We start from the raw sequence: 45,617 nt of genomic DNA on the forward strand, positions 1-45,617 counted from the left end.
GGCAAGCCGGTGGTCGCCCTGATCGTCGGCCGCCACGCCCCGCCGGAGCGGCGCATGGGCCATGCCGGGGCGCTGGCGGGGGCGGCGCGCGAGACGGCGGAGGCGAAGCTCGCCGCGCTCGCCGCCGCCGGCGCGCATGTCGCGCGCGATCCGGAACAGGTGGTGGCGCGGCTGCGCGCGCTCGGCCTGTAGGGCGGGCGCGGCGGGCGCGGCGACGGCGGGGAAGGGGGCGGTCTGGCCCTGGCGTGCGCGGGCGCCGGCGCGTGGGCGCCTGCGGCGGGAACGGGGCGCGCCGTGGCGCCCGGCGAGGCGGTCAGAAGGTGGTGGTCTGGGAGTCGCTGATCACCTGGTTCTGGTTCCAGAAATTGGCGACCGCCGGGATCACGAAGCTGAAGGCGTAGGAGACGTTCACCGTGACGACCCGCTGCTGCCCCTGCCGGGTGCAGGTGGCCTGTGTCTTCAGGGACGCCGGATCGAGGCCGGGGGGCGGCGTGGCGCTGACGGTGATGGAGCCGTTCGGGCAGGTGTTGACGGCGGGCGGGTTGTCGGCGCCGGCGACGACGATCGCCGCGCGCAGCACCTCCGCGGTGTGGGTGCGGACCGCCTCGGCGACGTACCAGTAGCGGGCGAGGTCCATCGCGAACAGGACCAGGATCAGGAAGATCGGACCGATGATGGCGAATTCCAGCGCCGTCACGCCCTTGCGGCAGCGCAGGGCGCGGCCGGCCCGGCCGCCGCGGTCACATGAGGCGGACTTCGACATTGCCCCGCACCGGTGACAGGAATGGCAGCATGTACTGGGTGAGCGGCCCGACGAAGGTGAAGGGCCGGCTGACGTCGATCTGCACCACCTTCGGCGTGCTGCAGCTGGAGGAATAGGTGGTGGAGTCGGTGCCGTTGTCGCAGCGATAGAGGGTGACCCGCGCGGTGACCGTCAGGTCCTTCCACTCCGCGGGCAGGTTGTTCTTCACCAGGGTCTCGACGGTCGGGATGCGGCCGTTGCTGTCCGCGGCGGGGCTGTAGAACGCCGCCTGGGCGCCGGCGCGCGCCGCGGCCTCCAGCCGGATGGACTGCTGGAAGGCATTGCCGAGGTCGAAGGCGCCCATAAGCACGGTGATGAGCACCGGGAGGAGGAGGGCGAACTCGAGGGCGGAGACGCCGCGGCGGTCGCGCAGGCGGCGGACCAGGCGAGCCCCGGTGCGCCGGACGCGGGCGCGGCGGATGGCGGCTGCCATGGCGTCTTCACTCCACCAGGCGGACGACCCGGATGAGCGGTGTGCGCACGCCGGCCGCCTTGCAGCCGGAGGTGTTCAGCCGGGCGGTGCCGGAGAACTCGATCGTCTTGCCGATCACGACCACGCAGGCCGGCCCGGTGCTGCCGGCGCCGGTGTAGTTGCCGTTGTAGCGGATCTCGCTGTTCGCGAAGACCAGCGCCCCGTTGATGTAGCTTTGGGACGAGCCGTTGATCTGCACCGGGGCCCCGCCGCCGGGGAGGTTGTTGGACGACCGTTCGTCGCGAAACATGCTCACCCCGACGATGGGCTCGGGGCTGATCGCGATCGGCAGCGGCGGATTGGGGGTGCCGCTGGTGTAGGTGTCCATGCGGATCGTCGCGCCGCCGTTGATCCGCACCGCCCCCCCCTGCCCATTGGCGCCGGTGAAGATGAACGTGCATCCGCTGCAGTTCAGGGTGCCGTTCGCGAGATCAAGCCCGGCGTTCCAGAAGACATAGGTGCGGTTCGGCGGCAGCGTCAATGTCACATTATTGCGAAGGCTGAGATTGCGGTTGTTGTTGGCCGCGCACAGAACGCCGCCTTTGGCGACGATGCTTCCGGCGAGGGCAGTCGCTTCCGTCTGACGAAGCGCCTGGTTCGGGACCTGGTAGCAGCCGGCGGGCCCGTTTGTCGGCTTCCCGTTGGTGTAGCTTTCCACGACATCCTGCAGGGCGTCGTACGGGTTCTCGACCGGCCAGGCATTCGTCTGCACCTGGTGACCCGGCACGTTTGGCAGGCTGTTGCAGGAATTGCCAAAGCAACCGCCGACCGCGGAAACCCCCAGCGCCTCCAGCGCACTGGCGAAACCGCTCTGGATCCGGACGCTGCTCGAGCCGCGGGAGTTCGAATGCAATACGCAATTCGACGCCTTCACGTCCGCCGTCCCGATCATGTCCAGGCCGATGCCGGAGACGGCGGTCGCGAGGATGCAGGCCTCGCCGCCATTGTCCAACACGGCCGCGGTGGCCCGGACGCGGATCGTCACCGCGTCGCTGCCCAGGAAGAGGCCGGCGAGGAAGGTCGGCACCTGCCGCTCGATGGTCACCCTGACGGAACCGGGCACTGCTGACGATCCGGCCGGGTAGGGCGGTGACGGCGGCGTCCAGACCCCGACATCCACGGTGACTTTCGTCGTCGCGTTCGTGCCGGAATCGGTGCCGGAGACGAAGCCGTTGTTCTGTGCGGTCAGCTTCGCGACCGCCTCGGCGGCGGATTTGTTGTCCGTGCTCGCCCGGGCGTAGGCCGAGGCGCCGGCGAGGGCCGCCATGTCGGCGGCGCTGCGGGCGTTGCGGTGGTTGAAGTACCAGTTGCCCCCCTCGGTCGCGAGGGCGGCGAAGCCGAACAGCGCGACCGCGGAAGCGGCGAAGACCAGGGCGGTGGCACCGCGCCGGTCGCGCAGCACCGCGCGCAGCGGGCGCCGCCGCGCCGCGGCCGCGCCGCCGGGGCGGGCCGGTGCGGCGCCGGTCCGGCCGGAGACGGGCCGCGGGGCGGCAAGGGCCGCGCCGTCCACCGGGCCGGCGGGGAGCTGTTCCGAGGGCACGCGCGCCGCAGTCATGGATGCACTGCCTCCTGCCCTGCAACCGCAAGGCGGCCCTTCGCCGCGCCAAGGGGAGGCCGGCACAGCCGAAGGTTGCCGCAAGCGTCCGGGCGAGCCGTTCCGGTTTAACCTTACAAAAAGTTAATATAGACTACTACCGCAACATGATACAGAACGTTTCGCCATGGGGAAACGGCAAACGGCCCGGCCCTCATCACCGGACGTTGAGCATGCCCCCCGGCTTCCGCCGCGCAAGCGAGCCGCGCGCCGGAAGCGACCCAACCGCGCTCGCGAACACCACCCAAAACGGGACGGGGCTCATGATCGAACTGATCCGTATCGCTCTCAAGGACCGCAAGGGCGTCACCGCCATGGAGTATGCCGTGATCGCCGCCGGTCTCGTCGTTGTTGTCGCATTCGCTGCGGACTATCTTGGTCAGGGCATCGGCAATATCTTCAATCAGTTCTCCGATTGGTTCCGCGCCAAGCCGGGCACCCTGCCCTAATCCGGCGCGCGTCACGCGGGGGTGGGCGGCGCGCCGATCCCCGCGTGGCCGCTCGCTGCGATTTCGTAATTTCGTTACTTACCCGGTTCATTCGGATGTTCGAGCCATCGCGGACATGCTTACCCTCGCGGCGTTAGCGACCGCGCTGCTGCTCGCCGTCGCCGCCTGGCGCGACGTCGCGACGCGGCTCATCCCGGACGGGATCTGCGCCGCGATCGCCGTGCTCGGCCTCGCCCAGCGCCTGGCCGAGGGGATGCCCGCCCTGCTTGCCACCCTCGCCGCCGCGCTGGCGCTGTTCCTGTTCCTGCTTCTCCTGGCGATGGCCGGCGCGATGGGCGGCGGCGACCTTAAGCTCGCGACCGCCACCGCCCTTGCCCTGCCGCCGATCGGCATTTATCACCTGATCGTCACGACCGCCCTGGCCGGCGGCGTGCTGGCGCTGATCTACCTGGCGCTGGCCCGGATGCTGCGCGCGCCGGCGGCCGGTGGTGTCGCTTCGCCCGCGCGGCGCGGCACGCCGCTGCTGCGCCGCGTCCTCATCGCCGAGACCCGGCGGCTGCGCCGCCGCGGCCCCTTGCCCTACGGCGTGGCGATCGCCGCCGGCGGCATGCTTGTCCTGTTTCGCTCGGTCGGGACCTGACGGATGACGCTGCGGACCCTCGCCATCGCCTGTCTGCTGATCGCCGCGACGGCGCTCGGCTACGTCGCGCTGCAACTGGTGCGCCCGCCGCCGCCGCCGGTCGTGGCGGAGGCGGCGCTGCCGCCGCCCCCGCCGCCCGTGGAGAAGGTCCGGCTGCTGGTCGCCGCGCGCGCGCTGCCGGCGGGCACCCTGCTCAAGGACGAGGACTTCGCGATCCGCGAGGTGCTCCCCGAGGACGCGCCGGAAGGCGCCCTGACCGGCACCAACGAGGCGCGCGCCGAGATCCGCGGCGCGCTGCTGCGCCGCTTCCTCGATCCCGGCGCGACCATCGCACGGGGCGACTTCCTGCGCCCGCGCGACCGCGGCTTCCTCGCCGCCGTGCTGAAGCCCGGGATGCGCGCCATCTCGATCGGGGTGGACGCGACCACCGGCGCGGCCGGGCTGGTCTGGCCCGGCGACCAGGTGGACGTGATCCTGACCCAGGAGCTGGGCGAGGCCCAGATCCACCGCCGCGTCGTCAGCGAGACGATCCTGTCCAACGTGCGGGTGATCGCGGTGGACCAGCAGATCACGCAGGGGCCCGCCGACGGCGCGGCGGTCGGGCGGGTCGCCCGCACCGTCTCGCTCGAAGTCACGCCGGAGCAGGCCGAGAAGCTCGCCGTCGCGCGCTCGCTCGGCCGGCTCGACATCGCCGTCCGCGCCGTGGACGAGGCGCCCGAGGACGCGCTCGCCCGCGCCGCCACCTCGGTCTTCAGCGCGGACGTCTCCCCGGCCCTGGCGCGCTCGAGCACGGCCCCCGGTTCTCGCATGCGTCTGATCCAGGGCACCGAAAGACAGGAGCTGAATTTCCGATGAAGTGCCTCGCCGCGTCGCATCGCGCGGCCATCCTGCTCGTTGGGGGGGGCGTCCTCGCCATGTCCGGGTCGGTGGCCGCCCAGGCTCCGGCCGCGCCACAGCCGGTCGCGCCGCAGGTGGTGCCGACCACGCCCGCGCCGACGGTGGGCACCATGCCGTCGGCGCCGCAGCTCCGGCCGGCGCCGGTGCCGCTGCCGATCGTGGTGGAGGCCGGCTCGGGCCGGCTGGTCCAGCTGCCGGCGCCGGCGGCCTCGGTGATGGCGGCCGATCCGCGCATCGCGCGGGTGCAGCCTGCCTCGCCGACCTCGCTCTTCGTCATGGCGGTCGCCCCCGGGCGCACGACCATCATCGCCACCTCGGAGGACGGCAGCCCGGTCGCCGAATACGACGTGACGGTGCGGCCGGGGCGCGGCGTGCTCGCCCCGCAGCCGCCGCAGCCCGGCCCGCTCGAGCAGATCTTCGGCCGCGACCGGCGTGACGCGGCGCCGCTGAACCCGGCGGCGGTCGAGAGCGCGATCCGGCGCTCCCTGCGCGGCATGAGCGGCGTGCGGGTCCGCGCCGCCGGGCCGAACACGCTCGTGCTGAACGGGACGGTCGCGAACGCGGCGGACTCGCAGCGCGCCGAGGCCATCGCCCGCTCCTTCGCCGGCGACGACCGCGAGGTGATCAACAACCTCGAGCTGCTGTCCTCGATCCAGGTGAACGTGCGGGTGCGCGTGGCCGAGATCTCGCGCGACATCACCCGTGGCCTCGGCTTCAACTGGCAGGCCTTCGGGCAGATCGGGGAGTTCGCCATCGGCCTGCGCACGGGCCAGAGCGCGGGGCGGGCGCTCGACGCGATCCTGCGGCCCGGGGTGGACCCGTCCCTGACCACCGCGCCGAGCGTCATCGGCCTCGGCGCCACGGGCAACCGGTACGACATCAACGCCATCATCGACGCGCTGGCGCAGGACCGCCTGCTCACCATCCTCGCCGAGCCCAACCTGACCGCGCAGTCGGGCGAGACGGCGAGCTTCCTCGCCGGCGGCGAGTTCCCGGTGCCGGTCTCCGGCTCCACCGGTACGGGCGCCGTGAGCATCAGCATCGAGTTCAAGACCTTCGGCGTCAGCCTCGCCTTCGTGCCGACGGTGCTCGGACCGGACCGCCTCAACCTGCGCATCCGGCCGGAGGTGAGCGAGCTGTCCGAGACCGGGGCGGTGAACCTGCCGCTCGCGGGCGGCGTCGTCCGCATCCCGGGTCTCACGGTCCGCCGCGCGGAAACCACGGTGGAGCTCGGCAGCGGCCAGAGCTTCGCGATCGCGGGGCTGCTCACCCGCCGCACCAGCCAGTCCGATCACGGCGTCATCGGGCTGGCGGAGATTCCGGTGCTCGGGGCGCTGTTCCGCTCCGACCGCTTCCTGCGCGGCGAGACGGAGCTGGTGATCATCGTCACGCCCTATCTCGTCCGCCCGGTTTCCGATCCGCGCCAGCTCGCCCTGCCGACCGACGGCTTCCGGGCCGCGGTGGACCTCGACCGGGTGCTGTTCCAGCGCCAGATCGCGCGCGGGGCCGTGATGCCGCCCTTGCGGGGCCGGCCCGATGCCGGCTTCATCCTGGAGTGACCGCCGCCATGAGCCGAGTCTTCGACCGTCCCAGGCTGGTGCTGGCGGCGCTGCTTGTCCTTGGCGGCTGCTCGCTGAACCGCGATCCGTTCGACGCGCCGGGCACCTGGCGGCCCGCCGGGGCGAACGACCAGAACCTGCGCGCCATGGTGGCGACGCCGAGCGACCTCGAGCGCGGCGTCGGGGCGGCCACCGAGCGGGGGCAGGCGGGCGCCTACGCCGCAACCCGGCTCTTTGTTGACCGCCGCCGCCGCCTGCCGCCGCTCTCGACCCTGAGCACGGCGGCCACCGCGCCCACGGGCGGCGACGCGCCGGTCGCCGGCCCCGGCGGAGGCAGTGGTGCCGGTCGCTGACGCCATGTCGGCACGGGAGGCCGGGCCCCGGGGCGGCGCCGCCGCCGCCCCTGGTGGAGGGCGCCCGAACTTCATCGCCTTCGTCGCGGACGAGACGACCGAGACGGCGGTCCGCGCCGCCCTCGGCCAGACCATCGAGGGCCTGCAGATCCGCCGCGGCAACATCCGGACCGCGACCAAGGCTCTCGAGCGCGAGGCGACGCCGCGGGTCCTGCTGGTGGACATCGCGGGCATCGAGAACCCGATCGAGGCGCTCGACGAACTGGCCACGGTCTGCACCCCGGACGTGCGGGTGCTGGTGGTGGGCGACCGCGAGGACTATGCCTTCTACCGGCAGCTCACCCGCGACCTCGGGGTGACGGAATACGCCTGCAAGCCGATCACCCGCGACACGGTCACGAGCCTCTTCGTGCCGCACCTCGTCGGGGAGGACACGGAAGGCGCGGACCATCGCGGCGGGCGCGTCGTCGCGGTGTGCGGCGTGCGCGGCGGGGCGGGGGCGACGACCATCGCCGTGAACCTCGCCCTGCACCTGGCGCAGACCACCCGCGGGCACGTGGCGCTGCTCGACCTGCACCTGCGCGGCGGCGCCACGGCGATGATGCTCGGCGCCCGGCCCTCGGCCGGCCTCAAGCTCGCGCTCGAGGAGCCGGACCGGGTGGACACCCTGCTCCTCGACCGCATCGCCACGCCCGTGGACGACCGGGTGCGGCTGTTCGCGGCGGAAGAACCGCTCGAGGCGGAGGTGAAGGTCACCGCGGAGGGGGCGAAGCGGGTCCTGGACCTGCTGCGCCAGCGCTTCAATTATATCGTGGTGGACACGCCGATTCCGCCGGGGGCTGCGGAGCGGGTGGTGCTGGCGATGGCGCGCCAGCATGTCCTGGTCTTCGGTCCGGATGTCGCGGGCATCCGCGACGTGGTCGCGGCGCGCAAGCTCGGCGGCGGCGTCGCCGGGCGGACGCTGACGGTGCTGAACCGCGCCGGCGTGCCGGGCGGCCTCAAGCTCAAGATGGTGAGCGAGGGGCTCGGCCAGCCGCCGGACTTCATCATCCCGGACCTGCCGCGCCACCTGCCGCGCGCGGCCCATCTCGGCCGGCCGGCGCTGCACGAGAGCGCCGCCTTCCGCCGCGCCCTGGCGCCGCTGACGCAGGAGATCTCCGGCGTGTCGGCCGAGAAGTCGGGTTCGCTGCTCTCCCGCCTGTTCGGAGGAAGGAAGCGCTGATGCGTGTCTTCGGTCGCCGTGCCGAGGGCAACGGCGCCGCTCCGCCGGTGCCGGCGCGGTTCGAGGATGTCGCGCATTCCGGCCCGCCGCCCGGCGCAGAGACCGGGATGCCCGGGGTGCCGACGATCCCGCTGCCGCCGCTGCCGGACGAGCCGGCCGGCCCGGCGGCGCTGCGCCCGAACTTCGATCCGCTCATGGAAGGGCCGGTGGCACGGATCCGCGCCCAGGTGCTCGAGCGGGTGGATCCGGTCGTCGCCGCCGAGCTCCCGCCCGCGCAGTTGCGCGAGCAGCTCGAGGCGCTGATCCACGAGCTTGCCGACCGCGAGCGGATCGAGATCTCCGCGCGCGAGCAGGCGCGCATCGCCGAGGAGCTGGCCCACGACATGGTGGGCTACGGGCCGCTCGAGCCCCTGCTCCAGGACGAGAGCATCAGCGACATCATGGTGAACGGCCCGGACAACGTCTATGTCGAGCGCGCGGGCCGGCTGCAGCGGGTGAACGTGCGGTTCCGCAACGCCGCGCAGGTCGCCGCGATCGCGCAGAAGATGGCGGCGACCGTCGGGCGCCGCGTGGACGAGTCGAGCCCGCTGGTGGACTGCCGCCTGCTCGACGGCAGCCGCGTCAACGTCGTCTTCCCGCCGCTCGCGCTCGACGGGCCGATCATCTCGATCCGCAAGTTCACGAAGAAGAAGCTCGACTTCTCCGCGATGGTGGCGAACGGGAGCATGTCGCCGCAGGTCGCGCGCATCTGCGAGATCGCGGCACGCTGCCGGCTCAACATCGTCATCTCCGGGGGCACCGGATCGGGCAAGACCACGCTGCTCAACGCGCTCTCCCGCCTGATCGACCACGGCGAGCGCATCGTCACCATCGAGGACGCGGCGGAGCTGCAGCTCCAGCAGCCGCACGTGGTGCGGCTGGAGACGCGGCCGCCGAACCTCGAGGGCAAGGGCGAGGTGACGGCGCGCGATCTGGTCCGCAACGCGCTCCGCATGCGGCCCGACCGCATCATCGTCGGCGAGTGCCGCGGACCCGAGACCTTCGACATGCTCCAGGCGATGAACACGGGGCACGACGGCTCGCTCACCACGATCCACGCCAACACCACGCGCGATGCGCTGACGCGCATCGAGAACATGGTCCAGATGGGCCAGCAGAACCTGCCGGTGAAGGCGATCCGCACCCAGATCGCGAGCGCCATCGACCTCATCATCCAGATCGAGCGCATGCGCGACGGCGGCCGGCGCGTCACCGCCATCTCGGAGATCTGCGGCCTCGAGGGCGACGTGATCACGATGAACGACATCTTCGTCTTCGAGTATCTCGGCGACGACCCCTCGGGGCGCATCCGCGGGCGGTGGGTCACGCCCGGCGTGCGGCCCGGCTTCCAGGACCGGCTGGAGTACTTCGGCCTGGCGCACGCCTGGATGCAGGCCCTGGCCGAGGCGCAGTAGCCGTGGAGATCGGCGCCGGCCTGCTGTTCCTCGGCGCCCTCGCGCTGGCGCTCCTCGCCGGCGCGGTCGCGCTGTTCGGCGCCGCGAGCAATCGGCAGCTCAAGGACCGAGTCCGCACCGCCGGTGGCGTGGTCCGGGAGACCGATCTGGTCGCCGCCTCGGCCGTCCCCTCGATCCGGCTTTCCGCGCCGACCGAGAACCGGGTGCTGGCGCTGCTGATCCGGCTGGTCGGCTACAGCCCGGAAGTGCCGCAGGCCCAGATCATCCCCTGGCCTGCCGTGGTGATGGCGGGCCTGGCTACGGCGCTCGCGACCTACTGGCGGGCGCGGACCTGGGTGGGGCCTCTCGGCGCGGCCCCGCTCGGCCTGCTCGCCGGCGGGCTCGTGGTCCGCTTCATCTTCCGCTGGCAGCACCGCCGCTACCGGGACGCGCTGTTCGGGCAGATCCCGGACGCGCTCGGCCTGATCATCCGCGCGATCCGGGCGGGGCTGCCGATGGGCGAGGCGCTGCGCTCGGTCAGCCGCGAGATGCCGCCGCCGACCAAGGAGGAGTTCGCGCGCGTCGTCGGCGAGATCGCCATCGGCCGCCCGATCGACCAGGCCATCTGGCGGGTCTATGAACGTTCGGGCATCACCGAATTCGCCTTCCTCTCGGTGACGCTCGGGCTGCAGAGCCAGACCGGCGGCAGCCTGGCGGAGACGCTCGAGAACCTCGCCGACCTCGTGCGCAAGCGCGTGGCGATGGCGCAGCGGGCGAGCGCCCTGGCGGCCGAGGCGAAGACCTCGGCGCTCATCCTGGTCGCGCTGCCCTTCATCTGCGTCTTCGCCATGACGCTCATCCGCCCGAACCATCTCTCGACCTTCTTCACCACCCAGGCCGGCTTCAACATGATGGTGGCGGGGCTGACGCTGATGGGGTTCGGCATCCTCACCATCCGCTGGCTGATCCGCAACGCGCAGGAGGGTTGAGGCGTGGGCGCCGCGCACTCCCTGCTCGATCCGCAGACCCTGGCGCTCGCGATCGCGGCCGGCCTGGCGGCGCTGGCGCTGGGAAGCCTCGCCGCGATCCTCCTGGCGCGCGCCGCGGAGGACCGCGACATCACGTCGCGCGTGCGCAGCGTGGTGCGGCCGGCCGACCGCGGCGCGCAGGCCCAGGCGGCGGCGAACGTCGTCGTCGACCTCCTGGCCGCGCCGTTCCAGAAGCTCGGCGAATCGCTGCGCGCCTCCTCCTTCATCTCGGAGAAGGACCTGGCCCAGCTCGAGCGCGCGGTCGCCGCGCTCGGGATCGACCCCCGCCGGGCCGTGCCGACCTTCGTCGGCATCAAGGCGGTGACGCTCGTGGTCTTCCCGCTCGCCGCCTATCTCTACGCCTCGCAAAGTGGCCACAGCCTGCGCATGACCGGCCTGCTGACGCTGGCCGGGCTGGTCGCCGGGATCTTCGGGCCGAATTGGGCCGTCGGTTTCCTGCGCCGCCCCTTCCAGAAGAAGCTGCAGCGCGGCCTGCCGGATGCGCTGGACCTGCTCGTGGTCTGCGCCGAGGCCGGGCTCGGGATGGAAACCGCGATCGAGCGCGTGGCGCGCGAAATGCAAGGCACCAACACGCCGATCGCGCTGGAATTCACGATCCTCCTGAACGAGCTGCGGATGCTGCCCGACCGGCGCCAGGCGCTGGAGCGCTTCGCCGAGCGGAGCGGCATCGAGGGCTTCCGCCGGCTGGGCTCGACGCTCGCCCAGACCATGCGCTACGGCACGCCGCTCGGCCAGACGCTGCGGGTGCTCGCCGCGGAGATGCGCCAGGAGCGCATGCTCAAGATGGAGGAGAAGGCGATCCGCCTGCCCGCGCTTCTGGTATTGCCGCTGATCCTGTTCATCATGCCGAGCCTGTTCATCGCGCTCGTCGGGCCTTCCGTCCTCACCATCATGGAAACCCTTGGCAATCTCGGCGGGCGGTTCTGACTCTCGCCCGGGCACGCCGCCTGCCTCGCAGCAGCGGATTTCACATGCGCGACATGCATTTCCGGCAGACCCCTCCGCTCCGCTCCCGCCCCGCACTCCGGCTCGCTGCCGTCGCGGCGCTGCTGGCCACCACCGCCTGCTCGGCCCTGCCGCGGAGCGCGGAGGAGGGCTTCCGCAATCCGGCCTCCGCCTCGCGGCTGCGCGTCGCCGCCGCGGCGGAGGAGTCGGGGCAGCTCGATATCGCGCTCTCGATGTACGCTGCCGCGGCCGCCGCCGCGCCGGACGATACCGAGGTGCAGGCGCGCTACGCCGGCCTGCTGCTGCGGGTCGGCCAGCCGCAGCAGGCCGACCTGGTGCTGAGCCGCGCGCTGGAGCGCCGGCCGGACGACATCTCCCTCCTGCTGGCCCGCGGGCGGCTCCGTCTCGCCACCGGCGCGGCCCAGGAAGCGATCGGCCTGTTCGACCGCGTCCTCGCCCGGGATCCCGCCAATACGGCGGCACTCAACGGGCGCGGCGTCGCCCTCTACCAGCTCGGCTACGCCCGGCAGGCCGAGGAGGTGTTCCGCGGCGTGCTGGCCTCGGCCCCGGACAACATCGCGGCCGCCAACAACCTGGGCACGCTGCTCTATCTCGAGGGCCGGCCGGCGGAGGCCGTGTCGGTGCTCTCGAGCGTCGCGGCACGCGCGGGCGCGCCGGCCCGGGCCGTGACCAATCTGGGCATCGCCCAGGCCGCGGCGGGGGATCGCGGCGCCGCCCAGGCGACGCTCGCCGGACGGATCTCGGCCGAGGACCTGGACAGCCTCGCCGCCACCATCGGCAGGGTGCCGGAGGACCGCCGCGCTCCGGCCGGCGGTGGGGGGAGTGCGGGGCGGGGCGATCCGGGCGGGGTGCTGCCGGCCACCGCCCCCGCGCCGGCCGCGCCGTCCCCGGAGGCGCCGCGACCCGCCGCATCGCCGGCGGCGGCGCTTCCCGCGGCCTCCGCGCCGGCGGCCGGCGACGCCGGATCGCCGGTGACGGCGGCGGCCGGGCCCGAAGCGGCGCCGAACGCCGCCGTGGCACCGGCTCCGGACGACGCGCAGGCCCTGGCGGCGCCGTCTTCCCCGCAGGGGCCCCGGACCCGGGTCCAGCTCGCCTCGATGCCGACGGAGGCGGCGGCGCGCGAGGAATGGCGGCGCCTGAGCCGCGAATTCCCCGACCTCTTCGGATCGCGCCAGCCGGTCATCCTCCGCATCGGGCGCGAGGGCGGCGGCGAAGTCTGGCGGCTGCGGACCGAGGGCTTCGCCGATCCCGCCGAAGCGCGGGAGTTCTGCGCCCGCCTGCGCGCCGCCGGCCGCGCCTGCCTGCCGGTGCGCGGCTGATCGTCTGCCGGCGCGGGCGCCGGTCTCGCCCGGCCGGGCCGCGCGAGGCGCCTCAGGGCCTCGCAGGATGCGCCGGCCTGCCCCCTCCCGCGCCGGGCCGCCCGCTCACGCTGGCCCGAGGGCGTCGCCGGGCACCGCACGCGGTTGCTGCGCTCCTGGCCGGGGCTGGCCGTCCCGGGACGCCGGGGCAGGACCGGCGCTGCGCGTCCCGGGGAAGGCGGGTGGCGGCGCGCGGCTTCGCCGTCGGTGCGCCCCCGCCGGGGGCGGACGCGAGGGGGACGGACGTCGCTCCCGCCCTGCAGGCCGGCCGGCTCGCGGCCGCGTCAGCGCCGGGCTGCGGCGATCAGCGCCTTCATTCGGCGGACCGCCGCCGGCAGGCCCTCGAACACGCTCTGCCCGATCAGGAAGTGGCCGATGCTGACTTCCGAGATCTGCGGGATGGCGGCGATCGCGCCGATGCTGTCGTAGCCGAGGCCGTGGCCCGCGTGGCAGTGCAGGCCGGCGGCGCGCGCCGCCTCCGCGCCGGCACGCAGCCGCGCGAGGTGCGGTGCGCGCTCCGCTACCGGCGCCTCGGCGTAGGGGCCGGTGTGCAGCTCGACGCAGGCCGCGCCGATGCGCGCCGCCGCCTCGATCTGCGCCGGATCGGCCTCGACGAAGATCGAGACGCGGATGCCGGCGCCGGCGAGGCGCTTCACCGCCTCGGCCAGCGCCGGGCCGGCGCGCAGCACGTCGAGGCCGCCTTCGGTGGTGAGCTCCTGCCGCCTTTCCGGCACCAGGCAGCAGGCGGGCGGCCGCAGCCGGGTGGCGATGCCGACCATCTCCTCGGTCGCCGCCATCTCGAGATTCAGCGGCGCCGGGATCTCGGCGCGGAGGCGCTCCACGTCGCGGTCGCGGATGTGGCGGCGGTCCTCGCGCAGATGCACGGTGATGCCGTCGGCGCCGGCCGCGACCGCGGCACGGGCGGCGTCCACCGGATCGGGAAAGGCGCCGCCGCGGGCGTTCCGCAGCGTGGCCACGTGATCCACGTTGACCGAGAGCAGCAGGGGCGGAAGCGCGGCGGTCACGGCGCGAGACTCCGCTGGCGCGCGATCGCGGCCGCCATGCGCAGCGCCGCGATCAGGCTGGAGGGGTCGGCCCGCCCCTGGCCCGCGATGTCGAGCGCGGTGCCGTGATCGGGGCTGGTGCGCACGATCGAGAGGCCGAGCGTGACGTTCACCCCGCCCGCCATGTCGAGCGTCTTGACCGGGATCAGCGCCTGGTCGTGGTAGAGGCAGATCGCCGCGTCGTAGGTGGGGCGGGCGAGCGGCGTGAACAGCGTGTCGGGCGGCAGCGGGCCGCGCGCCGCGATCCCCTTGGCCTGCAACGCGGCGACGGCCGGGGCGACGATGGCGCGGTCCTCGGTGCCGAGCGTCCCGTCCTCGCCCGCGTGCGGGTTCAGGCCGGCGACCGCGAGGCGCGGCGCGGCGATGCCGAAGTCGCGGCGCAGCGCCTCGGCGGTGACGAGGGCGTGCCGGACGATCAGCGCCGGGGTCAGGCGGGCGATGGCGCGGGCGAGCGGCTCGTGCCCGGTGACCGGCACCGTGCGCAGCTCCGCGCAGGCGAGCATCATCACCGGCGGACCGCCGCCGGGGGTGCCGGCGATCTCGCCGAGATATTCGGTGTGGCCGGGATGGCGGAACCCGGCGGCGTAGAGCGTCGCCTTCTGGATCGGGTTGGTCACCACGCCGGCGACGCGGCCGGCCTTGGCGAGCGCCACCGCCTCGTCAATGGCGCCGATCACCGCGGGCGCGTTGGCGGGATCCGGCCGGCCGGGAACGACCGGAGCGGGGAGGGGGCGGTGCAGCACCGGCAGCGCATGGGGGAAGACGGCGAGCGCCTGCTCGGCGGCAGCGACCGGCACGACCGGCACGCCGGCGATCTGTGTCGCGTCGCCGAGGAAGACGAAGGCCGGGCCGGTCGTGCGCAGCGCCGCCCACGCGCCGGCGGCGATCTCGGCCCCGATCCCGGCGGGCTCGCCCATGGTCAGCGCGAGGGGGGGAAGCGGCGGCATGGGGGCGGGGTCTAGCGCAGGCCGCGCCTCCGCTCCAGCGGCCGGCCCGCCTCTGCCGCCGCGGAGGGGCAGGCCGGCCGCGGCGCGCACCGCCGCTCCGCGGGCCGCGACGAGGCGGCGCCGCGCAGGCGTGCCTGTCCGGCGCCTCCTCCGGCCGGCCGCAGCGAGCACCTTGCCCCGCCGCGGTCCGCCGCCGACACGAGCGGCTCCTCGGACCCGGCGGCCAGCGCGACGGCGCCGGCGCGTCCGCCCCCGGGCGACCGCCCTCGGACAGGGCGTCGCCCGGCGCCCGGACGCCGCGGGCGCGCGCCTGGACCCGCGGTGACGGCCCCGCCGTGATACCGTTCATGCCGGCTCGTGCCTCCGCCGGTGCCCGCGCCGTCAACGATCGGCCCGGGCGGCGGCGCGACCGGAGGCAGGGGGCGCGCCGGCCCCTGGCGGCGGCGTGGTCTGGACCCCGGCCTTGATGCGCCGCAAGGCGCGACGCGGGGGGCAGGGTAGGGATGGGCCCATGCTCGCGGACTGCCTGCACGATCTGACCCTGCTCGGCCCTGGCGGCGTGCCGGCGCTGATCGGGGCGCTGTTCCTTGCCGGGCTTGCGGGCGGCCTGACGCATTGCGCCGGGATGTGCGCGCCCTTCGTGCTCGCCCAGGCTGCCGCGACGGCGGACCGCGCGGCCGCGGGCGGGATGCTGCGCCGGCTCGCGGGCGCGGCGCTGGTCCCCTACCACGCGGGGCGGATGCTGGGCTACGCCGCGCTCGGCGCGCTGGCGGGCGGGGCGGCCGGGCTGGCGACGCAGGCGAGCGGGCTGCGCCTGCTGCTGGCCGCGCTGCTCGCGGTCGCGGCGCTGCTGATGCTCGGCCAGGCCTCGGCGCGGCTTTCGGCCTGGTGGCCGCGCCTGCCGGCGCCGCGCCTGCCGGCGGGAATCGAGCGGCGGATCGCGGCGCTGCTGGCCGCCCCGACGGGATGGCGCGGCGTCGCGCTTGGCCTCCTGCTCTCCGCGCTGCCCTGCGGGCTGCTCTACGGCGCGCTGGCCGGGGCGGCGGCCGCCGGCAGCGCGCTGGGCGGCGCACTGGGCATGGCGGCCTTCGTGCTCGGCACGGTGCCGGCCCTCGCCGCCGTCGCTCTGCTCGGCCGGCTGTTCGGGCGGCGCGGGGGGGCGGCGCTGCGCCTGGCCGCCACGGCGCTGTTCGCGCTCAACGGCGTGGTGCTGGCGGCGCTGGCGGCGCGGCTGGCGGCCGCGGCGTAGCGCCCTGCCCTGTCACGGCTGCAGCCGCACCCCGGTCCGCTCGACGATGACGCGGTGCTTCTCCAGCTCGCGCACCATGAAGGCACGCGCCTCGGCGAGGCCGTTCGGCCCGCGCCAGGGGTTGAGCCCGGAGCCGAGCATGCGCTCGCGCAGCGGCTCCTCGGCGAGGGCGGCGTTGAGCGCGCTGTTGATCGTCTCCGCGATCGGCTCCGGCATGCCGGCGGGACCGAGCAGCACGTACCAGCCGCCGATGTCGAAGCCGGGGACGCCGCTCTCCATCAGGGTCGGGATGTCGGGGTAGAGCGGGAAGCGCTCGGCGCCGGTGACGGCGATCGGGCGCACCATGCCGTCGCGCACCATGGCGAAGGCGGAGGCGATGGCGGCGATGCCGAACTGCGTCTCGCCGGTGTGGATGGACTGCAGCATCAGCCCGCCGCTGCGGTACGGCACGTGCACGAAGCGCGTGCCGAGCTCCTGCCCCAGCATCTCGGTCGCCAGGTGCAGCACGCCGCCGAAGCCGGAGGTGGCGTAGTTCAGCGTGCCGGGCGGCGCGGTGCGCAGGTGGGCGATCGCCTCCGGCGCGGTGCGGGCCGGGAAGGCGTTGTTGACGACGAGCAGCAGCGGCCCGGTGCTGAGCACGCCGAGATGGGTGAAGTCCGTCACCGGATGGTAGCGCGTGCCGCCGATCAGGGCATTGGGGGCGATGGCGTGGGAGCCGCTCTCGGCCACCATCAGGACGTGCCCGTCCGCGGGCTGGCGGCGCAGCCATTCGCTGGCGATGGTGCCGGCGGCGCCGGGCCGGTTCTCCACCACGATGCGCGCGCCGCCGCCGATATGCGCGGCGAGCCGGTCCGCCAGCAGGCGGGCGAGGATGTCGGTGGAGCCGCCCGGCGAATAGCCGGTGACGAGGACGATCGGCTTGTCGGGGAAGGCGCCGGCCCCCTGGCCCGACGCGAGCAGCGCCCCCGTGGCGAGGGCAAGCGGCATGAATTGTCGGCGGCGCATGGCGGCGGCTCGTCCTCCCTGGACTCGAGGCGGCTCCCTTGCGGAGCGTCGCGGAAGAGGTGCACCGGCCGCCGCCCGGAGGGAAGGGGCGCCGCGCCGGTCGGCCGCGGCGCCGTCCGGCCCTCAGCCGCGGCGCGGCGGCGTGCCGTCCTCGCCGAGGTCCCACCACAGCCCGGCGAAGGCGGCGATGCCCTCGCGCGCCGGGGCGATCAGCAGGTGCTCGTCGGGGCCGTGCTGCTTGCAGCCGTTGTAGCTGTGCGGCACCCAGACCAGCGGCACGCCGAGATGCTCGACGAACACGTCGCCCGGGAGCCCGCCCGAGGCGTTGGGGATGATCTGCACGCGCTTGCCGAGCGTGCGCTGCATGCTCGCCTGCGCCCAGCGCACCCAGGGGTGGTCGGGATCGGTGCGGCTGGCCGCCATGCGGATGCCGGCGTTCTCGATCCGCACCATCGGGAAGCCCTGCGCGTCGAGATGGGCGCGCAGCGCCGGGACGAAGCCCGCCGGGTCGCTGTCCACGGTGTAGCGGATCTGGCAGTGCGCGCGCGCCTCGGGCGCCACGGCGTTGACCGGGCTTTCCGGACGGCCGGAGACCATGGCGAGGACGATGAAGGAGTTCCAGCCGTAGATCTTCTCGGCCGGCGTCAGGCCCGGCTCACCCCAGCCGGGATCAATGGTCGCCGCCTCGCCGCCGCCGCCGACCGGGCAGCCCTTCAGCACCGCCTTCACCGCCGGCGGCACGCCGCCCGCGGGCAGCCAGCCGCGCACCAGGATCCGCCCGTGGCGGTCCATGAGGCAGCCGAGCGCGTGCGCGAGCACGATCGCGGGGTCGGTGGTCAGGCCGCCCCAGTGGCCGGAATGGACGCCGCCCTCGCGTAGCTTGACGACCAGGTCGAAGTGGAAGCTGCCGCGGGTGCCGGTGGCGATGGTCGGCACCTCGGGCTCGACGCGCGGGCCGTCGGAGGCGATGAGCACGTCGGCGGCCAGCTCCTTCGCGTGCGCGGCGACGAATTCGCGCAGGCCCCTGGAGCCGCGCTCCTCCGCCATCTCGAGCACGATCTTGACGTTGCAGCCGAGCCTGCCGCCGCGCTCGGCCAGCACCGCCTCGAGCGCGGCGAGGTTCAGCGCGTGCTGGCCCTTGTTGTCGGCGGTGCCGCGGCCGTACCAGCGGTCGCCCTCCTCGACCAGCGTCCATGGCCTCAGGCCTGCGCGCCACTGGTCGTCGAGGCCACGCACCGTGTCGCCATGCCCGTAGAGCAGGACGGTCGGGCGCGCCGGGTCCTCGAGGCGCTCGGCGGTCAGGATCGGGCCGAAGCCTTCGATCGGATTGGGGTGGATCGTCGCGCGGAAGCCGAGGCGCTCCACCCAGGGGCGGATGGCGCCGTCGAGGTAGCGATGGAGCTCGGCCTCGCGCCCCTCCTCCTGCGCGGTCGAGGGGATGGCGACGAGTCCGGCGAGCAGGTCCCTGAAGCCGGAGCCCTGAGCGCCGTCGCCGTCGAAGAAGCGCCTGGCGCGCGCGATCGCGCCCTCGCGGCTCGCCATCTCGGTCCTCGCCCCCTCCGCCGTGGCGCGGGGAGGATGGCCAGTCGGGCGGCGGTCGTCCAGGCCCGCGCGGCGCGCGCGCCTCGGCCCGCGGCGGCGGCGCGTCCTCACCGCGTGCGCGCGGGCGCCGTGGTCCCCCCGCCGCGTCCGGGGGCGCCGTTGCCGAGCGTCGCCGCCAGGGCGGCCGCCGCGGCGAACGGCAGCAGCGCCTGGCCGGTGGTCATGCCGGAGGTCAGCTCGTCATAGGCGGGCTCGAACAGCCAGGAGGGCGCCCGTCCGCCCGGCATGCCGCCCGGCGGCGCGACCGGCGCCGGACGGGGCGCGAGGCGCGGCTGGGGCGCGCCGCGCGCCGCGATCACGACCTGCGCCTCCGCCGGCACGACCACGGTCCCGAGCTGCTGCGCGGCCGTCGCGCCGGGGAGGAGCAGCGCCAGGGCAGGGGCGACGAGGAGGATTCGGGCCTTCATCACGGCGCCGTGATGAAAACCCGGAAGCGGCGCCGGATGCAAGCGGCGATTGCGCCCCGCTCGGCCGCCGCTACTCGAAGTCGGGCTGGCGCTCCGGCACTGCCGCGGCGAAGGCGGGCAGGGTGAGGCAGGCGGCCTCCGCCGCGAGCAGACGCGGCAGGGGCGCGAGGTCCACTCCGAAGCGTCGGGCGTTGAACAGCTGCGGCACGAGGCAGATGTCGGCGAGGCCGGGCCGGTCGCCGAAGCAGAACGGGCCGGTGCGCTCGCCCTGCAGCAGCGCCTGGCAGGCGGCGAGGCCCTCGGCGATCACCGCGCGCGCCCAGGCGTTCACCTGCTCCTCGCCGTGGCCGAGCGCGCGCAGGCGGTTCAGCACCCTGAGGTTCTGCAGCGGATGGATGTCCGCGGCGATCGCCAGGGCGAAGGCGCGCACCCGCGCACGCCCCACCGGGTCGCGCGGCAGCAGCGGCGGATCGGGATGGGTCTCCTCGAGGTATTCGCAGATCGCCAGCGACTGGGTGAGCACGCTGCCGTCGTCGAGCTCGAGCGCCGGCACCAGGCCCTGGGGATTGAGGCGCAGGAACGCCTCGGAGCGCTGCTCGCCGCGGCGGAGATGGACCGTGGCCGGCTCGGCGGAGAGCCCCTTCAGCGCCAGCGCGATGCGGACCCGCCAGGCGGCGGTGGAGCGGTAGTAGCCGTGCAGTCGCATCGCGCGTTCTCCATGCTCCGCTTTCGTGCAGCGGCGGCGATTACGCGCGCACGGCGATGCGCCGTCAACGCCGGCCCAGCATGTGGCGTGTGATGATCACCCGCATGATCTCGTTCGTGCCTTCTAAGATGCGATGGACACGCAGGTCGCGAACCGTCTTCTCGATCCGATAATCGGCCAGGTAGCCATAGCCGCCCAGGAGTTGCAGAGCCTCGTCGGCCACACGCCAGCCGACGTCGGTGGCGAAGCGCTTGGCCATGGCGCAGTAGGCGGTCGCGTCCGGGGCCCCCGAATCGAGCCGGGCGCAGGCGCGCCAGAGCAGGCTGCGCGCCGCCTCCAGCTCGGTCGCCATGTCGGCGAGGCGGAACTGCGTCGCCTGGAAGTCGGCGACGGCGCGGCCGAAGGCGCGGCGCTCCTGCACATAGGCCAGCGCGCGGTCGAGCGCGTCCTGGGCGCCGCCGAGCGAGCAGGCGGCGATGTTCAGCCGCCCGCCGTCGAGCCCGGCCATGGCGATGCGGAAGCCGCGGCCCTCCTCGCCGAGCACCGCCCCCTCCGCCGGCAGCCGCGCGTCCTGGAAGACCACCTGGCGCGTCGGCTGGGCGTTCCAGCCCATCTTTTTCTCCGGCGCGCCGAAGGAGAGGCCGGGCGTCTCCTTCGGCACCAGCAGGCAGGAGATGCCGTCCGGCCCGGGGCCGCCGGTGCGCGCCATGACAGCGTAGAGGTCGGCGGCGCCGGCGCCGGAGATGAACTGCTTGGCGCCGTTCAGCACGTAGTGCCCGCCCTCGCGCGCCGCGCGGGTGGAGAGCGCCGCGGCGTCGGAGCCCGCGCCCGGCTCGGTCAGGCAGTAGGCGGCGATCGCCTCCATGGTGACGAGCCTCGGCAGCCAGCGCGCGCGCTGCGCCTCGGTGCCGAAGCGGTCGATCATCCAGGCGACCATGTTGTGGATCGAGAGGAAGGCGCTGACGGTCGGGCAGCCCTGCGCCAGCGCCTCGAACACCACCGCGGCGTCGAGGCGCGTCAGGCCGGCGCCGCCCGACTCCTCGCGCACGTAGAGCGCGGCCATGCCGAGCCCGGCCGCCTGGCGCAGTTCGGCGAGGGGGAAGTGCTTGCGCTCGTCCCATTCCTGCGCCCTGGGGGCGAGCACCTCGCGGGCGAAGGCGAGCGCGGTCTCGCGCAGCGCGCGGGTGCTCTCGGGCAGGTCGAAGCTGGCGCTGGTGTCGGGCGGCATCGCTTGGGTCTCCCGGGCGCCGGTATCGGCCGGCGGCGGCCGCGCGTCCAGGGCCGTGCGCGCGCAGCCGCCGCGCGAGGGCGGGGCGCGGCGCCCGGCCCGGGCGGCCGGCCGCCGCTATTCCGCGGCCACCGCCTCGGCGGGCGCCGGCGCGGCCTGCGGCGCCGGGGCGTCCAGCGAGGCCGCGATCGCCGCCATGCGCGCGCGCGCCCGGGCGATGTTCGCCGCCTTGACGTGCCCGAAGCCCCTGATGTCCGCCGCCGCCTCGGCCCAGGCGCAGATCGTCGCGTGCGTCGCAGGCGAGAGGCGCGGCAGCAGCCGCTCGATGCCGGCGCGGTATTCCTCGATCAGCGCCCGCTCGGTGCGCCGCTCCGCGGTGCGGCCGAAGGGGTCGAGCCAGGTGCCGCGCAGCACCTTGCCGTGCCGCAGCCAGCCCATGGCGCGCAGCATCCAGGGGCCGAACGCCCGCTTGCGCGGCAGGCCGGTTTCCGGGTCGCGCCGCGCCAGCAGCGGCGGGGCCAGGTGCAGCTCGATCCGCCGCGTCCCGGTGAAGCCGCGGGCGAGTTCCGCCTGCCAAGCCGGGTCGGCGTGCAGCCGCGCCACCTCGTACTCGTCCTTGTAGGCCATCAGGCGGTGGAGCTGGACCGCGACGGCGCGCGCGAGCCGCTCCTCGCCGACGCCGACCCGCGCCCCTTCGGCGGCGCGCACCCTGGCGACGAAGTCGGCGTAGCGGCGGGCATAGGCCGCGTTCTGGTAGGCGGTGAGGTCCGCCACGCGGCGCGCGATCAGCGCGTCCAGCGTCTCGCTCTCCGGCGTCGGCGGCGTGACGGCCGCCTCGTCCCAGGCGGCGGCGCGGCCGCGCCGGAACGCCTCCTGGTTGCGCTCGACCGCCGCGCCGTTGAGCGCGATCGCCTTGAGGATCGCCTCGGCCGAGACGGGGATCAGGCCGCGCTGGTAGGCGACGCCGAGCAGGAAGACGTTGAGGTAGATCGCATCGCCCATCTCGGCGACGACGCGGCTCGCCGCCGGGATCAGCGCCATCTCGCGGCAGGCGGCGCGCAGGTTCGCGACCATGCCCGCGCGGTCGTAGCGCGTGCCCGTGTCGCGCACGAACTCCGCCGTCGGCGCGAGGTCGGCGTTCACCACCGCGACGGTGCGCGCGGGGCCGAGCATCGGCCGCGCGCTGCGGCCGTGCGCCACCACCATGTCGGCGGCGAGCAGCAGGTCCGCCTGGCCGAGCCCGATGCGCGGGCCGCGGATCGACTCCGGCGCCGCGCCGGCCCGGCCGATGCGGAGCTGGCCGAACACGCCGCCGCCCTTCTGCGCCAGGCCGAGCTGGTCCATCGCCCGGATCGGCCGGCCTTCGAGATGCGCCGCCATGGAGAGGATGGCCGAGAGCGAGAGCACGCCCTGCCCGCCGACGCCGGCGAGCAGGATGTTCCAGGCGTCGCCCTTCGCCGGCTCCGGCCGCTGCGGCTCCGGCATCGCCGCGACCGGGCCGCCGGCGGTCGCCTGCGTCTCCGGCTTCGCCGGGGTGGCGCCGATCAGCGTGATGAAGGAGGGGCAGAAGCCCTCGAGGCAGGAGTAGTCCTGGTTGCAGTTGCTCTGGTCGATCCGGCGCTTGCGGCCGAACGCGGTCTCCAGCGGCTCGACCGCGAGGCAGTTGGAGACGCGCGAGCACTCGCCGCAGTCCTCGCAGACGCGCGGGTTGATGGCGACGCGCTTCTGCGCCTGCGGCGCCAGGTCGCGCTTGCGCTTGCGCCGGCGCTCGGTGGCGCATTCCTGGTCGTAGATCAGGGCGGTGACGCCCGGCACCTCGCGCAGCGCGCGCTGCACCGCATCCAGCCGCGAGCGGTGGTGGAAGCCGACGCCGGGCGGGATCAGCGGGTCGCCCCTGTGGCGGTCCGGGTCGTCGGAGACGATCTCGATGCGCTCGACGCCCTCGGCGCGGAGCTGGGCGGCGATGCGCGGCACCGTCGTCTCGGCGTCCGGGCGCTGGCCCCCGGTCATCGCCACTGCGCTGTTGACCAGGATCTTGTAGGTGATGTTGGCCCCGGCGGCGACCGCGGCGCGGATCGCGAGGATGCCGGAGTGCGCGTAGGTGCCGTCGCCGAGGTTGGCGAAGACGTGTTTCTCGGTGACGAAGGGCGCCATGCCGATCCAGTTCGACCCCTCCGCGCCCATGTGGGTGAAGAGGTCGGTCTGCCGGTCCATCGTCACGGCGAGGAAGTGGCAGCCGATGCCGGCGAGCGCGTGGCTCCCCTCCGGCACGCGCGTCGAGGTGTTGTGCGGGCAGCCGGGGCAGAAATAGGGGGCGCGCAGGTGGCGCGGATCGGGCTGCGCCGCGGCGAGCGCGTCGAGCTCGGCGAGGCGCGCGCGCATGCGCTCGGTGCGGAAGGGCTCCGGCAGGCGGGCGGAGAGGGCGCGCACGATCTGCCCGGCCTCGAGCTCGGTCAGCTCGGAGAGCAGCGGCCGGCCGTCCTCGTCCCTCTTGCCGACCACGCGCGGGCGCGGGTCCGCGTGGTAGAGCGCGTCGCGGAGCTGCGGCTCGAGCAGGGCGCGGCGGTCCTCGACCACCAGGATCTCCTCGAGGCCGCGGGCGAATTCGCGCGCCGCCTCGGCGTCGAGCGGCCAGGCGAGGCCGACCTTCCAGAGGCGCAGGCCATGCGCGCGCGCCACCTCGTCGGTGATGCCGCAGTCGAGCAGCGCCTGGCGCAGCGTCGCGTAGGCCTTGCCGCGCGCGGCGATGCCGTAGCGCGCCACGGGGCTGTCCAGCACCACGCGGTTGAGGCCGTTGGCGCGGGCGAAGGCCACGGCGTGCGGCAGCTTGAACTCGCGCAGCCGCCGCTCCTGCGCGATCCAGTGGTCGCGGAGGCGGATGTGCAGCCCGTCCGGCGAGGGCGCGAGGCCCGGGGGCTCCACCGTCGCGTAGCGCGCCGGGTCCACGGTGACGGAGGCGGTGCCGTCCATCGTGTCGGCGACGCACTTCAGCCCGACCCAGAGGCCGGCGAAGCGGCTGAGCGCGATGCCCTTGAGGCCGAATTCCAGCACGTCGGCGACGTCGGACGGGTCGAGCACCGGGATCTCGAGGTCCACGAAGGTGTGCTCGCAGCCCGAGGTGATGGTCGAGGACTTGGCCGAGGGGTCGTCCCCGGCGAGCGCGAGCACGCCGCCCTTCGGCGCGGTGCCGGCGGAATTGGCATGGCGCAGCGCGTCGCCGCTGCGGTCCACCCCCGGCCCCTTGCCGTACCAGATGCCGAACACGCCATCGAACTTCGCGGTGCCGGGGTAGAGCCCGGCCTGCTGCGAGCCCCAGACCGCGGTCGCGGCCAGGTCCTCGTTCAGCCCCGGCCGGAAGACGATGTTCGCGGCCTTCAGCCGCTCCGCCTGCCGCTCCAGCTCGCGGTCGAGGCCGCCGAGCGGCGAGCCGCGGTAGCCCGAGATGAAGCCCGCCGTGTTCCAGCCCAGCGCCGCGTCCATCTCGCGGCGCAGCAGCGGCAGGCGCACCAGCGCCTGGATGCCGGTCAGCAGCACGAGGTCGCCGCGCCGCGTGTAGCGGTCCTCGAGCCGCGCCTCGGGTCGCTGGATGGTGCCCATCCTTCCACCTCCCGGGCCCGTGGCCCGATATGGGAAGAATAGGGTTGCGCCGCCAGAGGTTTCTTTCGAATTCTGTTGTGCAGCGCCGAAAGGACGGAAGACGCTTCTGCCATGGACCCTCACCGCGTGGATGCGCCCCGGCCGGAGCGGGAGCGCTCCGGCCCGGCGCGACCCGACCGGCCGCGCCTCGATCCGATTGACCGGCGCATCCTGCGCGCCCTGGCTCGGCGCGCAAGGCTGACGAATGCGGAACTGGCCGAGGAGGTGGGGCTCTCCCCCTCCCCCTGCTGGACCCGGGTGCGGCGGCTGGAGCAGGCCGGGGTCATCAAGGGCTATGTCGCGGTCCTCGACCAGGCCGCGCTCGGCCTGCCCGACACGGTGTTCATCGAGGTCATGCTGGAGCGGCACGACCAGGAGATCCTGCGCCGCTTCGAGGAGAGCGTCGCCGCGATCCCCGAGGTGCTGGAATGCTACCTCGTCACCGGCGAATACGACTACGTGATCAAGGCCGCGGTCGGCGGCACCCAGGGCTACGAGGCGCTGCTGCGCGAGAAGCTCTACCGCCTGCCGGGGGTGCGCCACACCCGCACCAGCTTCGCGCTGCGCTGCCTCAAGCTCAGCGTCTCGCCGGTGCCCTGAGCGGGCGCGGCCGCCGCGGCGGCGCCCGCCAGGCGCTCACCGCCTGCCGCGCGCGGCCTCCGCGGCGTCGAAGACGCGCTTGACGATGCCGTAGGCGAACAGCACGCCGAAGGCGAACAGGCCGAGGCCGAAGAGGGACATGCCGTCCTGGCGCGCCGCCGCGGCGGCGAACAGCCCGACCAGGGCGATCAGCACCGAGAAGGCGAGGAAGAAGAGGTTGGTTCCGGTCATCATCGCGCGGGGCTCCGTGGATCGCGGCGGGTCTCGTCGTCGAACAGGATGCGGCTGGCGGCGCCGTCGAGGTCATCGTACTGGCGCGCGCGCAGCGTCCAGAGGAAGAACAGCAGGCCGAGCAGGCCGAGGAACAGCGCGAGCGGCACGAGCAGGATCAGCGCGTCCATGGCGGCGGCTCCCTTCCGGCGCGCAGCGCGTTGAGGATCACGGCCAGCGAGGAGGAGGCCATCACCGCCGCCGCGATCAGCGGGGTGGCGAGCCCCGCCACCGCCGCCGGCACCGCGACGACGTTGTAGGCCAGGCTGAAGGCGATGTTCTGGCGGGCGATGCGCTGCGCCCGGCGGGCGGTCGCGATCGCCGCCGGCAGCGCCGCCAGCCCCTCGCCGCGCAGCACCAGGTCGGAGGCGGTCTGGGCGAGGTCGGTGCCGTCGCCGGGGCTCGCGGAGACATGGGCGAGGGCGAGGGCGGCGGCGTCGTTGATGCCGTCGCCCACCATCAGCGGGCGCCGCCCTTCGGCGCGCAGCGCCTCGATCCGCGCCGCCTTGGCCTGCGGCGTGGCGTGGGCGGTCCATGCGCCGACCCCGCAGGCGCGGGCCACGCGCGCGACCGCCTTCCCGCCGTCGCCCGAGAGCAGCTCGGTCGAGAGGCCGAGTCGGTGCAGCGCGGCGACCGCCGCGGGCGCGTCCTCCCGCACGCGGTCGGCGAAGCGGAAGGCGACGGCGGGCGCGTCGCTGCCGGCGCGGTAGTAGAGCGCCATGCCCTCCTCCGGCGCCCCCGCGACGCCGCAGAAGGCGGCGCTGCCGAGGCGCTCGGCGCCGCGCGCGAGGCCGGCGCCGGGGATCTCGCGCACGCCCTCGGCCGCGGGGGCGTCGGGGCAGGCCTGGACCAGGGCGCGGGCGAGCGGGTGGCGCGAGGCGTGGGCGAGGGCGGCGGCCGCGCGCAGGCTGGCGGGATCGCGCGCCGGATCGGGCAGCAGCACCGGGCGGCCTTCGGTCAGCGTGCCGGTCTTGTCGAGCACGGCGTGGTCGGCGGTGGCGAGCCGCTCCAGCGCGGTCGGCGAGGCGACGAGGATGCCGCGCCGGAACAGCGCCCCGACCGCGACCACCTGCACCGCCGGCACGGCGATGGCAAGCGCGCAGGGGCAGGTGATGATCAGCGCCGCCACCGCCGGCACCAGCGCCTCCTGCCAGGGAACGCCGACGCCGCCCCACCAGCCGAGGAAGGTGCCGAGCGCGACGCCGAGCGCGACCGGCACGTAGAGCCGCGCCGCGCGGTCGGCGACCGAGACGAAGCGGCTCTTCGCCTGCTCGGCGCGCTCGAGCAGCCGCGCCATGGCGGCGAGCGAGCCGTCCGCCGCCGCCGCCGTGACGCGCAGGCGGAACGGCGCGCCCATGTTCACCGCGCCGGCCGGCAGCGCGGCGCCGGGCGCGAAGCGGCGCGGCAGGCTCTCGCCCGTGATGGCGCTGGTGTCGAGCAGCGCCTCCTCCGCGCCGCCCTCCAGCGTGCCGTCGAGGCGCAGCCGCTCGCCGGAAGCGACCAGCAGGCGGTCGCCGGGGCGGACCCGCTCGACCGGCACGGTGCGCGCGGCGCCGTCCTCGCCGAGCAGCGTCACGCCGCCCTCCTGCAGCGCGAGCAGCTCGGCCACCGCCTGGCGCGCCTTGCGCCGCGCCGCGCGGTCGAGCACCCGGCCGGCGAGCAGCAGCGCGAGCAGGGCGGTGGCGCCGTCGAACCAGGTGTAGGGGCCGTTGCGGATCGCCTCGGACAGGCTCATCGCCGCGGTGGCGAGCACGCCGATCGAGATCGCGAGGTCCATGTTCGCCCGCCCCGCGCGCAGCGCGGCCGCGGCGGAGCGGTAGAAGGGCAGGCCGGCGACCGCGATCACCGGCAGGCCGATCAGCGCGGCGAGCCAGTGCATCGCGGCGCGGGTCGCCTCCCCCATGTCCCAGCCGACCCAGACGGCGACCGAGACCAGCATCACGTTCATCGCGCCGAAGGCGGCGACGCCGAGGGCGCGGACCAGGGCGCGGCCCTCCTCGTCCTCGGTCGCGCGCAGGCAGGCGGGCGACCAGGGCGCGACGCGGAAGCCGAGGCGCGCGAGGAGCGCGGCGTAGTCGTTGGCGCGCTCCGCCGGGCCGCGCCAGGCGACGGTGAGCCGCCGCGCCGAGAGGCTGGCGCGGGCGCGCAGCACCTCGGGCTCGGCGGCGAGCGCCTGCTCGACGAGCCAGACGCAGGCGCCGCAGGTGAGACCGGCGACCATCAGCTCCAGGCTGTGGCTGCCGTCGCGCCCGGCGCGCGCGAGCGGGGCGAAGTCGGTGGCGGGCGGCTCCGCGGCCGGGCGCAGCGCGCCGCAGGAGGCGGCGGCGTCGCGCCGGCGATAGAAGGCGTCGAGGCCGAGTCCGGCGACCAGGGCGTGCGCGCCCTCGCAGCCGGCGCAGCAGAACCGCGCCTGACCCGCCGCGAGCGGCGCGCCGCAGTGCGCGCAGGCCGCCGCGGAGAGGCTCGCCGCCGGCGCCGGCGCGATGCGGCCGAGCATGCTCATGGCAGGAAGATCCGCCGGCGCAGCTCGAGGCGCTCCCCGGCCTGCCCGGTGAGGGTCAGGCGCGCGTCCCATTGCCCCGCGCGCGCCTCGCCGGGCACCGCGGCGACCCAGCGGCCCGGGCCGGCGGCGGCGAAGGCGAGCGGCAGCTCCGTGCCCTCGAGCGGGCGCTCCAGCAGGCTCGCCACCTGCGCCTCGAGCGGCCGGCCCGCGCGGTCGAAGGCGAGCAGGGTGAGCCGGCGGTCTTCCCCCAGCGCCAGCTCGGCGCGCCAGCCGAGCGCGTCCTGCCGCGCCGCCTCGGCCAGCACCTGGTTGTAGCCGCGCCCGCGCTCGTAGGCGCGCTCGACGGTGACGCCCGGGAAGGTGGCGAGAGCGGCGTAGATCAGCACCGCATTGGCCAGGACCACCGCGAGCATCCCGCAGGCGAACGCCCACGGGATCCAGGCGGAGCGGCGGGGATCCGGGGAAGCGGAGGGGGTCATGGCTTCGGCCCGAGGAACACGCTCTCCTCGCGCGCCACGGCGCGGCCGCGCGGATCGAGCAGGCGGAAGGCGATCGGGGTCGATTCCGCGAGCCGCAGGGCGGGCGGGGCGGTGACGAAGACGCGGTACTGCGCGAGCCCGTCCGGCCGCGCCGCGAGCAGCGGGCGCCCCGCCGCGTCGCTCCCGGCGGCGTCCGGCACCGCGAGGCGCAGCCCGGCCGGCCCCTCGAGCGCGAGCGCGAGCATCGGCGTCTCGCGCGTCTTGTTGGCGATCTTCACGGTGTAGCCGTTGCGCACGCCGCCGTCCGAGAGCCGCACGAAGGTCGGGGCGCGGTCGTGGATCACCGTCATGCCCAGCGTCTCGCGCAGCAGGAAGGCGGCGAGCATGGCCAGGCTGACGACGGAGAGCATGCCCGCATAGACCAGGGTGCGCGGGCGGATGAAGCGGGGAGGCCTGCGTGCCGCCATGCCGCGGGCGTAGCGCTCCGGCCCCGGCGGCAGGCCGGCGACGGCGGCCTCGCTGGCGGCGAGGTTGCTGAGCGTCTCGAAGGCGATCAGCCCCTTCGGCCGGCCGAGCCGCTCCATGATCTGGTCGCAGGCGTCGATGCACAGGCCGCAGCCGATGCATTCGAGCTGCTGGCCGTCGCGGATGTCTATGCCGGTGGGGCAGACCTGCACGCAGGCGAGGCAGTCCACGCAGTCGCCCACGCCCTGCGCCTTCGCCTTGCCGCGCGGCTCGCCGCGCCAGGCGCGGTAGGAGACGACGAGCGAGTGCTCGTCGAGCATCGCCGCCTGGAAGCGCGGCCAGGGGCACATGTAGGTGCAGACCTGCTCGCGCGCCCAGCCGGCGAGGACGTAGGTGGTGGTGGTGAACAGGCCGAAGAAGAAGTAGACGCGGGCCGACGCGGTGCCGGTCAGGATCTCCCGCGTCACCGTCGGCGCGTCGTTGAAGTACATGATCCAGGCGCCGCCGGTGGCCGCGGCGATGGCGAGCCAGGCGGCGTGCTTGGCGGTCTTCCTCGCCCACTTCGCCGCCGTCCAGGGCGCCTTGTCGAGGCGCATGCGCTCCACCCGGTCGCCCTCGATCAGCCGCTCGACCCACATGAAGAGGTCGGTCCAGACGGTCTGCGGGCAGGTGAAGCCGCACCACAGCCGCCCGAACAGCGAGGAGACGGCGAACAGAGCGATCGCGCCGAGGATCAGCGCGCCGGCGAGGAAGTAGATCTCCTGCGGCCAGAGCTCGATCCAGAGGAAGAACAGGCGGGCATTGGCGATGTCCACCAGCACCGCCTGGTCCGGGACGCCGGGCCCGCGGTCCCAGCGCAGCCAGGGCACGACGTAGTAGAGGCCGAGGCAGAGCGCGAGCACCGCCCACTTGACCCGCCGGACCGGGCCGCGCACGGCCTTCGGGTAGACCTTCTGGCGGTCGGCGTAGAGCGGCAGGTCCGCCGCCGGCGCCGGGCTCGCCGCCGCCGGCCGTGCCTGCAGCCGCTCCGGCGCCTTCATCTCGGACATGCCTGCCGCGCCCCTGCTATTCGCCGCCGCCCAGGGCGTGGACATAGACGGCGAGCATGTTGATCACCGCCGGGTCGAGCCGCCCCTGCCAGGCCGGCATCACGCCGCCGCGCGAAAAGGCGATGCTGCGCACGACCGAGGCCTTGTCGCCGCCGTAGAGCCAGACCTGGTCGGACAGGCGCGGCGCACCGAGCTCGCGGTTGCCCTCTCCGCGCTCGCCGTGGCAGCTCGCGCAGTTCTCGGCGTAGATCGCGGCGCCGCGCGCCGCCGCCGCCTGGTCGGTGGCGCGGCCGGAGAGCGAGAGCACGTATTCCGCGACGTCGTTCACCTGCGCCGCGCTCAGCAGGCCGTCGGCGAGGAAGCGCGGCATCTGCGACTGGCGCGTCTGCTCGTCCTCGGTGTTGCGGATGCCGTGCAGGATGGTGGTGCGGATCGCCTCCAGGCTGCCGCCCCAGATCCAGTCGTCGTCGGCGAGGCTCGGGAAGCCGCCCGGCGCGCCCTGGCCGCCGGCGCCGTGGCAGCCGGCGCAGGTGTTGGCGAAGGCGGCGCGGCCGCCGGCGAGGGCGAAGGCGCGCAGCTCCGGATCGGCCGCGATCTCTTCCGGCGTGGCCGCGCGCAGGCGGGCCAGCATGGGCTCGAGCCGCGCCTGGTGCGCCTGCATCTCGCCCGTGACCGCCTCGCGCGCGATCCACCCGGTCAGTCCCGTCGCCCCGGGGATCGGCAGCGACGGATAGAGGATCATCCACAGTACGGAGAAGGCGATGGTGGCGTAGAACACCATCAGCCACCAGCGCGGCAGGGGGGTGTTCAGCTCCTTGATACCGTCCCACTCGTGGCCGGTGGTCTCGGTGCCGGTGATGTGGTCCTTCTCGATCTTGGTCGGCATCGCGGGCGCTCCTCAGGCGCGGATGTCGCGCGGCGCGTCGTCGCGCAGCGGAAGGCCGGCCTGCGCCTCGTAGTGGCGGCGCCTGGAGGGGCGCAGGACGAACGCCAGCATCCCGAGGAAGAGCAGGAACAGCCACACCACCCACAGCGCCTTCAGCGTCGGGTAGAGGGCAATCAGCGTGTCCATCACGGCGGCGTCCTCCCTCTCACTGCTGGCGGAGCTGCTCGGGCGTCACGTCGCGGAACTGCACGAGCGTGCCGAGCATCTGCAGGTAGGCGATCAGCGCGTCCATCTCGGTGACGGTGCGCGGGTCGCCGTCGAAGGCGGCCTGGCGGACGCGCGGGTAGCGCGCCAGCAGGCCGGAGGCGTCCGCCTCGGGCCGCGCCTGCGCCTCGAGGTCGGCGCGGGCGTTGGCGATCATCTCCTCGCTGTAGGGCACGCCGACGCGGCGCAGCGCGCGCAGGTGCTCGGCGATGTCGTCGTAGTCGAGCGGGCGGTCGAGGAAGGCGTAGGGCGGCATCACGCTCTCCGGCACCACCGCGCGCGGGCTGCGCAGGTGCGCCGCGTGCCAGTCGTCCGAGTAGCGCCCGCCGACGCGCGCGAGGTCCGGCCCGGTGCGCTTCGAGCCCCACTGGAAGGGATGGTCGTACATGCTCTCGGCGGCGAGCGAGTAGTGGCCGTAGCGCTCCAGCTCGTCGCGGAAGGGGCGCACCATCTGGCTGTGGCAGACGTAGCAGCCCTCGCGGATGTAGATGTTGCGCCCGGCGAGCTCGAGCGGGGTGTAGGGGCGCACCCCCTCCACCCGCTCGATCGTCGTCTCCACCGCGAACAGCGGGACGATCTGCACCAGGCCGCCGATCGAGACCGTGATCAGGACCAGCACGCCGAGCAGGATCAGGTTGCGCTCGATGCGGCCGTGGTCGAGCCAGCGGAACATGGGACGCGACTCTCCTCGGTCAGTTGGCCGCCGCGGCCACCAGCGCCGGCGCGCGGGCGGCCGCGGCCGGCGCCGCCGCCTCCTCGCCCAGCGCCTCGGAGGTCGCGGTCCGCCACAGGTTGTAGGCCATGATCAGCGCGCCGGTCAGGTAGAGCACGCCGCCGAGCATGCGGATCACGTAGTAGGGGTGCATGGCGGCGACCGTCTCGATGAAGCTGTACTGCAGGAAGCCCAGCTCGTCGTAGGCGCGCCACATCAGGCCCTGCATGATGCCGGAGACCCACATCGCGGTGATGTAGAGCACGATGCCGAGGGTGGCGATCCAGAAGTGCCACTCGACCAGGCGCCGGCTCCACAGCCCGCGCTTGCCCCACAGCTTCGGCACCAGGTAGTAGAGCGCGCCGAAGCTGATGAAGCCGACCCAGCCCATCGCGCCCGAATGCACGTGGCCGATCGTCCAGTCGGTGTAGTGGGAGAGGGCGTTGACCGCCCGGATGGACATCACCGGCCCCTCGAAGGTGGACATGCCGTAGAAGCCGACGGCGACCACCGAGAAGCGCAGCGCCGGGTCGGTGCGCAGCTTGTCCCAGGCGCCGGAGAGCGTCATCAGGCCGTTGATCATGCCGCCCCAGCTCGGCATCCAGAGCATCACGCTGAACACCATGCCGAGCGTCTGCGCCCAGTCGGGCAGCGCGGTGTAGTGCAGGTGGTGCGGGCCCGCCCAGATGTAGAGGAAGATCAGCGTCCAGAAGTGCACGATGGACAGGCGGTAGGAATAGACCGGCCGCTCCGCCTGCTTCGGGATGAAGTAATACATCATCCCGAGGAAGCCGGCGGTGAGGAAGAAGCCGACCGCGTTGTGGCCGTACCACCACTGGATCATCGCGTCCTGCACGCCGGAGGGCGCGATGTAGCTCTTGGCGTGGCCGAGGCTCACCGGCAGCGCGATGTTGTTGCCGATGTGCAGCATCGCGATGGTGACGATGAAGGCGAGGTAGAACCAGTTCGCCACGTAGATGTGCGGCTCCTCGCGCCGGAGGATGGTGCCGCCGAAGGCGACCAGGTAGGCGACCCAGACTACGGTGAGCCAGAGGTCCACGTACCACTCGGGCTCCGCGTACTCCTTGCTCTGGGTGATCCCGAGCACGTAGCCGAGCGCCGCCATCACGATGAAGAACTGGTAGCCCCAGAACAGGAACCAGCCCATGTCCTCGCCGCCGAACAGCCGCGCCCGGCAGGTCCGCTGCACGACGTAGAGCGAGGTGCCGAGCAGCGCGTTGCCGCCGAAGGCGAAGATCACCGCGCTGGTGTGCACGGGCCGCAGCCGTCCGAAGGTGGTCCATTCGAGGTCGAGGTTGAGCAGCGGCCAGGCGAGCTGCGAGGCGATCACCACGCCCATCAGGAAGCCGACGATGCCCCAGAACACGGTGGCGACGGCAAAGGCGCGAATCGGCCCCTCGACATAGCGTTCCGCCGTCCGCGAGGCGGTCTGCGCCTCGGCGGCGAGGGCGGCGGTGCCTCCTACGTGCATGCGGTATTCTCCCTGGGCGCGCGGGGCGGCCGCGTGGGGCAGCCGGCGCTCACCGCGACAAGAGCGCACCGGCGCCGGGGCATCCTTGATCCGGATCAAATGCTCGCCTTTCCTGGGAGGTAGCGTGTCGCGCGCGCCCCTTGCGCGGGGCGAGAAGGAGGAGGCGCGAGCATGTCCTTCGATGTCACGCCGGAGCCGCCGCCGTCAGCGCCGGGCTCGCGCATCCGCCTGGTCCCGGTGGACCGGCCGTGGGTCTGGCTGACCGAGGGCTGGCGCGACCTGATGGCCGCGCCGCATGTCGGGTTCACCTACGGCGCCGCCCTGACCGCATGCGGCTGGGCGCTGGTGCTGCTGCTGCTCTGGGCGGGCGCGCTGTGGGCGATCCTGCCGGCGACGGCGGGGTTCTTCCTCGTCGCTCCCCTGCTCGCGGCCGGGCTCTACGAGGCGAGCCGGCGGCGGGAAGCCGGCGAGGCGGTGACACTCGCCGCCTGCGCCCGCGGCTTCACCCGCAACGCCTCCCAGCTTGCCCTGATGGGCGTCGTGCTGCTGCTGCTGCACCTGTTCTGGGTGCGGGTGGCGGCGCTGATCTTCGGCCTGTTCTTCGGCATCAACTTCGCCCCGCCGCTCGAGCAGCTGCCGCTGGCGATGCTGCGCTCCGACGCGCTGCTGCCGTTCCTGGTCGTCGGCACCGCCGTCGGCGCGGCGTTCGCCCTCGCGGCCTTCGCCGTCTCGGCGGTGTCCATCCCGATGCTCGTGGACCGCGACATCACGGCGGTCGAGGCGGTCCTGGTCAGCATCCGCACGGTCGCGGCCAATCCCGCGCCGATGGCGTTCTGGGCCGGGCTGATCGTGGTGTTCACGGCGATGGCGCTGGTGCCGTTCTTCCTCGGCCTGACGCTGGTGCTGCCGCTGATCGGGCACGCCACCTGGCATGCCTATCGCGACCTCGTCCGCTAGCGCCGGCCGCGGATGGCGGAAGCGGGAGGGCGGCATGGATCGGTCCTGCGAACGACGGGCGGGAGCCGTTGCCGCGAGCCCTGCCGGGCGAGGAGCGGCGCCGGCGCGTCCGGGTGCGGGACCGGGCGGTGGCGGCGTTACGCTTCGTCACGCGTTCGGGCCGGCCCAGCAATCGGGGCGTTACACGCGCGCCGCATGGTTCGTGCATCGGCCGCAACGGCCGGAAGGAGGGTTCGGATGCAGAGACGGACGAAGGTCGCGCTGCTGGCGGCGGCCGTGATCGGCCTCGGGGTGGCGGGCGTGGCGCTGGCCCAGCCGGGGCCCGGCGGCCCGCCGGGCGGCGGGCCCATGATGGGCGGGCGCGGCCCCGATGGCGGGCCGGGCTGGCACCGCGGCGGCCCGGGCCGCTACGGCGGCGGTTTCGCGGCCGGCGAGGCCTTCGCCCGCGCCGATGCCAACGGCGACGGGCGGGTGACGCGCGACGAGGGCTGGACCTGGCTCCAGGGGCGGTTCGCCGAGGCGGACGCGAACAAGGACGGCGCCGTCACCCTGGACGAGGTGCTGGCCTTCGCCGAGGCGCGGCGCGGCCCGAACCGCCGCGAGCCGCCGCCGCACATGCAGGAGCGGTTCCGCGAGCGCGCCGGGATGATGTTCCGCTTCGTGGACGCCAACAGCGACGGCCGGGTCACGCCCGAGGAGTTGCGCCCGATGGCCGAGGCATGGTTCCGCGCCCACGACCTCAACGGCGACGGCGCCCTCTCGCGCGACGAGGTGCGGCCAGGGCGCCGCTCCGCGGGCGCGCCCGGCGCGCCGCGCGCCCCGGGGCGCGCCGAGGCGGCGCCGGCGGCGCCGCGGGATGGCGGGGCCGCGCCCCAGCCGGCACCGGCGCAGCCGCGCTGAGGCGGCCCGCGGACCGGCGCTGCCGGGCCGGGCAGGTCGCCCGGGGTCGGGCGCGACCGCGGCGAGCCGTCCGGCCGGCGATGGCGCCGGGCGGGCGGCTCAGCGCCAGCCGTAGCTGGTGATGCTGCAGGTCTCGACGCCGCGCCGCTCGGCCGCGGCGCCGTTCATGTACACGACCCGCATGTCCACCGTGCAGACCCCGGTCACCGGCAGGCTGATCGAGACGGACTGGCCGGGCGAGAGCACGTTGGCCCCGAGCCGGTCCGGCCCCCAGTTCCGGTCGCTGGAGAGGGAGACATAGAGCTCCCGGATCGTCGCGCCGGACTGGTTCACGAAGGTGAAGGACGGATTTCCGGCCACGCCCGGAGCCGGAGAGATCGACGCGCCGGCCCCGCCGACGCTCGCCCCGGCGCCGCCGCCGAAGACGATCCGGCTCAGGCGGCACGCATTCACGCCCATGCGGGTGTCCTCGGCCCCGTTCGCGTAGCGCACCCGCACGTCCAGGATGCAGTCACCGAAATGCGGCGTCACCCAGACCTGCTGGCCGGCCGGCAGCACGCTGGCGCCGAGGATGTCCGGCCCCCAGCTCGACAGGCGCGAGGGCGAGACGTAGGCCTCCTGGATCGTCATGCCGCTGGCGTTGACGAGCCAGAACCGGTTCTGCGCCCGGGCCGGGGCGGCTGTGGCGCACAGGGCGACGACCAGCGTGAAGGCGGCGACGAAGGCTCTGCGCATGCGGTTCCTCCTGGCGATGCTCGGCACGTCGGACGGTGGCGGAGCGGGCGCTCGGTCCTCCGGACCTCTGGGAATCCTCCGGCGGGCACCCCGTCCGTCGCGGCGCTGAGATTCGTCGGGGCGGCGACACGGTGCGCGGCGGGCCGCAGTCTGCGCGGCTTCGCAACGATACCACGGCGGACCGGACCGGGGGAACCGGGCGGCATCGTCTTGCCTCGCGCCAAATTGAATGCAAGTTTACGGGCCTGAGCGATCACGACAGGGGGAGCAGCGGCGATGCCGCGCACCGAAGGAGAGCCGCACCAGAACCAAGCGGCCGTGTTGCGCGAACTGCGGCAGGCGGTGGGCGAGTTGCGCGCGGACCTCCTGGTCACGCAGGCGGCGCTCGCCTCGCTCGCGGCCGATGTCGCGCGGGTGGCGGCGGAGCCTGACCATGTGCTCGGCGCGCTCAACGCCAAGGTGCTCGGATTCGCCGAGGCCGCCGCGCGGGGCCTGCCGCCGGGCGCGGGCCGGCCGGAGGCCGTGACCGCCGCCGCCGCGCGCTTCGCGGACTGGGCGGAGAGCTTCCTGCGCAACCGGGAGTGACGCGGCACCTCGCGTCCCGCGCGGCCGGGGGGCGGCACCGGCGGATCGTGATCCTCGGCGCCGGCGGGCACGGCAAGGCCGTGCTCGACCTGCTGCTGGCGCTGGACCAGGCGGGGCCGGAGCGGATCGCAGTGGTGGGGCTGGTGGACGCCGCGGTGCGCCCGCCGGCCGCCGTGCTCGGCCTGCCGGTGCTGGGCGACGAGGAGGTGCTGCCGGCGCTGCGGGCGGAGGGGGTGACGGAGGCGGCGCCGGCGATCGGCGACAACGCGGCCCGGGCGGCGGCGGGGGCGCGGCTCGAGGCGCTCGGCTTCGCGCTGCCGGCGCTCGTGCATCCGGCGGCGGTGGTCGGGCGCGGGGTGGCGCTCGGGGCCGGCGCGGTGGTGATGGCGCGCGCCGTGATCGGGCCGGAGGCGCGGATCGGCGCGCTGGCGCTGATCAACACGGGCGCGGTCGTCGAGCACGACTGTGCGGTCGGGGAGGCGGCGCATGTCGCCCCCGGGGCGGTGCTGACCGGCGGCGCACGCATCGGGGCGCGGGCCTTCGTCGGCGCGGGCGCCGTGCTGCGCCCGGGCGTGCGCGTCGGGGCGCAGGCGGTGATCGGGGCGGGCGCCGCGGTGGTGGAGGACGTGCCCCCCGGCGCGCGGGTGGCGGGGGTGCCGGCGCGGCCGATCGCCTGAGGTCGGTTGCGCGCTCCCGCGGCTCCCGGCGGTCTGCGGGGGCGAATTCGCGCCCCGGCCGGTTCCGCCTGGGCGCGCGGCAGCGGCCGTGGCGCGGTGGCGGCGGCGCCGCCTCGCGCGCCCGGGCGTGCGCGATCCGCTCTGGGAGCTGTTTCCGCTCGGCCGGGCGCGCGGCCACGGCTCCGGCGCGTTGTCTGCCGGGCGGGTTCACGCTCCCGGCCGTTCCCGGCCGACCGCGATCCGCCCTAGCGCCGCCCCGCCGCGAAGCGCACCGCCTCCTCCGCGGCGCGGAACAGGGCGCGCGCCTTCTGCACCGTCTCCTCGTACTCCGCCGCCGGGTCGGAGTCGGCGACCACGCCCGCCCCGGCCTGGACGTGCATCACGCCGTCCTTCACCAGCGCGGTGCGCAGGCCGATGCAGGTGTCCATGCCGCCGTCGGCGCCGAAATAGCCGAACCCGCCCGCATAGATGCCGCGCCGCGAGGGCTCCAGCTCCTCGATGATCTCCATCGCGCGCACCTTCGGCGCGCCGGTCAGCGTCCCGGCCGGGAAGCCCGCCATCAGCGCGTCGAGCGCAGCGAGGCCGGCGCGCAGCCGCCCCTGCACCTCGCTGCCGATGTGCATCACCTGGGAGTAGCGCTCGATCTGGAACTGCGCCGGCACGCGCACGCTGCCGACTTCCGCCACCCGGCCGACGTCGTTGCGGCCGAGGTCGAGCAGCATCAGGTGCTCGGCGCGCTCCTTCGGGTCGGCCAGCAGCTCTGCCTCCAGCGCCTTGTCCTCCTCGGGCGTCGCGCCGCGCCGGCGCGTGCCGGCGAGCGGGCGCACCGTCACCGTCCCGTCGCGCAGCCGCACCAGGATCTCCGGCGAGGCGCCGACCGCGGCGAAGCCGCCGAAGTCGAAGAAGAACAGGAACGGCGCCGGGTTGATCCGGCGGAGCGCGCGGTAGAGCGCGAAGGGCGGCAGGGCGAAGGGGATCGAGAAGCGCTGCGAGGGCACGATCTGGAAGGCGTCGCCGGCACGGATGTACTCCTTCGCCCGCTCGACCGCGGCGATGAAGCCCTCGCGGGTGAAGTTGCTCTCCGGCGCCGGAGGCGGGGGCAGGTCGGCCGGCGGCGCCGGGCGCGGCACGGGGCGGTCGAGCGCGGCCTCCGCCTCGTCGAGGCGGTGCTGCGCCTCCTCCCATGCCGCCTGCGGGTTGCGCGCCGCCGCGCTGTCGGCCCAGACCGGAGCGCAGAGCGTGAGCGTGTCGCGCACGTGGTCGAACACCGCGACCACGGTCGGGCGCGAGAGCACGGCGTCGGGGATGCCGAGCACGTCCGGCTTGACCGCCGGCAGGCGCTCGATCAGCCGCACCATGTCGTAGCCGAGATAGCCGAACAGCCCGGCCGCGATCGGCGGCAGGCCGGGCGGCACCGGAAGCTGCGAGGCGGCGATCACGGCGCGCAGCGAATCGAGCGGCGCCGCCGCGTCGGCGACGAAGGCGTGCGGCGCCGAGAGGGCGTGGCGGTTGACCTCCGCTCGCCCGCCGCGACAGCGCCAGATCAGGTCGGGCGCGAAGCCGATCGCGGAATAGCGCCCGCGCGCCGAGCCGCCCTCGACGCTCTCGAGCAGGAAGGGATGGGCCTGGCCGTGCGCGAGCTTGAGGAAGGCGCCGACCGGCGTCTCCAGGTCCGCGACCCGCTCGCGCACCAGGATCTGGCCGCGCCCGGCCTCGAGCGCGGCGCGGAAGGCGGCGAAGCCGCCCGGGGCGCCCAGGCCGGCGCTGCTGCTCTCTCTCATCGCGCCACCTGCTCCATCAGGCCGGCATTGATCCTGACGTCCGCGCGGTGGCGCAGCGCCACCAGATACTGCTGCTCCAGGTCCTCGGTCATGGCCTGCTCCACCTGGTCGCGGATGCGGCCGAGCCCCAGCGGATCGGCGTCCGGATTGGCCGGCATCACCTCGACGAGCTGCGCCACCGCGAAGCCGTCGCGCGTCTCGACCATCGTCGCCTCGCCCGGCCTGGCCTCGAAGATCGGGGCGAGCAGCTCGGGCGGCGCCGGGTTGCCCGGGCCGGGCTGGCGCGGGAAGGGGCCGATGCGGTCGCCCCGTGCCTCGAGGCCCGCCTCGCGCGCCGCCTCGGCAAGCGACTTGCCGCCGCGCACCGCGGCGAGCAGCGCGGCCGCCCGCTCCTCCTGCGCCCGCCGCCGCGCCTCCGCCGTCCAGGCGCGGCGAACCTGGTCCTCGACGGTCTCGAACGGGCGGAGCGCCGGCGGAGTGACGGTCTTCACCTCGACCGCGGTGAAGCCGTCCTGAAGCTCCTCGAGCCGCGGCGCGTCGCCCGGGCGCGCGGCGAAGATCCGGCGCAGCAGCTCGGCGCGCGCGGTGTCGCGGATCGGCAGCGTCACCGGCTCGCCCGCCGGGGTGCGGCCGGCGGCGTCGGTGGCGACGGTGGCGACCGCCATGCCGAAGCGCGGCGCCACCTCGACGAGCGGCGCGCCCGAGGCGAGCGCGTCCTCGATGCGGCTGGCGCGGGCGAAGACGAGGTCGACGGCCTTCTCGTGGGCGATCTCGCGGCGCAGTGCGTCGCGCACCTCGTCCAGGCCGCGCGCCTGGGCGGGCTCCACCTTGTCCACCCGCAGCACGTGCCAGCCGAAGGGGCTGCGGACCGGATCGGTGATGCCGCCCTCGGGCGTGGCGAAGGCGGCCTCGGCCAGCTCGGGGACCGGCAGGCCGGCGCGGTCCAGGGGTTCGGGGAAGGCGATCGCCTGGCCGCCGGCCTCGCGCGCCCGGGCCTCGATCGCCTCCCAGCCGGCGCCGCCGCGCCAGGCCTCGGCGATGGCGCGCGCCGCCTCCTCGCTCGGCACCAGCGCCTGGCGCAGGCGCCGCCGCTCCGGCGTCTCGAACTGGGCCCGCCGGGCCTCGTAGGCCTCGGCGAGCTCCTCCTCGCTCACCGCGACCTGGTCGAGAAGCTGGTCGGCGGTGAGCACCGCGACCGTGGCCTCGCGGTATTCGGGGGCGGAGAAGCGGTCGGGGTTGTTCTCGTGGAAGCGGCGGAGCTGCGCCTCGGTCGGCGGCTCGGGCTCCGGCGCCGCGGCGAGCGGCAGGAGGACGAGGTCGGCGACGCGGCGCTCGGCCTCGAAGGCGTAGAGCGGCCGGGTCAGCGCATCCGGGGCGGCGGGGCGGGCGCGCACGGCGCCGACCAGCTGCTGGCGCGCCAGGTCCGAGCGCACCAGGCGGAGGAATTCCGCCTCGGTGAGCCCGTTCTGGCGCAGGAATCCCTCGAACAGCGGGCGGGAGAAGCGGCCGTCGGCCCCCTGCAGCGCGGGGATGGTCCAGACGAATTCGCGCACCGCCTCCTCGGGGACGACGACGGACATGCGACGCGCCTCGGCGCGCAGGGCGCGCTCGGCGATCAGGCCCTCGACCGCCTGGGCGGCGACGGCCCGGCGCACCGCCTCGTCGGCCTCGAAATTCGGGCCGAGCTGGCGGGCGAGGCGCTGCACCTCGCGGCGGACGGCGAGCTGCGCCTCCTCGAGCGCGATCGGCTCGCCGGCGACCCGGGCGACGGCGGTGTCGCGGCCGAAATTACGCACCATGTCGCCGATGCCCCAGATCGCGAAGGAGAACACGAGCACGATGAACAGGGCCCGGGCGACCCAGGTTCCGGCAAGACGGCGGAGGGCGGTCAGCATGCGCGATCCGGTGCGGCGGCGTCAGGGCGGCGGACCATAGGGGAGGGACCGGCCGTTGCCAAACGGGGGAGGGCGGGGCGATACCGCGGACCGACAGCCAGGACGGAGCAGGAGAGGAACCGCCCCATGACCCCCGGAGTGCGCCCGCTGATCGCCGGCAATTGGAAGATGCACGGGCTGCGCGCGGACGGGCTTGCCCTGGCGCGTGCCGTCGCCGAGGGCGCGCGGGGCCTCGACGCGGAGCTGGTGGTCTGCCCGCCGGCCACCCTGATCGCCGCGGTGGCGGAAGCGCTGGCGGGGACGCCGGTCGCGGTGGGCGGGCAGGACTGCCACGCGCGGGAGAAGGGGCCGCACACCGGCGACATCTCGGCGCCGATGCTCGCCGATGCCGGCGCGCGCTACGTGATCGTGGGCCACTCCGAGCGGCGGGCCGGGCACGGGGAGACCGACGCGATGGTGCGCGCCAAGGCTGCGGCGGCCTTCGCGGCGGGGCTCGTCCCGATCGTCTGCGTCGGCGAGAGCGAGGCCGAACGCCTGGCGGGCCAGGCCGAGGCGGTGGTGACGCGGCAGCTCGCGGGCAGCCTGCCGGAAGGTTTCGCCGCGCGGGGCGGCGTGGTGGCCTATGAGCCGGTCTGGGCCATCGGCACGGGGCGGACGCCGACCGAGGCCGACATCGCCGCGATGCACGGGGCGATCCGGGCGCATCTGGCGCGCACGGCGCCCGAGGGAGCGGGCGTGCGCCTCCTCTACGGAGGCTCGGTGAAACCCGGGAATGCGCGGGCGATCCTGGCGCAGCCGGACGTGGACGGGGCGCTGGTCGGCGGCGCGAGCCTGGTCGCGGCGGATTTCCTCGCCATCGCGGCGGCGGCCGGGGTGTCGGCCGGCCGCTGAGCGGGGCGCCGGCCGCGACGGGACGGCTCGCGCGGCGGCGCCGCAGGGGCCGGCGCCGGTCGCCGGGGGAGCGAAGACCCTCCGCGCCCGCCGGGCGCGGTGCCGCACGGGCGCGGCTGGGCGCGGCGGGGAGGGCCGGGACGATCGCTGACGGCCGCGCGGGGCGCCTCAACCCAGGCGTTGGTTGCGAAGGGGTATGGCGCGTGCGTCACATTCTCGCCATCGTTGCCGCGATCTGGCCACAAAGGGGATGCGCGGCGATTGAATATCGTATAGCAAGACCTCACATGGCCGTGAGGTTTCCGATGCGTCTCGCAGCCCGCCTTGCCCGGATCGGAGCGCTGGGGCGGCCCATGCCTCTCCCTCCCGCCTCCCGGCCGGTCGCCCCGGCCCTGACGGCGCGCCGCGATCCGGCGCCGGCCCCGGCACCTCGCCGGCGGCGGCAGCCGCAGCCCCCGAGGCGAGCGCGCCGCCCCCGCCGCGGCGGCGGGCGGTCCCCCGGCGGCGGCCGCCGCTGCGCCTCTGGCCGCTCGCGCTCGGCTTCGCGGCCGCGCTGCTGCTGGTGGCGCTGGCCGCCTCGGGCTGCGGCGCCTGATCGCCGACGTGCCGTCGCTGCTGGCGGCCTATGGCCTGCCGCGCCTCGTGTCGCTGCCGCTCGCGATCGCTCCGGTCTGGGCCGGCGTCTTCGTCCTCGTCCGCCTCACCTACGGGTCCGACCGCACCGCCGGCTGAGCCGGGGCGGCGGAGCGGCGGCTAGCGGCCCCGGGCGGCGCGGGGTAAAACGCCGCCGCCCGAGAGAAGCCCTGCGATGTCCACGGTCCTCCTCATCCTGCACCTGTTCGTCACCCTGGCGCTGATCGGCGTGGTGCTGATCCAGCGCAGCGAGGGAGGGGGCCTCGGCATCGGGTCCTCGCAGGGCATGGGCGCGTTCATGACCGGGCGCGGGACGGCGAACCTGCTGACCCGCACCACGGCGGTCCTGGCCGCCGCCTTCATGGCGCTCTCCATCGCCCTGGCGCTGCTCAACCGCGGCACCGGCGGGCAGCAGCGCTCGATCCTGGACGCGCCGCCGCCGCCGGCGCCCGCGGCGCCGGCCGCGCCCGCCGCGCCGCCGCCCGCGGTGCCGACCAACTGACCGGCCGCGCCCGCGCTCGCCGCCCTCCGTTCCGCGCAAGGCGGATTCCCGCCCGGGAGGAGGTGACGCCGGCGCGCGCGGCAGGCTATGGAGGCCGCCCATGACGCGGTTTGTCTTCATCACCGGCGGCGTGGTCTCCTCCCTCGGCAAGGGCATCGCGGCGGCCTCCCTCGGGGCCCTGCTGCAGGCGCGCGGCTACCGGGTCCGGCTGCGCAAGCTCGATCCCTACCTCAACGTGGACCCGGGGACGATGAGCCCCTACCAGCACGGCGAGGTCTTCGTCACCGACGACGGGGCGGAGACCGACCTCGACCTCGGCCACTACGAGCGCTTCACCGGCGTGCACGCGACGCGCGCCGACAACTGGACCACCGGGCGCATCTACGCCGACGTGATCGCGGCGGAGCGGCGCGGCGACTACCTGGGCGGCACCGTGCAGGTCATTCCGCACATCACCGACAAGATCAAGGAGGTGATCCAGGCGGAGACCGAGGGCTACGACTTCGTCATCGTCGAGATCGGCGGCACGGTCGGCGACATCGAATCGCTCCCCTTCCTCGAGGCGATCCGCCAGCTCGGCAACGAGATGGGGCCGCAGCGGAGCCTCTTCGTCCACCTCACCCTGGTCCCCTACATCGCCACCGCCGGCGAGCTGAAGACCAAGCCCACCCAGCACAGCGTGAAGGAGCTGCTCTCGGTCGGCATCCAGCCGCAGATCCTGCTCTGCCGCTGCGACCGCCCGCTGCCCGAGAACGAGCGGCGCAAGATCGCGCTGTTCTGCAACGTGCGGCCGGAAAGCGTGATCCCGGCGCTCGACGCGAGGACGATCTACGAGGTCCCGCTCAACTACCACGCGGAGGGGCTGGACCGCGAGGTGCTGCGGCACTTCGGCCTCTCCATCTACGGCGAGCCCGACCTCCGCCGCTGGGAGCGCATCGTCGAGGCGATCCGCGCCCCGGAGGGCGAGGTGACGATCGCCGTGGTCGGCAAGTACACGAACCTGCTCGACGCCTACAAGTCGCTCGCCGAGGCGCTGACCCACGGCGGCATCGCCCACAAGGTCCGCGTCAGGCTCGACTGGGTGGACAGCGCGATCTTCGAGCGCGGCGAGGAGGACGCCCTGGCGCGGCTCGAGGGCGTGCACGGCATCCTCGTCCCCGGCGGCTTCGGCGAGCGCGGCGCCGCCGGCAAGATCGAGGCCGTGCGCTTCGCGCGCGAGCGCAAGGTGCCCTTCCTCGGCATCTGCTTCGGCATGCAGATGGCGGTGATCGAGGCGGCGCGCAACCTCGCCGGCCTCAAGGGGGCGAGCAGCACCGAGTTCGGCCCGTGCGAGGAGCCCGTCGTCGGCCTGCTGACCGAATGGCTGCGCGGCAACGAGGTCGAGCGCCGCAGCGAGCACGGCGACCTCGGCGGCACGATGCGCCTCGGCGCCTATCCGGCGCGGCTCGCCGAAGGCTCGCTGGTGCGCGAGGTCTATGGCGGGGCGGCGGAGATCCGCGAACGGCACCGCCACCGCTACGAGGTGAACATCCGCTACAAGGAGGTGCTGGAGCGCGTCGGCCTGCGCTTCTCCGGCATGTCGCCCGACGGCCAGTTGCCGGAGATCATCGAGTATCCCGACCACCCCTGGTTCATCGGCGTGCAGTTCCACCCCGAACTGAAGTCCAAGCCCTTCGACCCGCATCCGCTGTTCGCCGGCTTCATCGGCGCCGCGGTGCGCCAGGCGCGGCTCGTATGACGGTGCGCACCGTCCGCATCGGCAGCGTCGCGGTCGCGAACGACCGCCCGCTCGCCTTCCTCTGCGGCCCCTGCCAGATCGAGAGCCGCGCGCACGCGCTCGAGGTCGCGGCGGCGCTGAAGGAGATGGCCGAGGCCGCCGGCGTGCCCCTGGTCTACAAGTCCTCCTTCGACAAGGCGAACCGCACCAGCGTGGACGCCGCGCGCGGCGTCGGCATGGCCGAGGGCCTCGCCATCCTCGCCGAGGTGCGCGAGCGCACCGGGCTGCCGGTGCTGACCGACGTGCACGCGCCGGAGCAGTGCGCGCCGGCGGCCGAGGCGGTGGACTGCCTGCAGATCCCGGCCTTCCTCTGCCGCCAGACCGACCTGCTGCTCGCCGCCGGGCGCACCGGCAGGCCGGTCAACGTCAAGAAGGGCCAGTTCCTCGCGCCCTGGGACATGCCCAACGTCGCGGCGAAGATCGCGAGCACCGGCAACGAGAACATCCTGCTGTGCGAGCGCGGCGCGAGCTTCGGCTACAACACGCTGGTCGCGGACATGCGCGCCCTGCCGATCATGGCGGCGACCGGCTACCCCGTGGTCTTCGACGCCACGCATTCGGTGCAGCAGCCGGGCGGGCAGGGGAGGTCGAGCGGCGGGCAGCGCGAGTTCGCCCCCGTGCTCGCGCGCGCCGCGGTCGCGGTCGGCGTCGCGGCGGTGTTCATCGAGACCCACCCCGATCCGGACCGCGCGCCCTCCGACGGGCCGAACATGATCCCGCTGCGCGCGATGCCGGCGCTGATGGCGCGGCTCAAGGCGTTCGACGCGCTGGCGAAGGCGGCGGCCGGCCCCGCGCCGGTCTAGGTCCTGAACCCAAACTGCTGGACGCGACGGGCTGGGATCTGATTCAAGTTCCCTGCTGGACGGGAGCTTGGCATGTCGCGGTTCGATCTGAGTGAGGCGGAATGGCGGATCATCGAGCCTCTG

At 74.7% G+C, this 45,617-nt stretch carries 45 protein-coding genes (1 of these 45 cut by a window edge); 22 read left to right on the forward strand and 23 right to left on the reverse strand.

The genetic code is table 11. The features are described 5' to 3' along the window. Positions 1-192 carry the 3' end of a CoA-binding protein gene (locus K1J50_RS06195; protein WP_369413530.1) on the forward strand. Its footprint begins 678 nt before the window's first position, so the window shows 192 of its 870 coding nt (coding positions 679-870); its start codon lies off the left edge, out of view; its stop codon occupies positions 190-192. Between the two features lie 121 nt (positions 193-313). Here the strand turns inward: K1J50_RS06195 and K1J50_RS06200 are convergent, their stop codons facing one another. The 3 genes from K1J50_RS06200 to K1J50_RS06210 are packed head-to-tail and all read right to left on the reverse strand — an operon-like array spanning position 314 to position 2,829. Further along, positions 314-763, reverse strand: coding sequence for a TadE/TadG family type IV pilus assembly protein (locus tag K1J50_RS06200; protein WP_220116775.1), 450 nt, complete (start codon positions 761-763; stop codon positions 314-316). Then, positions 741-1,235: a TadE family protein gene (locus K1J50_RS06205; RefSeq protein ID WP_220116776.1), complete on the reverse strand. Its 495-nt coding sequence runs from the start codon at positions 1,233-1,235 to the stop codon at positions 741-743. The genes K1J50_RS06200 and K1J50_RS06205 overlap by 23 nt, the downstream gene beginning before the upstream one ends. A gap of 7 nt (positions 1,236-1,242) precedes the next feature. Further along, positions 1,243-2,829: a TadG family pilus assembly protein gene (locus tag K1J50_RS06210; protein ID WP_220116777.1), complete on the reverse strand. Its 1,587-nt coding sequence runs from the start codon at positions 2,827-2,829 to the stop codon at positions 1,243-1,245. 302 nt (positions 2,830-3,131) lie between these two features. Here K1J50_RS06210 and K1J50_RS06215 point away from each other — a divergent pair, with 302 nt between their 5' ends. The 10 genes from K1J50_RS06215 to K1J50_RS06260 all read left to right on the forward strand — a co-directional run bounded on the left by K1J50_RS06215 (position 3,132) and on the right by K1J50_RS06260 (position 12,755). Next, entirely contained in the window at positions 3,132-3,317 is a 186-nt protein-coding gene (locus K1J50_RS06215) for a Flp family type IVb pilin (RefSeq protein ID WP_220116778.1), read from the forward strand. A gap of 115 nt (positions 3,318-3,432) precedes the next feature. Beyond that, positions 3,433-3,957 (forward strand): prepilin peptidase, encoded by a 525-nt coding sequence (locus K1J50_RS06220; RefSeq protein ID WP_220116780.1) that lies wholly within the window; start codon positions 3,433-3,435, stop codon positions 3,955-3,957. Between the two features lie 3 nt (positions 3,958-3,960). After that, positions 3,961-4,812 (forward strand): Flp pilus assembly protein CpaB, encoded by an 852-nt coding sequence (gene cpaB, locus K1J50_RS06225; protein ID WP_220116781.1) that lies wholly within the window; start codon positions 3,961-3,963, stop codon positions 4,810-4,812. A 59-nt stretch (positions 4,813-4,871) separates the two neighbouring features. Then, a complete protein-coding gene (locus K1J50_RS06230; RefSeq protein ID WP_220116783.1) occupies positions 4,872-6,413 on the forward strand; it encodes a type II and III secretion system protein family protein in 1,542 nt (513 codons plus the stop codon). Between the two features lie 8 nt (positions 6,414-6,421). Next, positions 6,422-6,766, forward strand: coding sequence for a hypothetical protein (locus K1J50_RS06235; RefSeq protein WP_220116785.1), 345 nt, complete (start codon positions 6,422-6,424; stop codon positions 6,764-6,766). Continuing rightward, on the forward strand, positions 6,753-7,988 hold the full coding sequence (locus K1J50_RS06240) for an AAA family ATPase (protein WP_220116787.1): 1,236 nt from the start codon (positions 6,753-6,755) through the stop codon (positions 7,986-7,988). The genes K1J50_RS06235 and K1J50_RS06240 overlap by 14 nt, the downstream gene beginning before the upstream one ends. After that, positions 7,988-9,442, forward strand: a complete 1,455-nt coding sequence (locus K1J50_RS06245; protein WP_255574988.1) for a CpaF family protein — start codon at positions 7,988-7,990, stop codon at positions 9,440-9,442. The genes K1J50_RS06240 and K1J50_RS06245 overlap by 1 nt, the downstream gene beginning before the upstream one ends. A gap of 2 nt (positions 9,443-9,444) precedes the next feature. Next, the gene (locus K1J50_RS06250; protein WP_220116789.1) at positions 9,445-10,410 is read left to right on the forward strand and encodes a type II secretion system F family protein; all 966 of its coding nucleotides are present in this window, start codon (positions 9,445-9,447) and stop codon (positions 10,408-10,410) included. 3 nt (positions 10,411-10,413) lie between these two features. Beyond that, positions 10,414-11,397 carry a type II secretion system F family protein gene (locus K1J50_RS19545; protein ID WP_220116791.1) on the forward strand — a complete coding sequence of 328 codons (984 nt, stop codon included), beginning with the start codon at positions 10,414-10,416 and terminating at the stop codon, positions 11,395-11,397. A 44-nt stretch (positions 11,398-11,441) separates the two neighbouring features. After that, positions 11,442-12,755 carry an SPOR domain-containing protein gene (locus tag K1J50_RS06260; protein WP_220116792.1) on the forward strand — a complete coding sequence of 438 codons (1,314 nt, stop codon included), beginning with the start codon at positions 11,442-11,444 and terminating at the stop codon, positions 12,753-12,755. A gap of 323 nt (positions 12,756-13,078) precedes the next feature. Here the strand turns inward: K1J50_RS06260 and K1J50_RS06265 are convergent, their stop codons facing one another. Together K1J50_RS06265 and pdxA are read right to left on the reverse strand one after the other, a co-directional pair. Next, a complete protein-coding gene (locus K1J50_RS06265) occupies positions 13,079-13,819 on the reverse strand; it encodes a pyridoxine 5'-phosphate synthase (RefSeq protein WP_220116793.1) in 741 nt (246 codons plus the stop codon). Continuing rightward, on the reverse strand, positions 13,816-14,805 hold the full coding sequence (gene pdxA, locus K1J50_RS06270) for a 4-hydroxythreonine-4-phosphate dehydrogenase PdxA (protein WP_220116794.1): 990 nt from the start codon (positions 14,803-14,805) through the stop codon (positions 13,816-13,818). Before pdxA ends, K1J50_RS06265 begins: the two co-directional genes overlap by 4 nt. A 511-nt stretch (positions 14,806-15,316) precedes the next feature. Between pdxA and K1J50_RS06275 the strand changes: the two genes are divergently transcribed. Further along, positions 15,317-16,054 (forward strand): urease accessory protein UreH domain-containing protein, encoded by a 738-nt coding sequence (locus K1J50_RS06275; protein WP_220116796.1) that lies wholly within the window; start codon positions 15,317-15,319, stop codon positions 16,052-16,054. A 12-nt stretch (positions 16,055-16,066) separates the two neighbouring features. On the opposite strand, the gene K1J50_RS06280 is transcribed toward K1J50_RS06275, so the two are convergent. From K1J50_RS06280 to K1J50_RS06305, 6 genes are all read right to left on the reverse strand, one after another. Continuing rightward, positions 16,067-17,059 (reverse strand): Bug family tripartite tricarboxylate transporter substrate binding protein, encoded by a 993-nt coding sequence (locus K1J50_RS06280; RefSeq protein WP_220116798.1) that lies wholly within the window; start codon positions 17,057-17,059, stop codon positions 16,067-16,069. Between the two features lie 123 nt (positions 17,060-17,182). Continuing rightward, positions 17,183-18,601 (reverse strand): M20 family metallopeptidase, encoded by a 1,419-nt coding sequence (locus K1J50_RS06285; protein ID WP_220116800.1) that lies wholly within the window; start codon positions 18,599-18,601, stop codon positions 17,183-17,185. 107 nt (positions 18,602-18,708) lie between these two features. Next, positions 18,709-19,068 (reverse strand): hypothetical protein, encoded by a 360-nt coding sequence (locus tag K1J50_RS06290; RefSeq protein ID WP_220116805.1) that lies wholly within the window; start codon positions 19,066-19,068, stop codon positions 18,709-18,711. Between the two features lie 70 nt (positions 19,069-19,138). Beyond that, entirely contained in the window at positions 19,139-19,774 is a 636-nt protein-coding gene (gene maiA / locus K1J50_RS06295; protein ID WP_220116806.1) for a maleylacetoacetate isomerase, read from the reverse strand. 64 nt (positions 19,775-19,838) lie between these two features. Continuing rightward, positions 19,839-21,002, reverse strand: coding sequence for an acyl-CoA dehydrogenase family protein (locus K1J50_RS06300; protein WP_220116808.1), 1,164 nt, complete (start codon positions 21,000-21,002; stop codon positions 19,839-19,841). Positions 21,003-21,119: 117 nt separating this feature from the next. Then, positions 21,120-24,599, reverse strand: coding sequence for an indolepyruvate ferredoxin oxidoreductase family protein (locus K1J50_RS06305; protein ID WP_220116810.1), 3,480 nt, complete (start codon positions 24,597-24,599; stop codon positions 21,120-21,122). Positions 24,600-24,710: 111 nt separating this feature from the next. Here K1J50_RS06305 and K1J50_RS06310 point away from each other — a divergent pair, with 111 nt between their 5' ends. After that, positions 24,711-25,238, forward strand: a complete 528-nt coding sequence (locus tag K1J50_RS06310; RefSeq protein WP_220116812.1) for an Lrp/AsnC family transcriptional regulator — start codon at positions 24,711-24,713, stop codon at positions 25,236-25,238. A 36-nt stretch (positions 25,239-25,274) separates the two neighbouring features. Here the strand turns inward: K1J50_RS06310 and K1J50_RS06315 are convergent, their stop codons facing one another. The 9 genes from K1J50_RS06315 to ccoN are packed head-to-tail and all read right to left on the reverse strand — an operon-like array spanning position 25,275 to position 33,358. Further along, positions 25,275-25,472, reverse strand: coding sequence for a hypothetical protein (locus tag K1J50_RS06315; RefSeq protein ID WP_220116813.1), 198 nt, complete (start codon positions 25,470-25,472; stop codon positions 25,275-25,277). After that, positions 25,469-25,639, reverse strand: a complete 171-nt coding sequence (gene ccoS / locus K1J50_RS06320; RefSeq protein WP_220116814.1) for a cbb3-type cytochrome oxidase assembly protein CcoS — start codon at positions 25,637-25,639, stop codon at positions 25,469-25,471. Before ccoS ends, K1J50_RS06315 begins: the two co-directional genes overlap by 4 nt. Beyond that, positions 25,627-28,011, reverse strand: a complete 2,385-nt coding sequence (locus K1J50_RS06325; RefSeq protein ID WP_255574989.1) for a heavy metal translocating P-type ATPase — start codon at positions 28,009-28,011, stop codon at positions 25,627-25,629. The genes ccoS and K1J50_RS06325 overlap by 13 nt, the downstream gene beginning before the upstream one ends. Next, positions 28,008-28,490: a FixH family protein gene (locus K1J50_RS06330; RefSeq protein ID WP_255574990.1), complete on the reverse strand. Its 483-nt coding sequence runs from the start codon at positions 28,488-28,490 to the stop codon at positions 28,008-28,010. The genes K1J50_RS06325 and K1J50_RS06330 overlap by 4 nt, the downstream gene beginning before the upstream one ends. Beyond that, entirely contained in the window at positions 28,487-30,004 is a 1,518-nt protein-coding gene (gene ccoG, locus K1J50_RS06335) for a cytochrome c oxidase accessory protein CcoG (RefSeq protein ID WP_255574991.1), read from the reverse strand. The genes K1J50_RS06330 and ccoG overlap by 4 nt, the downstream gene beginning before the upstream one ends. Before the next feature lie 16 nt (positions 30,005-30,020). After that, the gene (ccoP, locus tag K1J50_RS06340) at positions 30,021-30,890 is read right to left on the reverse strand and encodes a cytochrome-c oxidase, cbb3-type subunit III (protein WP_220116816.1); all 870 of its coding nucleotides are present in this window, start codon (positions 30,888-30,890) and stop codon (positions 30,021-30,023) included. 12 nt (positions 30,891-30,902) lie between these two features. Continuing rightward, the gene (locus K1J50_RS06345; RefSeq protein ID WP_220116824.1) at positions 30,903-31,076 is read right to left on the reverse strand and encodes a cbb3-type cytochrome oxidase subunit 3; all 174 of its coding nucleotides are present in this window, start codon (positions 31,074-31,076) and stop codon (positions 30,903-30,905) included. A 19-nt stretch (positions 31,077-31,095) separates the two neighbouring features. Beyond that, the gene (ccoO, locus tag K1J50_RS06350; protein ID WP_220116828.1) at positions 31,096-31,827 is read right to left on the reverse strand and encodes a cytochrome-c oxidase, cbb3-type subunit II; all 732 of its coding nucleotides are present in this window, start codon (positions 31,825-31,827) and stop codon (positions 31,096-31,098) included. A 19-nt stretch (positions 31,828-31,846) separates the two neighbouring features. After that, positions 31,847-33,358 (reverse strand): cytochrome-c oxidase, cbb3-type subunit I, encoded by a 1,512-nt coding sequence (gene ccoN / locus K1J50_RS06355; RefSeq protein WP_220116829.1) that lies wholly within the window; start codon positions 33,356-33,358, stop codon positions 31,847-31,849. A gap of 171 nt (positions 33,359-33,529) precedes the next feature. On the opposite strand from ccoN, the gene K1J50_RS06360 reads away from it, so the two are divergent. Next, entirely contained in the window at positions 33,530-34,315 is a 786-nt protein-coding gene (locus K1J50_RS06360; RefSeq protein ID WP_220116831.1) for a DUF2189 domain-containing protein, read from the forward strand. 237 nt (positions 34,316-34,552) lie between these two features. Next, positions 34,553-35,215, forward strand: a complete 663-nt coding sequence (locus tag K1J50_RS06365; protein ID WP_220116832.1) for an EF-hand domain-containing protein — start codon at positions 34,553-34,555, stop codon at positions 35,213-35,215. Between the two features lie 99 nt (positions 35,216-35,314). On the opposite strand, the gene K1J50_RS06370 is transcribed toward K1J50_RS06365, so the two are convergent. After that, positions 35,315-35,950, reverse strand: coding sequence for a Tat pathway signal protein (locus tag K1J50_RS06370; RefSeq protein WP_220116834.1), 636 nt, complete (start codon positions 35,948-35,950; stop codon positions 35,315-35,317). Between the two features lie 276 nt (positions 35,951-36,226). Here K1J50_RS06370 and K1J50_RS06375 point away from each other — a divergent pair, with 276 nt between their 5' ends. Then, positions 36,227-36,535 carry a hypothetical protein gene (locus K1J50_RS06375; protein ID WP_220116836.1) on the forward strand — a complete coding sequence of 103 codons (309 nt, stop codon included), beginning with the start codon at positions 36,227-36,229 and terminating at the stop codon, positions 36,533-36,535. A 47-nt stretch (positions 36,536-36,582) separates the two neighbouring features. Continuing rightward, positions 36,583-37,212 carry a NeuD/PglB/VioB family sugar acetyltransferase gene (locus tag K1J50_RS06380; RefSeq protein WP_220116838.1) on the forward strand — a complete coding sequence of 210 codons (630 nt, stop codon included), beginning with the start codon at positions 36,583-36,585 and terminating at the stop codon, positions 37,210-37,212. A gap of 245 nt (positions 37,213-37,457) precedes the next feature. On the opposite strand, the gene trpE is transcribed toward K1J50_RS06380, so the two are convergent. Together trpE and K1J50_RS06390 are read right to left on the reverse strand one after the other, a co-directional pair. Then, positions 37,458-38,993 carry an anthranilate synthase component I gene (gene trpE / locus K1J50_RS06385; RefSeq protein WP_220116840.1) on the reverse strand — a complete coding sequence of 512 codons (1,536 nt, stop codon included), beginning with the start codon at positions 38,991-38,993 and terminating at the stop codon, positions 37,458-37,460. Then, positions 38,990-40,888 (reverse strand): peptidylprolyl isomerase, encoded by a 1,899-nt coding sequence (locus K1J50_RS06390; RefSeq protein WP_220116841.1) that lies wholly within the window; start codon positions 40,886-40,888, stop codon positions 38,990-38,992. The genes trpE and K1J50_RS06390 overlap by 4 nt, the downstream gene beginning before the upstream one ends. 126 nt (positions 40,889-41,014) lie before the next feature. Here K1J50_RS06390 and tpiA point away from each other — a divergent pair, with 126 nt between their 5' ends. From tpiA to kdsA, 5 genes are all read left to right on the forward strand, one after another. Further along, on the forward strand, positions 41,015-41,779 hold the full coding sequence (tpiA, locus tag K1J50_RS06395) for a triose-phosphate isomerase (protein WP_220116842.1): 765 nt from the start codon (positions 41,015-41,017) through the stop codon (positions 41,777-41,779). A 603-nt stretch (positions 41,780-42,382) separates the two neighbouring features. Beyond that, positions 42,383-42,511, forward strand: a complete 129-nt coding sequence (locus K1J50_RS19020) for a hypothetical protein (RefSeq protein ID WP_255574992.1) — start codon at positions 42,383-42,385, stop codon at positions 42,509-42,511. A 76-nt stretch (positions 42,512-42,587) separates the two neighbouring features. Next, positions 42,588-42,914, forward strand: coding sequence for a preprotein translocase subunit SecG (gene secG / locus K1J50_RS06400; RefSeq protein ID WP_220116844.1), 327 nt, complete (start codon positions 42,588-42,590; stop codon positions 42,912-42,914). Positions 42,915-43,014: 100 nt separating this feature from the next. After that, positions 43,015-44,652: a CTP synthase gene (locus tag K1J50_RS06405; protein ID WP_220116845.1), complete on the forward strand. Its 1,638-nt coding sequence runs from the start codon at positions 43,015-43,017 to the stop codon at positions 44,650-44,652. Next, positions 44,649-45,494, forward strand: coding sequence for a 3-deoxy-8-phosphooctulonate synthase (gene kdsA / locus K1J50_RS06410; RefSeq protein ID WP_220116846.1), 846 nt, complete (start codon positions 44,649-44,651; stop codon positions 45,492-45,494). The genes K1J50_RS06405 and kdsA overlap by 4 nt, the downstream gene beginning before the upstream one ends. The last annotated feature ends 123 nt before the right edge of the window (positions 45,495-45,617 follow it).

This window comes from Caldovatus aquaticus, assembly GCF_019458025.1.
GTDB lineage: Bacteria > Pseudomonadota > Alphaproteobacteria > Acetobacterales > Acetobacteraceae > Caldovatus > Caldovatus aquaticus.

Excerpts from the sequence above, each read along its gene's own strand:
- K1J50_RS06230 (WP_220116783.1), top strand. The coding sequence starts at position 4,872 with ATGTCCGGGTCGGTGGCCGCCCAGGCTCCGGCCGCGCCACAGCCGGTC.
- cpaB (WP_220116781.1), top strand. The coding sequence starts at position 3,961 with ATGACGCTGCGGACCCTCGCCATCGCCTGTCTGCTGATCGCCGCGACG.
- K1J50_RS06360 (WP_220116831.1), top strand. The coding sequence starts at position 33,530 with ATGTCCTTCGATGTCACGCCGGAGCCGCCGCCGTCAGCGCCGGGCTCG.
- K1J50_RS06285 (WP_220116800.1), bottom strand. The coding sequence starts at position 18,601 with ATGGCGAGCCGCGAGGGCGCGATCGCGCGCGCCAGGCGCTTCTTCGAC.
- K1J50_RS06315 (WP_220116813.1), bottom strand. The coding sequence starts at position 25,472 with ATGATGACCGGAACCAACCTCTTCTTCCTCGCCTTCTCGGTGCTGATC.
- K1J50_RS06370 (WP_220116834.1), bottom strand. The coding sequence starts at position 35,950 with ATGCGCAGAGCCTTCGTCGCCGCCTTCACGCTGGTCGTCGCCCTGTGC.
- K1J50_RS06305 (WP_220116810.1), bottom strand. The coding sequence starts at position 24,599 with ATGGGCACCATCCAGCGACCCGAGGCGCGGCTCGAGGACCGCTACACG.
- ccoS (WP_220116814.1), bottom strand. The coding sequence starts at position 25,639 with ATGGACGCGCTGATCCTGCTCGTGCCGCTCGCGCTGTTCCTCGGCCTG.
- K1J50_RS06375 (WP_220116836.1), top strand. The coding sequence starts at position 36,227 with ATGCCGCGCACCGAAGGAGAGCCGCACCAGAACCAAGCGGCCGTGTTG.
- K1J50_RS06210 (WP_220116777.1), bottom strand. The coding sequence starts at position 2,829 with ATGACTGCGGCGCGCGTGCCCTCGGAACAGCTCCCCGCCGGCCCGGTG.
- ccoG (WP_255574991.1), bottom strand. The coding sequence starts at position 30,004 with ATGTCCGAGATGAAGGCGCCGGAGCGGCTGCAGGCACGGCCGGCGGCG.
- trpE (WP_220116840.1), bottom strand. The coding sequence starts at position 38,993 with ATGAGAGAGAGCAGCAGCGCCGGCCTGGGCGCCCCGGGCGGCTTCGCC.
- K1J50_RS06200 (WP_220116775.1), bottom strand. The coding sequence starts at position 763 with ATGTCGAAGTCCGCCTCATGTGACCGCGGCGGCCGGGCCGGCCGCGCC.
- K1J50_RS06390 (WP_220116841.1), bottom strand. The coding sequence starts at position 40,888 with ATGCTGACCGCCCTCCGCCGTCTTGCCGGAACCTGGGTCGCCCGGGCC.
- K1J50_RS06215 (WP_220116778.1), top strand. The coding sequence starts at position 3,132 with ATGATCGAACTGATCCGTATCGCTCTCAAGGACCGCAAGGGCGTCACC.
- kdsA (WP_220116846.1), top strand. The coding sequence starts at position 44,649 with ATGACGGTGCGCACCGTCCGCATCGGCAGCGTCGCGGTCGCGAACGAC.
- K1J50_RS06405 (WP_220116845.1), top strand. The coding sequence starts at position 43,015 with ATGACGCGGTTTGTCTTCATCACCGGCGGCGTGGTCTCCTCCCTCGGC.
- K1J50_RS06260 (WP_220116792.1), top strand. The coding sequence starts at position 11,442 with ATGCGCGACATGCATTTCCGGCAGACCCCTCCGCTCCGCTCCCGCCCC.
- ccoO (WP_220116828.1), bottom strand. The coding sequence starts at position 31,827 with ATGTTCCGCTGGCTCGACCACGGCCGCATCGAGCGCAACCTGATCCTG.
- K1J50_RS06275 (WP_220116796.1), top strand. The coding sequence starts at position 15,317 with ATGCTCGCGGACTGCCTGCACGATCTGACCCTGCTCGGCCCTGGCGGC.
- tpiA (WP_220116842.1), top strand. The coding sequence starts at position 41,015 with ATGACCCCCGGAGTGCGCCCGCTGATCGCCGGCAATTGGAAGATGCAC.
- K1J50_RS06345 (WP_220116824.1), bottom strand. The coding sequence starts at position 31,076 with ATGGACACGCTGATTGCCCTCTACCCGACGCTGAAGGCGCTGTGGGTG.
- K1J50_RS06245 (WP_255574988.1), top strand. The coding sequence starts at position 7,988 with ATGCGTGTCTTCGGTCGCCGTGCCGAGGGCAACGGCGCCGCTCCGCCG.
- K1J50_RS06330 (WP_255574990.1), bottom strand. The coding sequence starts at position 28,490 with ATGACCCCCTCCGCTTCCCCGGATCCCCGCCGCTCCGCCTGGATCCCG.
- K1J50_RS06235 (WP_220116785.1), top strand. The coding sequence starts at position 6,422 with ATGAGCCGAGTCTTCGACCGTCCCAGGCTGGTGCTGGCGGCGCTGCTT.
- K1J50_RS06205 (WP_220116776.1), bottom strand. The coding sequence starts at position 1,235 with ATGGCAGCCGCCATCCGCCGCGCCCGCGTCCGGCGCACCGGGGCTCGC.
- maiA (WP_220116806.1), bottom strand. The coding sequence starts at position 19,774 with ATGCGACTGCACGGCTACTACCGCTCCACCGCCGCCTGGCGGGTCCGC.
- K1J50_RS06300 (WP_220116808.1), bottom strand. The coding sequence starts at position 21,002 with ATGCCGCCCGACACCAGCGCCAGCTTCGACCTGCCCGAGAGCACCCGC.
- K1J50_RS06365 (WP_220116832.1), top strand. The coding sequence starts at position 34,553 with ATGCAGAGACGGACGAAGGTCGCGCTGCTGGCGGCGGCCGTGATCGGC.
- ccoN (WP_220116829.1), bottom strand. The coding sequence starts at position 33,358 with ATGCACGTAGGAGGCACCGCCGCCCTCGCCGCCGAGGCGCAGACCGCC.
- K1J50_RS06325 (WP_255574989.1), bottom strand. The coding sequence starts at position 28,011 with ATGAGCATGCTCGGCCGCATCGCGCCGGCGCCGGCGGCGAGCCTCTCC.
- K1J50_RS06280 (WP_220116798.1), bottom strand. The coding sequence starts at position 17,059 with ATGCGCCGCCGACAATTCATGCCGCTTGCCCTCGCCACGGGGGCGCTG.
- K1J50_RS06310 (WP_220116812.1), top strand. The coding sequence starts at position 24,711 with ATGGACCCTCACCGCGTGGATGCGCCCCGGCCGGAGCGGGAGCGCTCC.
- pdxA (WP_220116794.1), bottom strand. The coding sequence starts at position 14,805 with ATGCCGCCGCTTCCCCCCCTCGCGCTGACCATGGGCGAGCCCGCCGGG.
- K1J50_RS06220 (WP_220116780.1), top strand. The coding sequence starts at position 3,433 with ATGCTTACCCTCGCGGCGTTAGCGACCGCGCTGCTGCTCGCCGTCGCC.
- secG (WP_220116844.1), top strand. The coding sequence starts at position 42,588 with ATGTCCACGGTCCTCCTCATCCTGCACCTGTTCGTCACCCTGGCGCTG.
- K1J50_RS06290 (WP_220116805.1), bottom strand. The coding sequence starts at position 19,068 with ATGAAGGCCCGAATCCTCCTCGTCGCCCCTGCCCTGGCGCTGCTCCTC.
- ccoP (WP_220116816.1), bottom strand. The coding sequence starts at position 30,890 with ATGCCGACCAAGATCGAGAAGGACCACATCACCGGCACCGAGACCACC.